This is a genomic window from Streptomyces sp. bgisy130 (assembly GCF_057708345.1).
This window is the reverse complement of sequence record NZ_JBYISA010000014.1, coordinates 115,344-171,907: the sequence shown is the minus strand read 5'-3', so window position 1 is coordinate 171,907 and position 56,564 is coordinate 115,344. Positions and strand designations below refer to the sequence as shown.

Sequence of the window (56,564 nt, the reverse complement as noted above, 5' to 3'; positions counted from 1 at the left end):
CTGCTGTCCGGACCGTCCCGTGCCACCTCGGGGCGGTGCCGGGCGCGCGGCCCTCGTCCGACTGTTCGACGTGGCATCCCACCTCATCGTTCTCCGGCCGCTCGCGCCAGAGCCGGGAGCGTCTTCGCGACGTCCGAGACCTCCAAGCGGACGCGGTGCGGACGCGGTGCGGGCGCGGTGCGGGCGCGCCAAGGGGCGGCCCGCTTCTGCGAGCCGCCCCTTGGACGGTGTCCTGCGTTCCTGGTGCGTCGGGCCGTGGGGTGTCAGTCGGCGGTGAGCGCCCGTGGGGCCTCGACCAGGACCTTCTTGCCGTCCGGGCCGGTGATCACGAGCCGTGGCAGCCAGGGGCCGTTGTGGTCGTAGGCGTGGGTGACGGCCGCCTGGTCCGTCTCCTGCTGGGTGCCGTCGCCGAAGTACCAGTGGTAGCGGTATCCGGCCGCGGGTGCCTTGCCGTCCACCGTCACCGACAGGGGCACTTCACGGCCGACGTGCGCGTGGGCGGGGACCTTCAGCTGGGCCCGGGGGCCCTGCCGGGGGAGGTGGAACCACTCGCGCAGGCTCGGGTTGAGGAGGAAGGAGTCGGCGTACTGCCGGGCGCCCTCGATGTCGGGGTGGCCGACGGCCGCGCTCAGACACTGCACCGGAGTGGCGCTGAGCTCGGGGCAGGCCCGTGTGCGCAGCGGGAACGCCGGGTCGGTCACCGGGGTGCTCCAGACCTTGGAGTCCGGGGTGAGGGCGGCATTGTCCACGGTGAAGAGTCCGTCGGCCGCCGTCGCGTACGGGCCGTCCGAGGACGCCTTGTTGGCGGCGGTCGCCGCCTGGCGGTAGGCGGCATCGGCCAGTTGGGTGTACTGCTCGTAGCGCTCGGCCACCCTGCCGAGGGCGCCCTTGCAGGAAAGCAGCCGCCCCGGGGTGATTCCCGGGACCGAGCAGCGCTTCAGCGGGATCGGGGAACTGCTGCGGCTCAGCGCGTAGTAGAAGTCGGCCACGAGCACCTTCGGGTGCCCCGGCAGGGAGTGGGCCATCTCGATCGCCGCCTGCATACCGCGTCCGCCGTATCCGACCTTCGCACCGCTGAAGTAGGGCACGTCCTTCGCCGGGTTCTCCGGGGCCGCGCCCACGCCGGAGCACTCGCGCTTGACCGCCTCGGGCAGGTTCTCCGAGCCGGGGGTGATGCCGACGCCGATGCCGAAGAAGGGGTCGAGGTCGTTGATGCACCCGTTGATCACGACCAGATCGAGGCCGTAGCCGCCCGCCCGTGCCTGTGCGCCCGCCTTCTCCAACTGGCAGAACACATCGGGCATTTGCTGGGTGACCTCGCCGAACTCCATCTCCCCGTCGCCGTCCGGGTCCTGCTTCTCCGTCGTGCGCAGACAGTCCGCGTCCTTGTTGCCCGCGGGCAGCCCGGGTGCGTCGAGCACCGCGCCGGAGATCGAGTAGTCCAGTTGCTGATGGCCCCGGCCGGTCTCCCGGCCGAGCATCTGGCCCGTCAGATAGGGGAACTTCTGGTCGTGGTCCAGGCCCTGCCCCCAGACCACGGAGTCGCCGACGGACGCCACCCGCACCGGGTCGCACCCCCGGCGTATGGTGTCCCGCCAGACCTTGCCGTAGCGGCCGGGCGCCTCGTCGCCGGAGGAGGCGGCGGTACGGGCGTCGATCTGCAAGGCGGTCTCGGTGGCCGGCACCCGGTCGAAGGGGATGTCGAACGTCGCCGTGCCCACACTGGCGTTCATGGCGAGACGCCCGCCGGCCAGCTGCTTCGCCCCCGCGCGCACCCGCCACTCCACGGTCGCTCCGTGCTTCGCCGCGGCGGGGTCGTAGACCTGTACCCGGCCGTGCACGGGGCCGCTGCACACCGGATCCGGCGTCAGGTCCACGTCGAGGACGAGGGGGAACGCCGATCCCGGCAGGGCGCTGGCCTGTGCGACGGCGGGCTGCCCGCCTAGGAGCTGGCCGAGGAGCACGGCGACCGCGCCGACCGCTGCGAAACGCCTCACCGCCCGTGCGCGAGGGGCCGGAGGGGCCACCCCCGGCCCGCACGGCGCGGGCCCCGCGCCGGTGCCCGTCCGCTGTCGCACAGCCCGCCACGACCACCCTAAATTCACGCCAACACCCCTGATTTCGCCGTCATTTCGGTGCGTGCGGAATCAGCTGGATTCCGCATCGGTAGGGATCATGACAGCCGGGAGGGCGGCATGGTCCGCGAGCGGGGTTCCATACCGAGTGAAACTGATCACTTACCTGTAGTTACGGAGTGTGGGTGGGCGCGGCGGGGCCGGGGATCGACACGTCCGCGCCGAGACGCTGGTGCGGGAGTCAGCCCGCCACGGTGTTTTCCGCGCGGGACAGGGCGACTTCGAGTACGACCAGCAGGGCGTCCCGGACCGAGCCCGTGTTGCGGGCGTCGAAGACGACGAGCGGGACGTGGTCGGAGACGTCCAGCGCCCAGCGCACCTCGTCGAGGTTGTGGTGGACCTCGCCGTCGAAGGCGTTGACGGCGACGGCGAAGGGGATGCCCTTGTGCTCGAAGTAGTCGACCGCGGCGTAACAGTCGTCCAGGCGGCGGGTGTCCACGATCACCAGACCGCCGAGCGCGCCCTCGACCACGTCGTCCCACATGAACCCGAAGCGGTCCTGGCCCGGCGTGCCGAAGAGATAGAGCTTCAGCGTCGGGTCGATGGTGATACAGCCGAAGTCCATGGCGACCGTGGTGGTGGTCTTGCCGGGGGTGTGGGTGAGATCGTCGACGCCTGCCGCGACCTCGGTGATGGCGGCCTCCGTGGTCAGCGGCCGGATCTCGGAGATCGAGCCGACGGCCGTGGTCTTGCCGACGCCGAAGCCGCCGGCGATGACCAGCTTGACCGGTAGCGGCGGCTGTTCAACCGCTGTCACGGAGTGTGCCCCGTGAGTCGGGGACGGCACGGAGACCATCGATAACCCTTCGCAGTACGGAAATGTCCTGGGTCGTGCCGGCGTCCGGGACGTGGACCGCCAGATGTCCGGCGGCGCGCAGGTCCTCCGCCAGCACCCGGACCACGTTGAGGTGCAGGCGCAGCCGCGCGGCCAGTTCCGCCACCGACTGCGGCCGTCGGCAGGCGGCCACGATGTCGTGTTGTTCGAAGGCGAGCGACCCCAGGGCGGTGAGCCCGGACGAGGTCGCCACGACCTGGGTCTCGACCGGGAGCGGGGGGCCGGTGCCGCCCCCCGCCACCCGTCCGGCGGTCAGCAGGAATGGCCGGATCGCGGGGGCACGGCCGGCCGGCTCCGACGGGCCCGGAGCGCCGCCCTCCGGCAAGCTCTCGGCCCCGCTCGGACGGGGGGAACCCCCACCCTCGTCCGGCCCTGGTCCGCCGTCCGCCATCATGATCCTCTTCTCAGCACCGGTATCCCGCCTCCGCGGAGTGGAACGGTCAGCGGGCCGGTGTGGCGCCGGCGTTCTTCTTGAGCTCCAGCACCAGCTGGGGGGTGAGCGCGCTGCCGGCCCGGTTGGCGAAGAGGGTCATCTCGTAGGCGATGTTGCCCAGCTTCGCCTCCTTCGAGGTCACCACGCCGAGGACGGCACCGCAGCCGATGGCCGACACCAGGACATGGCCGCCCTCCAAGTCGATGATGACCTTGTTGAGGCCGCCCAGACCGTAATTGCCGGAGGCGCCGGCGGCCAGACTCGTGACACCCGACACGATCGCCGCGAGCCGCTCGGAGTCGGCCTGCTCACGCAGTTGGGAGACCGCGATCAGCAGCCCGTCGGAGGACACCGCGATGGCGTCGACGACACCGGCGGTCTGGGTGGCGAACCGGTCGAGCAGCCAGGTGAAGTCGGCCGCGGCAGCGGTCAGATCCATGGGTTCCGCATGCTCGGAACCGCTCTTACCTGTCGGCGTGTTCACTGCCCGACTCCTTCCGGGGTTGCTGGTGCGTCGAGGGTTCTGAATCCCTCGGCGGCGGAGCACTCTCCTGCTCCGCCCGGCGTACGGCGGCTTCGAATTCGTCGAGTTCCGAACGGACCGCGTCGGCGTCGACCGGCGTACGCACGTCCTGGGCCGCCCGGTCGGGCGGCGGGGCGGTCATGGTGAGCGTCGCGCCCCGGACCCGCCGGCGCAGCGGGCGGGGGGCGTCGGCCGGCTGCGGCCCGTCCCCGGCGTCGGCCTGCTCCTCGTCCGTACGCTGCGGGCGGCGCCGGGGGAGCTCGCCTGGCTGCGACGGCACGGTGGCCTGCCGCTCGGGCGGGGTGGCGGGGGTCCGCACCGGCAGGGGAGTGGCCGGGACCGGCTCGGACTCGCCGGCGGTGGACTCGGGCTCGGGGGCGGTCGGGGGCGCCGACGATTCCCGGTCCCCGGTCACGTCCGCCGCCGGGGACGGGGTGCCGGCGGGCTGCACGGCCAGCAGCAGCGCGGCGGGCAGCCAGACGGTGCCGGTGACGCCGCCGCCCGGCGTACGGCTCAGGGTGACCCGGATGCCCGCGCGGCGGGCGAGGCTGCCGACCACGAACAGGCCGAGGACCTTGGTCGGTACGAGGTCGAGCCGCTCCCGGCGGATCAGCCGGGAATTCTCCTCGTCGAGCCGTTCCGCGCTCATCCCGAGGCCGTGGTCGATGATCTCGATCAGGGCGCCGCCGTCCGCGGTGATGTCGGTGCCGGGCCGGACGACCACCTCGACGGGGGCGTCGGACGGGGAGAACGAGACCGCGTTCTCCAGCAGTTCGGCGAGCAGCAGGGTGAGGTCGTCGACGATGTCGGGTCCGACGGTGACCTCGGTCTCGGACCGCAGGGACACCCGCTGGTAGCCCTCGATCTGGCCGAGCCCCGCCCGGATGACGTTGACCAGCGTGGTCGGCCGTGCCTCCACCTCGGGGTCCCGGATTCCGGCGAGCAGCATCAGACTGTCGGCGTTGCGCTGGAGGCGCACGGCGATGTGGTCGATGCGGTACATCCGCTGCAGGACGTCGGGGTCGGTCTCCTCGCGTTCCACGGCGTCGATCAGCATCAGCTGGCGTGAGGTGAGGTTGCTGACCCGGCGTCCGACGTTGCCGAACATCTCGGCGACGTTCCGGCGGCTGAGTACCTGCCGCTCCAGCAGCGCCGCGGCGGTGACCTGCACCTGGTTGAACGCCTCGGCCAGGTGGCCGATCTCGTCGCGGACCGGGACGGGGATCGGCCGCGGCCGCAGCGGGGCGCGCTCCGGCGCCTCGTCGTCCTCGACCCTGGCGAGTTCCTCGCCGGCCACGTCGACCACCTGCTCGGCGGCGCCGGTCAGGGCCGTCAGGGGACGGACCACCGAGCGCCGGACCAGCACGGAGAAGGTGAGCCAGGAGGTGAAGCCGAGCAGGGCGAGGCCGAGCATCGCCAGCGCGTTGCGCAGGGCGCTCGCGGAGAGGCTGTCGGCCTCGTCGGCGATCTCCTCGATCAGCGACCGGGTGATGTCGAGACGGGCCTCGGCCTGCCGGGTTCCGGCGGCCATCGCCTTGCGCAGCTGCTGCGGGCTCTGGCCCTGGAGGGAGCCGGGGTCGATCTGGAGCTCCGCGAACTGGGCCTCGATGCCGTTCTCCTCGGCATCGCGCGCGATCCCGCCCAGGCGCAGCACCTGGTCCGGGCCGGCGATCCGGCCGAAGCGTTCCGCCTGTTCGTCGTAGAGCTTGTGGGCGCCGACCGCGCGGGTGTACTCGGTGAGCGCGTTGGCGTCGCGGGTCTGGGCGGAGAACACCCCGCTCTCGAAGGCCGCGTGGGCGGCGTCGGCGCGCAGCACCGTGTCGAGAAGGTGGGTGACCGAGGACGACGAGGTGCCGATGAAGCGGTCCAGGCCGATGCCGTCGATCAGGTAGCCGACCGCGGCGGCGTACGCGGGGTCGATACCGGCGGCCGGGACCGAGCCCCGTTCGGCCTTGTCCCGCAGCACCGCGAGGCCCCGGATGTAGGTGAGGGCCCGCGCCTCGTCCTTCGGCAGGCCCGGTCCGAACGCGGACTGGACGGCGGCGACCTGTGCATCGGTCGCCCGCTGCGCCCGGCGGTAGTCGGCGGTGGACGGGAGCGCGGCACCGGGCCGGGCCGACTCCTGTTCCACGGACAGCAGCAGCGCCTGCCGGTGTTCGGCCTGGATGTCGTTGATGAGCCTGGTGACCTGCCCGCTGTCCCGCACCAGCTCCGCGGTCCGGTCGGCGTCCAGGGCCTTGCCCATCTGCGTGGTGACGCCGATGCCCAGCAGTACGCCGACGACCGCGACCGGCGCGATCACCAGCACATTGAGCTTCCGCCGGAACGGCCACCGGTCCAGGAGCGCGCTGGTCTGCGAACGGAACCGCGGCCTCATCGATGAACGCCGGGACCGGTCCGGTTCGTATGGCGGGTCCACTGTGTCCACAGAAACCCAGGCCTCCTTGCGATGTGCTCCTGAGCGGTGACCGAGGTGTTGTTGTTGCCGACCGCCGACTACTGGGGGGAAAGTGACGTTTGCCGATTTCGCTCCGAACGCGAACGAAAAGATTGCGCCACCTGCCCAACCGGGCGTGAACACTACCGCTTGTGCACGGGCATGCAACACAGGACGACCAATAGCCAGGCGGTATTCAATTCTTTGTCATGTTTGGCCCGTTGCCTTCCCTGTGGAGAGCCGTGCCGACCGATGGCATGATTGGCCGGATTCCGCGGGGGAGCGGGGCGCGCGGAGCGGCTCGTTCCGCACCGGGAACGTGTGCCGGAGGGATGCGTCATACGTTCCCGGAGGCGGCTGCTCCGCCGGGCACCGCCGCCCGTAACCTGTCTCCCCCACACCGACCCGTATCCTCATCCCGCCCTGCGAGGAGACCCGTGCACCCCACCCGCAAGGCGGTCGTGACCGCCGCCGCACTCCTGGTCATGGCCACCTCCGCCGGCTGTGAACCCGGCGCCGGCGCCACCGAGTCCCACCGGAACTCCTCCGCCGGGCCCGGATGCCCCACCGCCCTGGCGCGCGCCAAGCAGGCGGTCAAGAAGGCCGAAGCAATCAACGCCCCCTGGCGGGGCCCCACCACCGGACCCAAGGCCGTCCACGGCAAGTCCGTCGTCTACATAGCCCAGACGCTGACCAACCCCGGTGTCGCCGGAGTCGCCCAGGGCGTCCAGGAAGCCGCCAAGATCGTCGGATGGCACGCCCGCACCCTCAACGGCGAGGGCACGCCCGAGGGCCTGCGGGCCGCCTTCAAGCAGGCGCTGCGCCTCAAGCCGGATGGCATCGTCATCGGTGGTTTTGACCTCGGGACGACCCCGGCAGAGGTCAAGAAGGCGAATTCTGAGGGAATTCCGCTGATCGGCTGGCATGCCGCCCCGGCCCCCGGCCCCAGCAAGGATCCGAAGCTCTTCAGCAACGTCACCTCCCGGGTCGAGGATGTCGCGAAGATCAGTGCCGACTGGATCATCGCCCGGTCCAACGGGCGCGCGGGCGTCGTCCTGTTCACCGACGCCACGGTCCCGTTCGCGAAGCGCAAGTCCGATCTGATCAAGAAGGAACTCGCCACCTGCTCCGGCACCAAGCTGCTGAGCTACACCAACATGCCCATTCCCGAGGTCAACCGCCGGTCCCTCAAGGAAGTCCGCTCCCTGCTGTCCCGCTTCGGCCGCAAGTGGACCTACTCCGCCGCCATCAACGACCTGTACTTCCAGCACGCCGCGCCCGCGCTGCGCGCCGCGGGCAAGGACGGCGCCGACGCCCCGTTCAACATCGGTGCCGGTGACGGCGATCCATCGGCCTTCCAGCGGGTCAACGGCAAGGAGTTCCAGACCGCCACCGTGCCCGAGCCGCTCTCCGAACAGGGCTGGCAGATCGTCGACGAGTTCAACCGCGCCTTCACCGGCGCCCCGGACAGCGGGTACGTCGCCCCCGTCCACATCGCCACGGCCGGCAACAGCGGCGGCGCGCTGTCCTGGGACTCCGAGGGCTACCGCCAGGCGTACCGCAAGATCTGGGGCGACTGACGTTCCCCGGCGGGGCGCGCGGCTTCCCGGGCCGCGCCCATGTCCCGTCGGCGGATGGTCACTTGGGGATGGTCGAGGCGACATCGTCCAGTGTCGCCTCGGTGACCAGGCCGGTGTCCTCCAGTACGTCCATGTGGTCCTGGACGGTGTTGTTGGTCTGAGTGGCCAGCCGCCGGATGAGGGTGTTCTTGGTGGTGGCGCGGACCTCGCCGATGGTGATGAAGATCTTGCCGTGCGAAGCGCGGAGCAGGTCCACGAAGAGCTGGTCGAACGCCTGGCCCCGGGCGTCCTTCAACTGGTCCACCCAGCCCTGCTGTTCGGCGCTGGCCTCGTCGGGGATGGGCACGCTCAGCGCCTCGGAGTCCTCACGGGCCAGCTGGTCGAGTTTGCTGTGCCCCTCCAGCAGGTGCATACCGGCGCGCTTGATGGCCTCGCTCGATGCGTGCGTCTGCGCGAGCCGGCCCGCCGGCATCTCCCACAGCCCGGCCTGCCGGACCTTGGTGAGGAAGGTCTTGTCCAGGGCGCTGAGCGGGCCCGCATTACCTCCCTGAGGCCCGGCCGGGGCCGCGTTCGCGGCCGGCAGATGGGCCGAGTGCGACTCTTCCGCGGAGCTGTTTCTCTGGGCGAGCCACACGGATACGCTCGCGATGACCGCGAGAAGAGCGACCGCGCCGGCTATCAGACGGCCACGGTTCGAGTTGGACTGGGCTTTCCGCGCATGAGATTTCATCGTGCCTCCTGAGTGCGCGCGAGGGTCGCCGGAGCGCTGTCGCCCATGGGGCTGTTGGGGCACGGTCACGCTAACGTTTGCATTGAGCAAAGAAGGCGATTCAGTGACGATGCGCAAATCCCTGGGGCGTCTGGCGACGATGAGCTACCATGCCGCGCCTTCCGGCGTCTCGTGACGACGCGGGAAGAATCCGGGCGGTAGAAAGGGGAGATGGCGGAGCGCATGACCCCCACGGGGGGCACGGATGATGTGGATGCGGTGACCCAAGCGGTGCTCACGGCGTCGAGGCTGCTGGTCGCGGTGTCCGCGCGGTCACTCGGCGAGGTGGAGGAGCGGGTGACACTGCCGCAGTTGCGGATGCTGGTGGTGCTCTCCACACGAGGCGCCACCAAGCTCGTGACCCTCGCCGAGCTCCTCCAGGTCGCCCCGTCGACCGCGATGCGCATGGTGGACCGGCTCATCACGGCGGGTCTGGCGCTCCGTCAGGCCAACCCGGACAACCGGCGCGAGACCATGCTCCAGCTCACCGACGAGGGGCGGCGCACGGTCGAGGAGGTCACCGCCCGCCGCCGCGCGGAGATCAGCGCCATCGTCGAACGCCTCGCTCCCGCGCAGCGGGCCTCGCTCATCGAGGCGCTCACGGCGTTCAACGAAGCGGGCGGCGAACCACCCGTGGACGCGGCGGAGGCGCACCCCCTGGGGTGAGGGGCAGGGGGCCGGGTTCGTGAACGTCTTCGATGCGGCAAAGTGCCGTCCGGGCGCACCGCCGGGCTCTATGCTCGGACCACATTCGCCCGCGGACCGGAGGCCCCCTGTGCAGATCACGATCCGGTGTGAAGGTGCCGACACCGCAGGGGAGTTGGCCGCGAGCCTCCATCAATGGCTGCTCGACGAACCGGACGCCCGCCGGCATGCCGAGGTGCGGCTGGTCGGCGCCGCACCGGTCGAGGGCGAACTGGGATATGTCCTCGATCTGGTGCAGCTGATCGTCAGCTCCGGCTTCAGCGCGGGCTCCCTGGGCTACACCGTCGCCCAGTGGAAGAAGATGAACGCCCCGCAGCTGGCCATGAGTTTCGAGCGGAACGGCCGGACCGTGACGGTCAGCGGGACGGACGCCGAGGAGATCGCTCGCGTCATCCGGCAGCTTGACGAAGAGTGAAGCATTGGCCCGTTTGCCGCGGTTCGACGCCTCGTATGCCTTGCTGATCGGGGTGTCGGAGTACCAGGACCACGAGTTTCCCGAGGTGCCGGCCGCGATCCACAATCTGGCGGGACTGCGCAGTGTGCTCGCCCCGTCCGACGGTGGAGGCTTCCCCCGCGAAAAGTGCCGGATGGTCGCCAACCCGCGGACGGGCGAGGGGATGCGGGTCGCCATCAAACGGGCGGCCGAGTCCGCCACCGACGTACTGCTGCTCTACTACGTAGGCCACGGCTGGAAGGTCGACGGCGACCTCTATCTGGCCTCCCAGTCGTCGAGCCCTGATTCGATCGAAACCACGGGGCTGGCGTACAAGACGGTCCGCCGGCTGGTCCGGAGCTCCCCGGCCGCGATCCGGATCATCGTCCTGGACTGCTGCTTCAGCGGGGTCGCCACGGGACTGCTGAGTGGCGCGGGCGACCTGCGCCTCAGCCCACCCGAGGTCGAGATCCCGCTGGACGAGGAGCTGCCCGACGACCATGCCGACGGTGTCTGTGTGATCGCTTCCAGCGGCCCCAACCAGCCGTCCCAGGACTCGGACGGGGCGGATCACACGGCCTTCACCGGGCACTTCCTCGCCACGCTGAAAGCCGCCACCCGGGCAGCTGAAGTCCGTGATCTGGAAGCGGTGTTCGACGGGACGAAGGCGGCGATGGTGTCCGCGGAGCTCCGGCATGCGCCGCTGATCTCCTCGATGGGCGGGGCCCGCAGGCTTGCGCTGGTGAAGCGCTTGACGGCCGTCGATCCCGTTCCCGTCGCGGTGCCGGAGGCCGCGGTCGTACGCCATCCGACGGCGGCGGACAAGCCCGCGGCCGCGGTGGCGGTCGCGCCGCAGGGCGACGGGCCGGCCAAACTCATGAGCTGGCACACCCCGGTGGGCAGTGCGGACATCTTCGATTCCGCGCTGGCACTGACGCTGCTGCAACAAGCCATGGCAATGGGGGGTGACGATGAGCACGCCGGATAGGAAGCGGAGCGGGGAGCTCGACCGGCTGCGCGGACAGGCGGAGGAAGACTTCCGGACCTATGGCCCGCAGCTCGCGGACCGGCTCCTGACCGCCTGCCAGCGGCTTCGGGCCGCCGGTGAAGGAGAGGAAGCCCTCCTCATCGCGCAGGAAGCGGTGGGGATCCACCGGGAACTCCTCGACCGCTACCACTCCGCCGGCACCGGGCTGGCGCACGCGCTGCTTCAGCTGGGCCTCTGCCTGGCCGAGGTCGGGGCGGCCGAGGAAGCGGTCGACGTGTTGCAGGAGTGCCTCGTGCTCACCGATCTCCTGCCGGCGTCCTTCCGGCCGCCCGCGCTGCGGCTGCGCTGCAACGCCCTCGAATGCCTTGCGCTGATCCTCGGCTCGTCGGGCCGCACGGCGGAGGCAGTCGCCGCCTCACACCGGGCGATCACGGGCTACCGGGAGCTCTTCGCGGAAGACCGGAGCGTGGCGCCCGAGCTGGCCCGTGGCCTGCACAACCTCGCCACCCTGCTGGCCGCCGGGGCCGAGTGGGAGCAGGCCCTGGTCCCCCTGGAAGAGTCCCTGGCGATGTACGACCGGCTCTCCGCAGGGGGCAACACGGCGCTGGCGGCGGAGCGGAGCCGGGCCCAGCAGTTGCACGCCGTACTGTCGGGAGGAGAGGGGGAGACCGGGGACGTCGCGGGCGAGGCGCTGTCCGCTTACCACCAGGCGGCGGAGGCCGATGCGTACTCGGCCACCTCGGGGCTGGCCAGTATCCCGGCGCATGTAGAGATCAATCGTGTTGAATCCGTCGACCACGTCGCACAGCCACACAGAGAGCAGCGGAGCATGGACCGGAACCGGATTGACCTCACCGAAGCGGTGCAGGCCGTACGCGACGATCTGCGCGCGGCCACCGAATCGTTCGACGGCGGTGACCTCCAGTTCGACATGGGACCGATCGAGCTGGAATTCACCGTCGAGCTGGAGCGCGACCCCCGGGCACGGTCGGGTGTCCGCACCTGGGTGGTCACGGACGCCGGCGCCGGGAAGATGGTGACGGCAGCCCCCACCAGGCACCGGCTCAAACTCACGCTGACGCCACGGCAGCTCGCCTACCGGAGCGTCGATGTTGCGGACAGGATGTAAGACCATGATGCGCCTCACCAAGTACACCCATTCCTGTATCCGGTTGGAGCGTCCGGGGGGCGGGACACTGGTCATCGACCCCGGTATCTGGAGCGAGGCACGGGCGCTGCACGGTGCCGACGCGATCCTGGTGACGCACGAACACGCCGACCATGTCGATGTGCTGCGCCTCAAGGGACTCGGCGCGCCGGTCTACGCACCCAAGGGCGCGGACTTCGGCGGTCTGCTGGACGTCATCGAGGTGGAACCGGACGAGGAGTTCAGCGCGGCCGGCTTCGCCGTCACGGCGCACGGCGGCCGGCATGCGCGCATCTACGGCGACCTCCCGGACTGCGCCAACCTCGGCTATCTCATAGACGAACGCCTCTACCACCCCGGCGACTCGCTCCATGTGCCGGACAAGCCGGTGGAGACGCTGTTCGTGCCCGTGCAGGCGTCCTGGCTGTGTACGTCCGAGGCCATCGACTTCGTCCGGGCGGTCAGGCCGGAACGGGCCTACGGCATCCATGACGCGCAGCTCAACGAGCGGGGCCTGCACAGCGTCAACGGCTGGCTCGATGAGGAGGCGGGCGGGTGCTACCACTGGGTGCCGCCGGGCGCCCGGTTGCCTTGCCCGCAGCGGTGAGTGCCGGCTCGGCCGGAACGCCCCCTTCGCACCTTGGGCCGAATTCGATCTACAGGGTTGACCGGTTGGTTCTGGCATGTATTCTCTAATTGAGAGGCGGCATCCTTTAGGAAGACCTCGGCAGATTGGGGGATCCTTGTTAGACCGGTTCGGTTGGCAGTGGCAAGTTGGCTATCCAGTTAAGTTGTTGAATTGCTTGCTCCTCCCTCGATGTGTCGGAGGGGTCATCGCGTAAAGATATGCCAGGCAGTCTGAAGTGCGGGCATTTCGGCGTGACTTGTGGTGCCGGTATGCGCGACAATTTTCTTGTTTATTTTTGCTAAGTATTGTGTAGAGTCCGCTACTTCCCCCCGTCCTGGTTTCCTGACGAGAGAATCTGACCGCCGCCCGATGGGGTGACGCGGACGGTATCCGGCGGTCCCTGGCGCCGTGAAGCCAGGCGCTCGTGTTGTCTGCCTTCCTCGCCGCCGGCGACACACCTTTGAACGGCTGTGGAGATCACCGCCGACTCCGGCTCCGCTCTTGCACGCCTGCGAGTTCCCGCAGAGCGGCCCTTTGCCCAGCTCAAGAGCTGGCGCGTGCAGCACACGATGCGTATCGGCCCCGGACGGGCCACCGCCCTGCTGCACGCGCTCTTCGCCGTCATCCAGTAACAGCGCTCATTCGCAAGGACGCAGAGGAATTCTGCGCACTGAACGAAGGGGAAAGTCTTGACTGAAACGACTTCCGGTCGGCATATCGAGATTGCCTGGCCCGACCTGGGTATCACCGTGACCGCGGAACTCGACGGTCGCAACACGGAACTTGCCGACGCGCTGTGGAAGGCGTTGCCCTACCAGAGTTTGCAGGGACACGCGCTGGTGGCGGGTCAGCATTTATATCACGCGGCACCGATCCCGTCGCTGCTGCATCTGTCCGCGTCCACCCGGATCGCAGATCGACGCGAGGCGCCCGATGGGACCGTATTCTGCTCCGCGCTACAGCATGTGGGCATCAAATACGGCACATTGACCGAACCGATGCCGGCATCCCCGGTGGGGCAGATCCGGCAGGAGGATATACCCGCATTACAGGAGGCCGGGCAGGCGGTCTGGGATTCGGTCTATTCGACGAAGAAGCCGATCCTGGCGGAGGTCCGCAAGGCGGGAACCGCAGGCGGCCACCGTATTCCGCATCTGACCGCCGCAGATCCCGAGGCGAAACGTCTCATCCACGATGTGTACACCGCGACCGATCGGGCTTGGCTGTCCGCACCACAGGAACTCGCTGATCTCCACGAGGGGGTGATTCCTTCCGGGGCGGGGAGTTTTGAGACGGTGTTGCCCACTCTGCTGTTCGTCAACGGTGAGACCCGCCCGCTGGGGTATGCCACCTACGGCGGTCTGGTCCGGGCCGCGGTCCAGGGCATGCCGATGGATTCCTTGCGCCACATGACGCGCCTGCTGGTCGGTCTTCCGGCCGAGTTCCTGGGCTACTGCGGCCTGGAGCAGCTGTGGAGTTTCACCCAGCGCTTCCTGGCCTGCCTCGACCGGCTCGATCGCGACGATTTCCTGAGTGTGGTGAGCCAGTTGGCCCTCTACGTCAACTGCTTGGGCGGCTGGAATCTGCACCTCTACCCGTGGGACGCCGGAGACCACCTGCGCCAACTGCGCCTCGACGACTCGGTCCGCCAGTCGTGAGCCAACTCCCCGAACGCACGGACACCGTCGTCATCGGCGGGGGCGTCATCGGCAACTCCATAGCGTGCCGGCTCGCCGAGGCAGGCGTCGGTACCGTCCTGCTGGAGCGTGGCGCGCTCGGATCGGGATCGTCCGGGACCACCGCGGGCGTGGTGCGTACCTACTTTCCCGGCAACGCTCTCATCAGCAGCCTTGCCGTCCGGAGCCTGGCGGCTTACCACGCCTTCGCCGAACGGACCGGAACCGACCTCGGCCTGACGCGTATCGGCCTGCTCGTGCTGTTCACCGACGAACACCAGGTGCAGGACTTCCGGCACACCCAAGCCGCCCAGCAGGCAGCCGGCGTGGACGTCGAACTCGTCACCGCTGCTGAAGCAGCGCGGCTCAACCCGCTGGTCGACGAGCGAACCATCCTGGCGGCAGCCTGGTCGCCCGAGGCCTACGCCTGCGAGCCCGCCGCGATCGTGCGCGGCTATGCCACCGCCGCCCAGAAGGCCGGCGCCATCCTGCGCACGGAAACACCCGTCACCGGCATCGACCCGGACGGGCGGGTACACACGCCTGCGGGCAGCATCCGCGCCGACACCATCGTCTGCGCGGCAGGCCCCTGGGCGGGAAAGGTCGCGGCCATGGCCGACGTGCCCCTTCCTGTGACCACTTACCCCGTCGAAATGCTCCTGACCGACACCCCCGCTAGTGCCCCGCGCAACGCTCTGCCGATGACCATGCACCCGTCCAGCCTGCGGATTCGCAGCTGGGGAGACCGCATCCTCGTCGGGATGGGCCGCCCCGCTCCGGACGAGACCCGACAGACCTGGCTCCAACGGGTGTCACACCACCTAGGCACGACCTTCCCGGCCCTCGCCGGCAACGGTCTCGAGCACGGGTGGAGCGGGGACCTCGATGTCAGTCCGGACGGGATGGCTTTCATCGGCCGCGATGGCTCCCGCCCGTTCCTCTACGCGGCTGGATTCTCCGGTCAGGGACTGTGCCAAGCACCTGCCGCCGGAGAGATCATCCGAGATCTTGTGCTCGACAAGAGTTCCTGGATCGACACGGCCGGCCTCTCCACCGCCCGCTGCCTCAGTGGTTCGGCCGAGAGCCGGTAGGAAAGACGATCACTCTCAGGTCCCACCAGGGCCTGAGCAGTCACGTGAAGCGAAAAGTGCTGAAGCCCAGGGTGCAGAGGGATATCTGCACCGGCGGCGGCATGTTCCCTTCTTTCGAGAGGAAATCCATGGTCGAGCACACCGGCGGAGAGTTCGTTCGGGAGATGATGCGGTGGCACTTCAGTCCGGAGACCGGGTCACCGTTCTGGCTGAAGCGGGCCGAGGACCTCGACTTTGATCCGCTGACCGATGTCCGGGACTTTGACGATCTCGGCTTGTTTCCCAATGTGGTGGACGAACTGCGCGATGTCGGCGTCCGTGAGCTGATTCCCCGGGGCTACGGAGACGAGCACCGGGCGGCCGTCTACGAGAGCGGCGGCACCACCGGGCAGCCCAAGCGAGTGATGTACGCCGCGGAGTGGCACCGGCGCAGCGTCGAATGGTTCAGTGAGCGACTGGATGCGCACGGCGTACCTCGAAATGTCGACTGGCTCAGTGCGGTTCCCACCGGCCCGCACAATGTCGGAGCAATGGCGGTCGACACCGCGATGGGCCGGGGCGGGCTGAACTTCAGCATCGATCTGGACCCGCGATGGGTGAAGAAGCTGCTCGCGCAGGGCCGGACGGACGTGGCCGACGCCTACACCGACCACCTCATCGAACAGGTCGGCTACATTCTGGCCGGCCAGGATGTGGGCGTCCTCTTCGCCACCCCGCCGATGCTGGAGCGCCTCGCGCAGCACGACGATCTGGTCGAGCTGGTGAACCGAAAGGTTCGCGCAATTATCTGGGGCGGTACCCATCTGGACGCTGACACCCGGGATCTGCTGCGCGACGAGGTGTTCGCAAGCGCCACGTTCGTCGGCGGGTACGGCGGCACGATGATGCTGGGGACCTCGGTGGAGCGACCCGGCCTCGGTGACGACGAGCCGTGCGTGTTCGACTCCTTCGCTCCGTACACCACGTTCCGGGTGATCGACCCCGACACCGGCCGGGTTGTTCCGTACGGCGAGCGCGGGCAGATAGTCCTGCATCACATGAGCCGAACTGCCTTGCTGGTCAACAACATTGAGCGGGACTCCGCAACGCGGATCGCACCGGTGGACGGCGGCTTCGGTGATGCGGTCGCCGACGTCGCACCCGTCGCGTCCTTCGGTGATACGAAGGTGATCGAGGGCGTGTACTGATGCTGTCCCTGGACGTTCTCGGCCCCGGCGGCCCCTATCGGTCCCGGCGCCAGGAGACCATTCGCGATCTTGCCGGAACCCCGGTCGCGACACTGAGCCTTGCACCTTCGCTCTACGTCACCCGCGCGATAAAGGCCCTGCGCCGAGCGCCGGCGCTACCCGTCGACGCACGGATCGCGGCGTTCGCACAGGCGGGCCGGGCCTTCGCCACGCAGTCGATCGCGGGACTGACGCCGGAGGAATATCAGCGAACCGTCAGCGCGGTCACCGGGATACCGATCACGGTGGTGCGCCAGGCCACCGACGACCTTGCGCGGGCCGCCGAGCGGATCCACCACACCATGGAGAACGCGCGGCCGGCCGCTGCGGTCGGCTCGTGGCGCGATCCGCGGGCTCAGGGCGGTGCGGCGTTGTGGACCCGGCGCGGTGAGGTATTCGCCGTCCATGCGGCGGGCAATCACCCTGCGGTGCACCAGGGTTGGTTCGATGCCCTCGCGCTCGGCTATCGCGTTGCCGTGCGTCCCTCCCGTCGTGAGCCGTTCACCCCGCATCGGCTGGTCACCGCCCTGCGCGAGGCCGGTTTCGGCGACGAGGCAATCGCGTTGCTGCCCACCGACCACCACGTGGCCGACGACATCCTCCGGCACGCCGACTTCGGAATGGTGTACGGCGGTGCGGATGTCGTGGGCAAGTATGCGGGCGATCCGCGCATTCTGCCGCAGGGCCCCGGGCGCTCCAAGATCCTCATCACCGCCGAAACCGAGTGGGAGCCGATCGTCGACACCCTCGTGGAGTCGATCAGCAGTGGTGCGGGCGTCGGTTGCGTCAACGCCACCGGTGTACTCGTCGAGGGCGACCCTTCTCCCGTGGCCGCGGCGATCGCCGAACGCCTCGCCGCGCTGCCCAGCCTGCCCGCGATGGACGAACGCGCCGTCCTGCCCGTGATGCCCGTCGGTCCCGCCCGTCGGTGGGACGGGTATCTGCGGCAGCGGGCAGCGGGCACCAAGGCGTGGCTCGGCGGTGACGGAATCGTCGACGAGCTCGGCGATGGTTCCGCGGTGCTCCGGCCGGCGGTGCACCAGCTCGACAGCCCCTTCGCCGAACAGCTCGGGATGGAATTGGGCTTCCCCTGTGCGTGGGTAGCACCGTGGGACCGCGACGCCGGGATCCGGCCGCTGCGCGACACCCTCGTCCTCACCGCCGTCACCACCGACGCGAACCTGATCGACGCATTGATGGCCGAGCCGACCATCGCCAACGTCTATGTCGGTGACCATCCGACACCGTGGATGCAGCACGGACTGCCGCACGACGGCTATCTCGCTGAATTCCTCATGCGCACCAAGACCATTCGACGCTGACCGACGAGATGCCGTGCCGAGCACCGCTCCATTGGCTGCCTCAGGGATTAACGGGAAATCCCTGAGGTCAGCCGTGGCCCGCCAGGTGCGACGTATCGTTCAGCAATTGCACCGACGCATTCCCGTCCCCGTCATAGGCCACGGCCGACAGCGAGGCCGCCGACAGCTCCATCCGGAACAGTGACTCGGGCGGCGCGCCCAGCGCCAGCCGAATCAGCGTCCGCAACACCCCGACATGCGAAACGACCAACACCTTCCGCCCCTTGTACCGCGCCAGGAGTTGGTCCCGCGCGAGCGCGGCCCGGCGCGCAACCGCGGTGAATGTCTCGCCGGTTCCGCCGGGCACCGCCTCCGGAGAGGCGAGCCACGCTGCCATTTCGTCCGGGTAGCGCTCACGCACCTCGGCGAACGTAAGTCCCTCCCAGACGCCGAAATCCGCTTCGGTGAGCCCTTCGTCGACGCGGACTTCCAGGCCCAGCCGTCGTGCCGCCGTCTCGGCCGTCTGCTGGGCCCGGCGCAGCGGTGAGGACACCACCGCCTGCACCGCGCCGCGTGCCACGAGCATCCTCCCGGCGGCCTCGGCCTGCCGCCGCCCGGCCTCCGACAGCGCCGGATCGGAGCCGCCGCTGCCGGACAACCGCTTCTCCGGTGTCAATGCCGTCTCACCGTGGCGCAGCAGCACAAGGGTGGTGGCGGTGCTCTGGTCGGCGAGCGCGAGATTAACGCCGGCCGTTCCACGGCTGGTTCCGGAGCCGATGCGCATCGGGTCACCCCTTTCGGTCACAGCCCCCGTCGTCGGCGGCATGGTGGCGAAGTGTGTGGTTCAGCGCAGCGCGGCGATGACCGGTGCGAAGTTCTCCATGTTGTATTCCATGACCGTGAAATAGGTGAAGCCGTAGCGTTCGCGGCGTTCCTTGATTTGCTGCGCCATCTCCGTCGGGGTGCCGATCAACACGGAGGGCAGCTCCTCGGGGCTGTCCGCGGCGTCGGGCCGCAGCGGATCGAACCTGTCCGGTACCGAGGCGCGTTCGGCGGGCGGAATCACCTGCTGCACCATGATGTTCAGTTCCACAGCGTCTGCGCGGTCACCGAGCAGGCCGCGCACGTAGGCGACCCGTTCTTCCGTCTGCGCGACTCCGGCCAGATGGAGCACATCACCGGTGGTGTTGGCCCAGCCTCCGGTCAAGGCGATGATGTCGGCCTGCTCGGCGGCCAGCCGCAACAGCCGGTCGCCCCAGCCCCCAATCAGCAGTGGTGGCCCGGATGGCTGGGCCGGCCGCGGCTGATATTCCGAGTCCTTGAACAGAGAACGCAACGTGGTGACAGTCCGTTCAAGCTGTTCGACCCGTTTTCCGCCGCTGAGAAACGGTATCTCCGCGGTGTCGAACTCGGCCTTCACATAGCCTGCGCCGAGCCCGAGTTCCATACGCCCGTCGGTGAATTGGTCGGTGCTCGCCACGTCACGCGCGAGAAGGACGGGGTTGTAGAACGGTGTGTTCAACACGAACGTACTCAGTCGTACCCGTTCGGTCATTTCGGCCGCGAGCACCATTGCTGGAAACGGAGCGGAGAACTCCAGATGATCGGCCACTCCGACCACATCGAAACCGAGTTCCTCGGCTCTGCGGCACTTCGCGCTCCACTCGCGTCGCGAACCGGGAACGAACATGTTGACACCGAAGCGTAAAGGGGGCTGCGAAGGCATTATGCTTGTATATCACATGATTAATTCGCGCGTCATCCGCTGGGCGGGACGACCTCATCTCCAGGACCGCGATTCGCCCGGTGACGGATATCCGGCGACTGATATGCCGTGCCCCCGACCGGGCAGGGATGCGGATATGACCGTCCTCGTCGGAACCTCCGGTTGGCAGTACAAGGACTGGCGCGAGGTCCTCTACCCGCCGGACCGGCCGCAGCGACTGTGGCTGGAGGAGTATGCGCGGCACTTCGCCACCGTGGAGAGCAATGCCGCCTTTTACCGGCTGCCGGAGGAGAAGACCTTCGCGGACTGGCGGGACCGGACCCCCGACGGGTTCGTGATGGCCGTGAAGGCGAGCCGCTATCTGACGCACATCAAGCGGCTGCGCGAGCCGCAGGAGCCGGTCGGGCGGCTGATGTCGCGGGCCGCCGCCCTCGGCCCCCGGCTCGGGCCCGTCCTGCTCCAACTGCCGCCCACGCTGAAGGCGGACGCCGGCTTGCTGGACGACTGCCTCAGCTGCTTTCCGGCCGGCACCCGGGTCGCCGTCGAGCCCCGCCACCCGTCGTGGTGGACCGCGGAGGTCCGTACGGTGCTGGAGCGGCGGGGCGCCGCGCTGTGCTGGGCGGACCGCGGTTCCCGGCCCGTGGCGCCGCTGTGGCGGACCACCGACTGGGGGTATGTGCGTTTCCACGAGGGCCGTGCGGAACCCTGGCCGCGCTACGGCAGGCAGGCGCTCATCACCTGGGCGCGGCGGATCGCCGACACCTGGCCGGACCGGGCCGACGTGTACACCTACTTCAACAACGATCCGGACGGGGCGGCCGTCCGCGACGCCATCACCTTCGCCCGTGCCGCCGCGGCCACGGGCCGCACCGTGAGCCGTGTGCCGTCCGGGCGTGGCGCCGCCCGGTGACCGCGGGCCCGGGATATATCTGCGCTCGGACGGCCGGGCCGGGTGAACGAGGTGATGAGGTGAGACAGGGATGATTCGCCGACGGATGGTGGTCTCCGGAGACGTGCACGGCGTGTTCTTCCGCGACACCTGCCGGCGCACGGCCGACGGGCTGGGGGTGGCCGGCTGGGTGCGCAACCTCCCGGACGGGACGGTGGAGGCCGTGGGCGAGGGGGAGCCCGAGCGGGTGCAGAAGCTGGTGGACTGGGCGCACGAGGGCCCGCCCCTGGCCACCGTCGACGCGGTATCCGTACGGGAGGAGGAGCCGGAGGGTCTGACGGGCTTCGAGATCCGGCCGACACCCGCGGGTTTCTGACCGGCCGACACCCGCAGGTTCTGACCGGCCGGGGCATCCAGGGCGTGCCGTGGCATCGGCCGACGGCCGAGGGGCGCGGCTCGACGCCCGCCCGGCTAGACGAGCGGCCCGTCACCCCATCAGGAAGACCGCGTCCCAGCCATTCCCCTCCCCTGCGCCGACTCCCCGGCGGGCATCGGCGTAATCGGCCAGGACGAGTGCGATCCCGGTGGCGCCGTCCAGCAGTCCGGGGTGGTGCACCCGGTGCGGTACGGGCCCGGACGCGGGGGCGGGCGGCACAATCTGGCGGTAACCAAAGGGAGTTCGGGCATCGCACTCCGCCACGAGCTCCCGGGCGAGGTCGTCCGCCGTCGCCCACCACTCGGTGCGTCCCGTGGCGACGGCCATCCGGCTGACGGTGTGCAGGACGCCCGCGCGGCCATGGCAGAAGCCCGGGTCGGCGGACACCGCGGTATCGAGCGGGCGGCGCACCAGGCCACTGACCGCGTCCTCCGCCAGGGCCGTCAGCCCGCGGTCACCGAGCGCCCGCCCGGCCAGATACAGCGACCAGGCGATCCCGGCTGTCCCGTAACACCATCCGGGCCGGCTCCTCGCCCCCGCCTCCCGGGGCGGACGGAGCTCCTGGGGCGGGTGGGATGACTCCCCGGCTGCCTCCGCGGGGGCGACGCGGCCGGGCCACCGGGTGCCCAGGTCGTCGGTGTGGCCCGTGCTCACCACCCAGTCGGCCATACGGCGGAGGGCGTCCGCCATCCCCGGCACCCGGTGTCCGGACCGGTACGCCAGCGACATCAGGGCCAGGGGGCCGCAAATCCCGTGCGCGACACCGACGTTGAGGTCGCCCTGCGGGAAGTCCACGCGGTCCCGGGGGAGGAGATAGCGGTCGGGGGCGCACCACCACCCCGGCACCTGGATTCCGTCGGCCACCGGGGACGGCACGGGATGCGTGATTCCGACCAGATAGGTGAGGACCTCGCGGAGTACCTGCGCGCAGCGCTCGTCGCCGTGGTCGGCCGCCAGGAGGAGGCCACGGCCTTCGCCCGCCAGGCCCGAGATCACGTCGTAGTCGTCGGCCGCCAGCCCCGCGCCGTCCTCCTGCCGCCGGGCCGCCAGGCGGGCGACCCGGGCCTGGACATAGTCGGCGTGCACCTCGGCGCAACGCGTCAGCAGCCGGGTATAGCCGCCGTGCGCGTCGGCGTGCAGCCGGGCGGGCAGCAGCAGATCACCGACCGCGGCCGGGCCGGCGTCGGTGGTCGCCGCGACGGCCGCCGCGAGATGGGCGTGCCCGACCGCCGCGTACCGGGCGTCGTTCCGGGCGCACCTGGTGTGCAGCAGCGCGATGCCGGGGTGCCCCATCAGCAGGGACGCGGGCTGCCAGGCGGGCTGGTGCAGTTCCGGCGGCAGCGCGGCGAGCGACTCGTGCGCCGTAACGGCCACCTGCTCCGGTGAGCTCAGTAGATCGGCGACGCGGTACGCGATGTCCGACGTGGCGTCGCACAGGGCGAGGGGTACGGTCATCGGTTGTTCCGCCGCCTTCCGAGCCACAGCGCCAGCGCCTCACGGGCCGTCACCTGCGCCGTCTGTTCCTGCTCGCGCCGTGGGCCGAGCAGCCGATTGCAGTGCATATGGGCCAGGCTCAGGGCGATCCGTGCCGTCCGGTCGCGGTCCGTCGCACCGGCCGACAGCACCTCGCGCAGACCGGCCAGCGCCGGGCCGCGGGTGCTCCACCCCACGCCCCAGCCGTCCGCCGCGGCCGGCGGCCGGGGCCGGGCGTGCGTGTCCAGCAGCGCGGCGATCTCCTGCTTCCGGGACCGCGGGACCGTTCCCCGTAGCGCCGGCACGGACGGGCCGCTGAGCCAGTCGAGCGCCTCGTCCGGGGAGCCGAGGCGGGTGAGGATGTCGAGGATGCCCAGGGCGGCCGGCAGCGACGGATCGCCCAGCTGGTCGGGGGCCATGGCCAGCAGCGTGACGACGGACTCGCTGTCGGCGTGGAAGACGCGCTCGGCGTGCCCGAGGGCGGCCGGACCGCCGTACCGCTCGACCTCGGGTTCGTAGGTGCCCAGGACCACCGGCCCGAGGAGTCCCGCCGCCGTCCGCTCCCGCGCCCAGGAGTGGAGCTCGGGCAGCAGCACCGGCCACAGGGACTCCGGCTTGCCGTGGAAGCGCAGCCGGATGTGCGGTTCCGGGTCCTCGTAACGGAGGAAGAACCAGCGGTCGGCACCCGCTCTGCCCAGCAGCTCGGGATCCGTCAGCGCGCCGAGGTGACGGGCCAGCACCTCCGGCTGGCGGGCCGGGGGCACCGGGAGCTTCGTGTAGAGCCACTCGCCGCCGGGCAGATGGGCGCGCACGCAGTCGCGGTCGCGGTCGCCGTCCGGGCCGCCCGTCGCGAGCGGGGCCGGAAGCGGGAGCGGCATCGGTGCCGCGGCGGGGCGGGTCTGCCGGGTGCCGGGCGGGGCGCTCCGGCCCGCGGACCGGGCGAAGACCGGAAAGACGAACTCGGCGGCATGGGAGCCCTCAGAGCTCCGGAACCACTGCCGTTCCGCCCGGCCTCCGCACCGCTCCACCACCGTCAGACCGGCCGCCCGCCGCACCTCGTCACGGAAGACCGGGAGATGCAGCGGATCGTCGAGGTCGACCGCGACGCGGTGATCGGCCTTGGTGAGCAGCACCTGCCGGGGCACCTCCCAGCGCCGCCGCCACTGCCCGACCTGCTCACCCCACTCCTCGTCGCCCTGGTCGGCCGCGGCGCGCAGGGCCCGGTCTGGTAGCCAGCGCGCCGGGGAGAGCACGGTCCGGCCGTGGCGCACCCGCGGCAGCGCGGGAGCCGAGGCCCAGCGTCCCCAGCTCCACGGGGCGCAGAAGGACCGGCCTTCCTGCCCGAGTTCCAGCAGGAACCGGGCCACGTACGGAAGATGACCGTTGGCCGGGTTGAGCATCGAGTACGAGAGCGGGCGCACCCGGCGGCCGGTCGCTCCGTCGACGAGCCGGAGGCCCTCGGTGTCCGCGTGGACCGCGAGGTTCTCCAGGCGCAGATCGTGCGCGGTCTCCGCCGCGGCGGGGCCGACGCCCAGGGGGAGGCGATGGGACAGCCACTGGGGGACGGCGGAGACATTGGCGGAACGCGCCACCCGGGGCCGGTAGGCGACACAGGCCGGGATCTCGTCGTCCGGTGAGCTGTGCTCCGCATGCAGCGCCAGCTCCTGAATCCGCGCGTCCGAGGGGCCGAATACCGGCGCGAATCGGCTGAACATCGCCCCCGCCAGCGGCGACACGGCCTGCGGCGCGAGCACCAGCTGAAAGTCCCCGGCGCACAGCGCCTCCCAGTCCGGCGCCACCAATTCGGCGCCCACCTCCATGCTCAGCGGGGCCGGCCCGCGCTCCGCCGGTTCCAGGGCGCGCACGGTCTCCTCGTCCAGCACCACTTCCCGTACGCCGCGCCGCGCCGCGTCCATCAGCAGCTCGCCGAGGACCCGGTCGCGCTCCCCGGAGTCGGGGGCGGGCACGGCTGCGGGCTGCCGGTAGGCGCGGGGCAGCCCCAGCCCACGGGCGTCGTCCAGCAGTTCCAGGACCGGCACCGCGCGGTCGGTGCCGTACTTTTCGAGGAAGGTCAGGTGGTAGTCGCGAAGGTGCGGATTGCCCCGGAGGACGGGGGAGGTCCGCCACAGCACCGTCGCGGCCTGTGCCGCCTCCCGGGCCACTTCGGACGGCAGGGTCAGCCGTAGGTCCAGGGCCAGGTCGGTCTGGAGCACGTCGGACGCCGGCTCCAGCGCCCGCATCCGTGCGGAGACCGCGGTCAGCCGGGCCCGCCGGTCGTCCGGCGGTGCGGTGTCCAGGGATGCCAACTCACCGTGGATCGCGCACAGTTCACGGGCGGTGGGGTGGTCGACCCCGTGCAGCCGGTCGCGTACGTGGTCGAGGGGGGCGGTGCAGTCGGGCGGCGGCGTCAGGTCGGTCAGCAGGAAGTGGCCGCGCACGAGCTGGGTGATGCTGCCCTCGACCGCGCCTTCGGGCGCGTGCGGGAACGCGCGCCGGGCCTCTTCCACCAGCCGGGGAAACGGGGTGGGCCGTGCCGCGGCCGCCAGCAGGGCCCGGACCACCCGGGTGTGGCGCACCGAACCCGCCAACTGCCGTTCACCGGTGGGGTCGTGGTGGTCGACGAGCACCAGCCGGCCGTCCCGTACGGTGTGCAGGTTGTTGGCCGTGAGCCGCGAGCGCTCCAGTACGGCGGGGAGGTCGCGCAGCATCTCCAGTACGCCGTCCAGCCAGGCCGCGTCCGGCCGGGTCACGGTGCGCCCTTCTCCGAGCGGTTCCCGGGCGGGCGCCGGTCCGAATCCGGCGAGACCGACCCCGGCGAACAGGCCGAACGGGGTGGGGCGGTGGGACATCCGTGAGCGGTACTTCGTCAGCGACCGCGCGATGCGGCGCAGCGACTTGAGCCGGAGCGGCTCCCCGGCGACGGCGCGGTCCACCTCGTCCGCCAGGCTCCCGCTGGCCAGGCTCACCGCCGTCATGAGCCGTGGTACGGCAGCGAGTTGCGTGATCTGGTCGCGCAGCCGGGCCGCTTCGTGTGGGGCCTCGCCGGACGGCCGGGGCCCGGGTGCCGGGGGATCGTCCGAGGGCAGCGGGAGGGCCGCGGCCCGTACCAGAGCCACCTTCCCGCACTCGAATCGCACATCACCCGTACCACTCACGCCTGTCCCCGCCCCGTTCACCTGCCACCGCCTCGCCCGACGACAGTGCGGGGTGCCGCGGGAACGCTCTCCCGCGGCACCCCACACCGGTGTGTCAGCTGCAGTGCCAGGAGGTGGGCGGGCAGACCTGCGTCATCAGCTTCGAGTCCTGCGCCTTGGCCGCTGTCGTGGCCGACTCCATGATCTCCATGTCCAGGTCGAGGTCGAATTCGTCCAGGTTGATGGTGACGTTCTCCATGGTCCCCTCCAAAGAAAGATAATTTAATTCCGGAGTAATCCGGCTTGTTGCGGAAATATTTCGCAACCGCCGAGGTATTTCATCCGAGGTCGCGATCTTCGTCAAGAGCGTTTAGAACCCCCTCAGAGGGGCAACGCCCCTGCTCCGAGGCCGTGTTCACCTCTGCCGCGCGCGGGGTGAAAGCCTCCGCGAGGCCGGTCGGGCCCCGCTCAGAGGAAGTCGAGTTCGGAGGTGAGCCGGACCCCCGTGCGGCGCAGCACTTCCTGTCGTACGAGCTCGATCGCCCGGGTGAAACCGGCGGCGGTCGCGCCCTCGTCGGCGACCAGGGTGTAGTGCAGCGAGGAAACGCGAACGCCCGTGACGATCGGGGTGCTCAGCTCGAAACCGGCCTGCCGGATGAGCCAGCTCGCACTCACCCGCGTCGAGCCGTCGGGGAAGCGGTTCACCGGTGCGTTGCGCGCCCGCAGGCCGTCGGCCTGTGCGGGGGAGATCTCGGGGCTGAGGAACACACTGCCCACCGATCTGTCGTCGGTGCCACTACAGCCCAGCACCATGCCCTTGCTCCGCCGGACCGCCAGCACCGCCTGGGCCACCTCGTTCAGCGGCACCCGGCTCCCGACCGGGACATCGAGCGCGGCGGCCACCGTCCGATACGTCACCGGCGCGCTCAGCTCGGACCGGCGCAGCGCGAAGACCAGATGCAGCAGGGTCCACCGGCGGGAGTGCTTGAAGACGCTGGTGCGGTGGCCCAGTCCGCAGGCCGCCGCGTCCAGGGTGACCATCCGTCCCAACTCCCAGTCCCACGCGGTCACTTCCACCAGGCAGTCGGCGGTCTCCTGGCCGTAGGCGCCGACATTCTGGACCGGGGTGGCGCCGGTGGTCCCGGGGATGCCCACCAGCATCTCCATGCCCGTGAGGCCCTCGGCGACGGTGGTGTCGACCAGGTCGCCGAGGAGGTGACCGGCCTGTACCTCGACCAGCACCCGCCCATCGGTGGTGCGGCCGGTCATCCGGACGCCCTTGGTGCTCATCCGCAGCACCGCGCCCGCGCAGCCGGCGTCGCTGACCACCACATTGCTTCCTTCGCCGAGGCAGACCGGCCGGCCGGGGGAGGCTTCGGCCAGCGCGACGAACTCGGGGAAGTCCGCGGGGTCGGACAGCTCGAAGAGGACCGCCGCCGGTCCTCCGAGACCCAGCGTCGTCAGCGGGGCAAGCGGTGCCTCATGAGTGACTCGCATATGTTCCTGTTTCTCCTGGATGCCGTTCCGTGTCGAGGGGTCGTGCCATGGGAAGGGGCACGGGGGCGAGGGCCGGCCCTCAGTGTGTGACGGGCAGCCCGCCGCCCGGCGCCATCGCACGACGAGCGGGGGCCGGGGCACTGCTGACGGTCCCGGAACGGCGCGGCGGCCGAGGGGACTTCGTGATCATGTCTCAGCACGCCGCCCGCGCCTGGCCCGCCGCCAGCAGATCGTCGGCCCGTTGCACGATGTCGCGCGCCACCGCACTGTCGTACCGCACGAACCGCCGCCGCAGCGCCATCAGCCGCGCGTGGGCGCGTTGCGAGCTGATGTGCTCGGCCAGCGCCAGCGCGTCCGTGGCGGCCGCCGCCGCGCCGTCGAGCTCGCAGCGTGCCAGCCGCGCCTCGGCCAGCGAGGCGCTGTGCAGCAGCAGGTTGCGCGGCTGGCTGCCCTGGAGCAGGTCGATCCCGCGCGTGAGATGTGACTCCGCCCGCTGGGGGCAGCCCAACTCCAGCCAGGCCCGGCCGGCATCGGCCACCATGACGGCGGGGGTGAGCCAGTACGCCCAGGGCTGCTCGGCGCCCGGGGGCCGGCCCGCCCGGCTGAGCTCGGCCGCGTCGCCCAGGGCCCGTTGACAGGCCGCCTCGTCGCCGAGACCGGCATGGGCCCGGGCCTCGCGGGTGGCCAGCAGCGCCTGGCCGATGCCCATGTCCTCCTGCGCCGACCCCTTGCGGGCGATACGGATCAGCCGCAGCGCCTCCTCCGCGCGGCCGGCCCATCCGGCCCGGTAGCTCATACAGGAGATGATGTACGCGGCGAGCGGCCGGTCACCGGCGGCCCGGGCGGCGCCCAGGGCGGCCACGAAGCGCGAGTTGCTCAGCTCGTCCTGGCCCTGATCCGCCGTCAGCCAGGCGGTGAGCTGGCCGAGTTCGGCGATGATGCGGTGCAGTTGCCGTCCGGTCGACGCGTCGTAGGAGTATTTGGCGGCCAGCTTCTCCGCCCACTGGAGGTCCTGGAGCGCCCAGTCCAGGACGAGCTCGCTGCTGCCGCTGTCGTCCAGCTGGCGCAGCTGCTGGATTCTGGCGGTCAGCATCTCGATCGCGATCCCGGGAATCTCCTCGCCGCGCAGCCGCGAGGGCGGCGGCAGCGCGTCGTCGGCCACCAGCCAGTCCACCGACGCGGTGAGCGGATCGAGGGCGGCGGGCTGCTGCACGGGCGCCGCGGGGCGCGGCTGAGCGGGCGTCCGCCGTTGCGGCGGGACCGCGGACGCGAAGTGCCCGGGCCACAGCGCCTCGACCGTGATCGGCTCACCGAGGTGGTCGGACAGGATCGACGCGACGATGTACGGCAGCCGGCGCCGGGGGCGGGCGCCCTTCAGCCAGTTGTATGGAGCCTTGCTGCTGATGGTGCCGCTGCCGCACCGCCGGTTGATCTCACGGGCCAGCCGCTCCGGCGGCCAGGACAAGCGCGCCAGGCAGGTCGCTAACACAGACGTATCGTTCATCGGCGGCGAACCTCGGCCGCGGCGCCGCTCGATGCCGGGGGAGGGGTGGCCGGGACGGTCGGCTCCGGCGACCGCCGGGGGTGCTCCGGAGTCATGTCAGACCGGAGCGGAATCGGGCCGACGGTGTGCATAGCCGCTTTCCACGCCCCCCTGCCGACAACTGCCCAGCCATAGTAGGGATTCCCTGGTGCGGGAGGCCGAATCTGTGATGACTGACACAGCTGCTGCACACCATATGCAAGTACAGGATTAACGCATCAGGTGCCACCCGGGCCTCAGACCTTGTGCAGCTGCCGGGCCGGGACCGCGTCCCGTACCGAGGCCGGGCGCAGCGCCCTCCAGTAGAGCGCGACCCCGACCGCCAGCACGCCGACCGCGAACAGGAAGGGCGTCGCGAACGACCCGCTCACCTGCGCCAGCCAGCCGGTCAGCAGCACACCGCCCGCGGTGGCCGCCGTATTGAGAAAGTTCATCAGCCCGCTGACCGCACCCACCGCGCCCGGCGGTGCGAGCAGTCCGGGCAGCGCCCAGGCGACCGGCGCGGCGATGGCCAGCCCCGCCAGGGAGACGGACATCCAGCAGACCGCGAGGGCGGGTGATCCGGCGCCGCCCGCGGCGCCGATCGTGCCACCGAGCGCCAGGCCGCAGGTCAGCACGGTTCTGCGGACCACCCACGGGTCGCGGCCGCGGCGGATCAGCCGGTCCACCAGCCAGCCGCCCACGGCGAGTTCGGCAACGGTCGCCACCGCCCACGGGATCATCGAGTAGAAGCCGGACTGCAACAGCCGCACATGGAACTCCCGCTGAAGGAACTCCGGCATCCAGGTCAGCACGATATTGATGGTGTAGCCGTAACAGGCGAAACCGCAGGCCACGACCCAGACCCGGCCGGAACGCAGGGCCACGCGGAACTGCCGCAGCCCGCCCCGGTCGGCGTCCCGCGCCCCGCCTCGGAGAATGAACTCCCGCTCGGCCGGCCGCAGCGAGCGGTACTCGGACGGGTCCCGGTAGCCCCACCACCACACGGCGGTGAACAGCACACTGATCGCGGCGCTGAACAGGAACCCGGCGCGCCAGCCCCACTCGCTCATCACGAACGCCAGCACCGGGAACGCCACCATGTTGGCCAGCTTGGTGGCACCGTCGAACAGGGCGGTCGCCATCCCGCGCTCACTGACCGGGAACCACGCCGCGGTCGCCTTGGAGGCGCCGACCATCGAGGGCCCCTCGGCCACCCCGAGCAGCAGCCGCGCCAGGATGACCGGCCCGACCCCGCCGGCCACCGCGGTCAGCAGGCTCGCGACGGCCCACAGCGCGGAGGCGATCCGGGTGAGCCGGGAGACCCCCAGGAGGTCGACGAGCATGCCGGCGGGTAACTGCACCAGGCAGTACGACCAGGTGAACGCCGAGAGCACCACCCCGAGTTGCTGAAGATCCAGCCCGAAGTCCTCGGCGATCGAGGAGCTCGCCACCGATATCGCCGTACGGTCAAGGAAGTTGACGACGATACCGCCGGCGAGCAGTCCGCCGATCGCCCAACGGGTACGTCCACGGGGTTCCACGAGCGTGCGCCAGCCTTTCCTGGTGGGGCCTCGGAGCCGATGCCGGGCGGACGCTACTCCAGTCGCCGAGGGGGCAGCCGTCGGGGGTGTCGAGAAATGGCGGTGGCGCGCCAGGAACGCGCCACCGCACCGCCCGCTCGGGTGTGCGAGCCCGCTGAGCGGCACCCCGAACAATGGCTGAAATTCAGAAAGGAGCACCCACCCGGCGCCCCGCCGTCACGACACGACGTCCCGCAGTGGCCTGCCCTCCAGATGGCCGACGACGTTCTGCACCGCGGCCAGGGCGATACGGACCAGGGTCTCCCGGGTGACGCCCGCGACGTGCGGGGAGAGCACCACATTCGGGGCCTTGAGCAGGCGCAGCGCCGCCGTCGGCGGTTCGGGGTCGAAGACATCGAGCCCGGCCCCGGCGAGGGTGCCCGCCTCCAGGGCGTCGGCGAGGGCGTCCTGGTCGATGAGGGCGCCGCGTGCGGTGTTGATGACGAAGGCGGTGGGCTTGAGGAGGGCGAGGCGTTCGGCGTCGAGGAGGTGGCGGGTCCGGTCGGTGAGCGGGGCGTGCAGGGTGACGTAGTCGGAGGTGCGGAGCAGTGCGTCGAGGTCCAGGTGCCGGGCGCCGCCGAGACGGGCCTCGGTCTCCGGTCCGGCGGGCCTCGGCCCCGTATAGACGATGGTCATGTCGAACGCGACGGCGCGGCGGGCGACTTCCTCGCCGATGTGGCCGAGACCGATGATGCCGAGGGTCTTGCCGGACAGTTCGGTCAGCGACTGCTGGAGCCGCGGCAGCGCCCAGTCCGCCTCGACCAGGGCCGTATGGGCCGGGACCAGCTGCTTGGCGAGGGCGAGCATCAGGGCGAAGGTCTGCTCCGCCACATTCTGCTTCTCCGCGCCGCTGGAGCCGATGTTGCAGACCGGGATGCCCCGCTCGCGGGCCGCGGCCAGGTCGACGTAGTCGAAGCCGTGGCTGGCGCACTGGACGAGCTCCAGCCGCGGGGCGGCGGCGAGATGGGCGGCGGTGACCGGGCTCAGCCCGGTGATCAGGAGGTGCGCTTCGCGCAGCGCCGCCGGGTCCTCGTCGGCCGACTCGACGACGGTGACCCGGGCCCGGCCGGGGAACAGACCGGCCAGCGCGGCTCCGGCGCTCCGGCCGCCGACATGCGGCGAGACCACGGCGAGAACGTTCTTCACGGGCTGCGGCTCCGGGGCCGGGTCCGCGTGCGGCGCGCTGGTCATACGGACTCCTCGATCAGGTCGTCGGCGGTCAGGGTGGCGGGGCGGGAGTGCCCGGACAGGGCGAGCGTGAGGTCGAACTCGGCGAGCAGACAGCGCAGCACATGCTCCACGCCCGCCTGTCCGTCGAGGCCGAGCCCGTAGGCGTAAGGCCGCCCCACCAGCACCGACTTCGCGCCCAGGGCGAGCGCCTTGAAGATGTCGTCGCCGGTGCGGATACCGCTGTCGAAGAGCACGGTGAGCCGGTCGGCGGCCGCTTCGACGACCCGGGGCAGCGCATCGGCGGCGGCGACGGAGCCCGCCACCTGGCGGCCGCCGTGGTTGGAGACGACCACCCCGTCCACACCGGCCTCGGCGGCCCGCAGCGCGTCATCCGGGTGCAGAATGCCCTTCAGCACGATCGGGCCGTCCCAGTTCTCCCGCAGGAACGCCAGGTCCGGCCAGGTTTTGGCGGGGTCGGCGAACATCCCCACGAAGTGCCTGACCGCCGCGTTCGGGTCCTCCTGGACCGGCTTGGCGAGCCCGGCCCGGAACGCGGGGTCACTGAAGTAGTTGGCGGTGCCCACCCCGTGCAGGAACGGCAGATAGGCCTGGTCGAGATCGCGCGGCCGCCACGCGAGGAGCGGGGTGTCGAGCGTGACGAACAGGGCGGTGTAGCCGGCCGCCTTCGCCCGGTGCAGAAAGCTCCTGGTGACCTCGCGGTCCTTCGCCCAGTACAGCTGGAACCACCGCTCCCCGTCGCCCATCGCCTCGGCGACCTCCTCCATGGGTGTGCTGGAGGCGGAGGAGAGGACGTACGGCACCCCCTGGGCCGCGGCGGCCCGGGCGGCGGCGGACTCGGCATCCGGGTGCATGATCGACAGCACCCCGACCGGCGCGAGCGCCAGCGGCGCGGGCAGCGCGCGGCCGCACACCTCCACGGACAGATCGCGTTCCTGTACATCGCGGAGCATCCGAGGGACGATCCGCCGGCGGTCCAGCGCGGCCCGGTTGGCGACAGCGGTGCTGCCGGTGCCCGCGCTGCCCGCCACATAACCGACCGGGCCGGGCCCGAGCCGCTGCTCGGCGAGCCGCTCCAGCCGGGTCAGATCCGTCGGCAGCCGCGGTACGGCGCCCGTCATGCCATGAAGGTAGATCTCGTACTGGAAGTCCGCCCAGTGCTTCGCCATCCGTACGTCCCGCCTCTCGTCGCCGAACCTGCGTGCTCCCCGCAGATCCTGGCGACAGTGACAAGTCCCGTCCACCGCGCTGCGCACAACACGCGCAGTTCGCCAACGGCGCGCAGACTCCCGCCGAGGCCGCCGGGGCCGTGCTGGAGGCGCTCACCGCGGACCGGCCCGCGTTCCGCCTCCAGACGTCGGACTGGGCGCGCGAGTTCAACGGCACCAAGTTCAGCGACCTGGACGGCTCGGCGGTGCTCGGCCTCACGGGTGGCTGGTCGGCTGACCCGGCAGGCGGGCGTCCGGTGGTACGCGGCGGCTACGCCCGGTCGCGGGAGAGCGCCGGGACGCGCAGGCGGCTCGCGCTCTCGTCGTCGAAGTCCGCGCAGAAGGCACCCAGGACGTCTTCGAGATGTTCCAGGGAGCGGACGGTGTAGAGGACGGGCTGGTAGCCGGAGATGCGGTACGGGGTGGCGGCCGCGGTGCGGAGGTCCAGGGGGCGGATCATCCGCCCGTCGTGGGCACCGATCTCGCCGTAGGACGACAGAAGGGCGGCGCCGAAGGCTTTGGGGGTGCCTGCCTCGGTGATCAGCCCGTATTCGAGGGTGAACCAGTAGACCCGGCTGAGGATGTCGAGGGCCTCAGCGGTTTCGGTCCGGTTGGCGGCCTGTCCGATGAGCCGGTACAGCCGGGCGAGGCGCGCGCACGACAAATGGACGCCATGCCCGAAGACGTCGTGCAGAACGTCCGGTTCGGGCGCGTACAGCGGGACGGCGGGGTGGCGGACGAACTGCACGGCATGGAAGTAGCCGTGCTCCATCGCCCCCAGGAACCGCTCATTGGGCACCACCCCGCCGGCCAGTGTGAAGGCGAATCCGGTGCGGGCGGTGAGGGCGGCGCTCACCTCCGCGTGCTGGGGGATCCGGTCGCCGCGGATACCCGCGTCCTCGCCGGCGTCCAGGACCGCACGGCAGGCGTGGGCGTGGTGTGCCGGGCCGAGTGCCCGGTGTACGGCCCGCCAGGTGCGGTGCTCGTCCTCGGTGTAGTCGACGGCCGGGTAGGGAGCCCCCACCCGATGGCCTTCGGCCCGCGCGGCCAGGGCGTCCCGACGGCGCCGGTAGGCCGGGTCGCTGCGGCCGGGGTGCTGGTTCGCGAGCCCCAGCCGGCCGTCGGCGGAGATGGGGGTGTGCTGCCACGCCGTGCTCATGTCCGTCACCTTGCTCTGTGCCCAGGTGCATCGGGCGCCGTCCGCCGCCCATCGGCGTCTGCGGGGGATCGGCGGGTCGCCCGCTCCTCCTCAGGATCTCATCGAACGGGACGGCCGGCCGGATGGCGGCCGGTGGGCGGGCCGGGTGGCGGCCGCTCGATGCCCGTTGCCCGTTGGCGCCCGGCGTTCGCCCGTGACGGGGTTATCCGTGGCTGAAAATCAAGCTGATGAGATTCCCGGGAATTCCCTTTGCCGTTGCTGGATTTGATTGCGGCGCGGGACCGATAACCATTCGGCGAGGTTTCCTGCCATCGGGGTGGCGGCGGTCGGTGCAGCGGCCGTCCTGGGCTGGGGGGCCGGCGCCGCAGCGGCTCGGCGACCCCGCCGGAAAGTTGTGCCCCGCATCTATTTTTCCGCGCTCCATGCGGTCCGCCATGTGGGACGAAAGGTGGCGATCGTGTCACCCGTGCGCTCGCGGTCCGGCGTGCTCGTGCAACTCCGTGCTGATATGCCCTGGTTGATGGGCCAATCGGTGGGGAAGGGCGTGGTGTTACCGCCCGTTACCCTTCCGGATTCGGGTCGGGTGACCGGCCGGTAAGTGGAACGTTCCGGAGTGATACGGAACGAATTGAACTTTTCGGTACTGTCCGGAACGCCCGCCGGATGACGGCGGTTCAGGGAGTCAACTCACAACTCGCTTTCATATCGTTGTGACTTTGATTCTTGACGGTAGGGCCGCAGGTGGCGTTCACTTCAGCCGTTCTGGGCCGGTCAGGCGGCCCCTTTGGAGGTACCGGAAATGAATGCAATAATGCGGCGTGCCGTCACCGGCGCAGTGGCGATTTCGCTGGCAGCACCCTTGGCTGCCTGCGGAAGCGAACCACAGGATGCCGGTGTCGGCAAGGACTCCATAGGACTGCTGCTCCCGGAGAACAAAGCGGCTCGCTATGAGAAGTTCGACCGCCGTATCATTTCTTCGCGCGTTGCCTCTCTTTGCCTTGAATGCAAGGTCGATTACCACAATGCCGAGCAGCAGGTCGATACCCAGAAGAGCCAGTTCGACGCGCTGGTGAAGAAGGGCGTCAAGGTCATCATTCTGGACCCGGTCGACGCCGCGGCGGCCAAGAGCTGGGTGGACTCGGCCGCCAAGAAGGGCGTCAAGGTCATCGCCTACGACCGGCTCGCCGAGGGTGATGTCGCGGCCTATGTCTCCTACGACAACGAGAAGATCGGCCGGCTCCAGGGGCAGGGGATTCTCACCGCCCTCGGTTCCCAGGCGGCCACTTCCGATGTCGTCATGATGAACGGCTCGCCGACCGACCCGAATGCGCCGGCCTACAAGAAGGGCGCCCACGCGGTCCTCGACGGCAAGGTGCAAAAGATCGTCTTCGAGAAGGACATCCCCGACTGGTCCGCCGCGGCGGCCAAGAAGGAGATGGCCGATGTCATCAACGCCCACGGCGCGGAGGGCTTCGACGCGGTCTACTCGGCCAATGACGGTATGGCGGGCGGCATCGCCGCGGCGCTCAAGTCGGCCGGTATCAAGAATGTGCCGGTCGGCGGCCAGGACGCCGAACTCCCCGCGCTACAGCGGGTGGTAGCCGGAACCCAGTACTTCACCATTTACAAGGAAGTCCGGCCGGAGGCCGAAACCGCCGCCGAAATCGCCTTCCGTCTGCTGCGCGGCAAGAGCATCAAGTCCCTGACGGCGACCACCGCCGACAGCAAGAGCAAGTCCGGTATCCCCGCCCAGCTGTTCAAGGCGCAGATCGTCACCAAGAAGAATATGAAGAACACCGTGGTGCGCGACGGCGCCGTCCGGACCGACCTGCTCTGCGAGGGCATCGCCTCCGCCTGCAAGTCCGTCGGCCTGGAGTGACGCCCCCTCGTTGAGCGCCCTCATGGGCACGAAGTGCCTGACGGTGGCCGGGTGTTGAGGCACCGGCCACCGCCGGGCGCGGGGATCGTCCCGCGGTGCTCATGCCCACCAGGATGCCAAGCGGCGGCCCGGCGCGGCCCGGCGCGGCCCGGCTCAGCGCGGCCCGGTGCCGCCCACCGCCTCGACCAACGGCAGCATCCGGTGCGGCACCCGCTCCCGCAGCGCCACCTCCGTACGGGTGCGGACCACGCCCGGCAGGCTGATCAGCCGCTGGATCACATCCTCCAGATGCGCCGCGTCCCGTGCCACCACCCGGGTCAGCAGATCCCCGCCGCCGGTCGTCGAGAACGCCTCGATGATCTGCGGCACCTCCGCCAGCGCGTCCGCCACCTCCTCCAGATGCCCCTGGGTGACCTCGATGTGGACGAAGGCGAGGACGGGGTGGCCGAGCGCGGCGGGGGACAACCGGGGGCTGTAGGCGGTGATCACCCCGTCCCGTTCGAGGCGGTCGAGACGCGCCTGCACGGTGCCCCGGGCGACGCCGAGGAGGCGTGCGTACTCCCGGACGCTGGTGCGCGGCTGCTCCAGCAGCAGCCGCAGGATCTTGGCGTCCAGGACGTCCACGGCCATGTCAACGCTCTCCTCACGAGTGGCTGAAAAGGAGCCGTCACCCTCGGTCACGCCCCTGCCCATTGGCCTCCTTCTGGCGGCCAGGGAGGCCAGGAGACTGTACCAATGGCACAGCGTTCGCGTCCTCTGTTGAGCAAGCTGCCGACATGATGCTGTGATGGCCCTGTCGATGGCGCTGCGGACTCCCGCGGCGCCTTTTTCATGCGGGCTTGTCGAAGGGGCGGAAGCTGTGCTGAAGAGGGTGTTCGTGGCTCCGGATCCGGGACTGCTGCGGCTGCGCAGCGCCACCCGGGCCGTCCTCGGCATCGGCCTGGCGGTCACGGTGTGCGCGCTAACCGGCCACTCACTCGTCGCGGCCATCACCGGCGGTCTCGCCGCGCTGCTCGCCCTCTTCACGGTCACCGACGCCACGGTCCGCGGCCAGCTGGTCACCACCGCACTGCTGCCCGCGGTCGGCTTCCCGGTACTCGCCGCCGCGGCGCTGCTGCACGACCACCCGGTGGCGCGGGACGCGGTCTTCGTCGCCGTCGTGGGCGCGGGGGTCTACGCCCGCCGCTGGGGGCCGCGCGGTCATGCCCTGGGCGTGTTCGCGTTCATGACCTTCTTCGCGACACAGTTCCTGCACACGGTGCCGGACCAGCTGCCCGAGCTGTACACCGCGGTCACCCTCGCGCTGCTCGCCGCCGCCACCGTCCGCTTCGCCGTGTGGTGCTACGAGCTCCGGCTGCCCCCGGTGGCCGTGCCCGTCCCGCCGGGCGCCCGGGGGCTGGCCCGGGCGACCACCCGCCAGGCGATCCAGGCGACCGCCGGCAGCGCCTTCGCCCTCCTCGTCGGCCAGCTGCTCTCCGAGCAGCGGTGGTACTGGGCCGTCGGCGCCACCTGGTGGATCTTCGTGAACACCACCTCACGCGGTGAGACCCTGGTCCGCGGCTTCCGCCGGGCCCTCGGCACGGTGCTCGGCATCGCCCTCGGTCTCGTCGTCGCCGTCCCGCTGCACGGCGCGCCCGTCCCCACGCTCGCCCTGGTCGCGGTCAGCGTCTTCGGGATCTTCTACACGGCCGCGGTCTCCTACACCTGGATGATGCTCGCGGTGACGCTGATGGCCGGGCTGCTGTACGGGCTGCTGGGCGTGCTGGACCCCGCGCTGCTCACCCTGCGCCTCGCCGAGACCGGCGTCGGGGCGCTCGGCGCGGCACTGGCCGTGCTCTTCGTGCTGCCCGTCACCACTCACGCCACCACCGACGCCTGGATCGAGCGCGCGCTGCGCTGTGTCCACCGCTGCACCGCCGAGGCCGCCGCCCGCCTCGCCGGCTCCCCGACCGCCGATCCCGCCCCGCACGTCGCCGAACTCGCCCCGCTGCTGAGCCGGGTACGGCTCTCGCTCGCCCCGCTGGTGCACCCCCTCAGCCCGCTGCGCGCCCGTAAGGAACGGGCCCGGCAGGTGCTGGCGCTGCTCGACGACTGCGCCCGTGAGGTCCGCGGGCTGGCCTCCATCGCCGCCGACCCGGAGGCCTCCCACGACGCCCGGCTCACCGCCGCCTGCCAGCGCGTGGAAGCCGCCGTCGAGGCCCTCACCGCACCGCGCAGCCCCCGCCACCCGGCGGCCGCCGCCGTGGCGGTGTCGCAGCCGCCCGCGGCGGAACCCGCGCTCGTCCATCTGCATGGTCTGGAGCGGGCGCTGGCCGAACTCTCCGCGCCCCTGCGCAGCTCCCCGCGCTCCGAGCTGGTCGACGCCTGACCGGCGGCCCGGCGGCCCGGCGGCCTGCGGCGTCCTGAGCGCCCTCCGGGGTACCTACGGTCCGGGGCCGATGGCGGGAACCGGCCATCGCCCCGGACGCCCAGCCCCTGCCTGTTAGCGTCGCCGCAGCACCTCAACGGGCAGGCGGACGAAGGGCGGACCAGTGGGGACGAGCGTCAACGGCCGGCGGGCCTACATCGGATCGTTCACCACGGCCGGCGGCCTCGGCATCACCACCGCGGCCGTCGACCCGGAGTCCGGCGCCCTCACCCCGCTGCACTCCACCGACGCCGTCCCCAACCCCTCCTACCTGGCGCCGAGCCCCGACGGCCGGTACCTCTACGCGGTCAGCGAGACCCCGGACGGCGCCGCGGCCGCTTTCGCCCTCACCCCACGGGGCCCCGAGCTGCTCGGCCCCGCCGTCCCCGTGGACGGCGCCGACCCCACCCACCTCACCCTGGCCGACGGCCGGCTCATCACCGCCAACTACAGCTCCGGCAGCGTCAGTACGCTCCCCGTACGGGCCGACGGCACACTCTCCGGCCCCGCCACCGTGCTCACCCACGAGGGCAGCGGTCCGCGGACCGACCGCCAGGAGGGCCCGCACGCCCATGCCGTGCTGCCCGACCCCGGCGGCCGCTGGCTGCTCAGCGTCGACCTGGGCACCGACTCGGTACGCAGCTGCGCCCTCGGCTCCGGCGACGGGGCGCTGACCGTCCACACCGAGGCGGCCCTGCGGCCCGGCAGCGGCCCGCGCCACCTCGCCTTCCACCCGCGTGGCGACCGTGTCTATGTCGTCAATGAACTCGATCCGACGGTGACGGTCTGCCGCTGGGACGCCGGCCGGGGGAAGCTGACGCCGCTGGGGGAGACCCGCCTCCTCCCGGACGGGGCCACTACGGAGGGCACCTTCCCCTCCGAACTGGTCATCTCCCGGGACGGCCGGTTCGCCTGGGCCGCCAACCGGGGCCACGACAGCCTCTCGGTGCTCTCCCTAGGTTCGTCCGGCGACACCGCGACGCTCGTCACCACCGCCCCCTGCGGCGGCCACTGGCCCCGTGACCTGGCGCTGCACCCCGACGGCCGGCACCTCTACGCCGCCAACGAGCGCTCCGGCGACGTCACCTGGTTCACCGTCGACCCGGCGACCGGCATCCCGGCCCGGGGCGGATCCGTGGCGGCACCGGCCGCCTCCTGCGTGGTCTTCGTCTGACCGGCCCGGCCGCCTCACCCCTGCGGGAAGCTCCCCCCGAAGTACACCTGGGTCTCGGTGACCCGGCCGTCCCGCACCGTCATCACCTCGACATTGCGATGCCGCTCGCCCGTCGTCAGCTCGTACGCGTACCGGACGAAGACCTGCTCGGCATCGATCGCGACGGCATCGAGGATCTCCTGCCACCGGAGCCGGTCCGCCGTGGGAAAGCAGATTTCGAGGAACGCGGCCTTGCCGATGTGATCGTCCTGCGGGCTGGTGAAGACGAAATCCTCGGCGAGCAACCGGTCCATGGCCGCGCGGTCCTGGGCGAGATAGGCCGCGAAGGCGGCGCGGACGACATCCGTGTGCGACATGAACTTCCCTCCTGGGCAGCCCGCTCGCCCCCGAGGGACGAGCGGTCGGCGCATGGTCTGTACGGGACGTTAGACCTGGTCGGATGCCCGGACTCATCGGTCGGCGCGTCAGGGGGACGGCAGCCGTCCTGAGGGCGTCTCTCGCGGACGTACGGCCGTGCGCCCGACCGCACCGCACCCTTCGCCCTGCCGGGCCCTCTGGCGGGCGTCTGCGCCGCCCGGAGCGGAACCGGACGTATCCCCTCCGCCCGGACACGGCGAAGGGCCGCCCCCGCGCACTGCGCGAGGACGGCCCTTCGGAGAACGGTGTCCGGTCCTGACTAGCGGACCGGAACCCCCTGCGTCTGCGTCGGAAGGTTGATCCCCACCGCCGCCGCGTAGTTCGAGAGCACCAGCCGGCCCACCGTGCCGTAGGCGCCCAGCGCCTCGGCCGACGCGCAGCCGGCTTCCGCGGCAGCCGCCCCCAGCAGGCCGTCGCTGATCTCCGGGCCGATCAGGTACGGAGCCAGCGCCAGCTGCTGCGAACCGGATTCCCGCAGCTGCTCGGCCGTACGGGAGATGGCGCCCTCCTGGTCCAGGGCGGCGGCCAGTACCGGCACCGCGAGCCGCGCGGAGAGCAGCATGCCGGTGATCCCGGCGGCCTGTACGGCCTCCTCGCCGCCCACGGTGGCGAGGATGATGCCGTCCGCGGCCGTGGCGACCGTGAACAGCCGGGCGCGGTCCGCCCGCGCCAGACCGGCCTCGGACAGCCGGACGTGCAGCGCCTCGGCGAGCAGCGGGTGCGGGCCGAGGACATCGGTCAGCTCGGCGCCGGAACCGCTGTTCATCATCGCCTGGCGTATCCGGCGCAGCAGTGCGCTGTCCGGACCGGCCAGCAGCGGCACCACCACAGCGGCGGGGCCGGGGTCGGGCTGTCCGTCGGCGCCCACCCGGTCCTTGTGCTGGGCGGCGGCGTGCGCCAGTACGGCCTCCAGGGACGGGAACTCGTCGTCGCCACCATCGACATAGCCGATCCGGGCGTCGAGGCCCGGGAGTTCGGAGCGGGCGATGCTGGAAACCTCCTCCGCCAGGCTGCGCGAGGCGGCGGAGGGGGAGCCGGGGACGGCCAGCACCAGGGCGGGTGCGCCCTCGGGTGCGGCGAGCGGCTCCGGCTTGCGGTGGCGGCCGGACTGCCGACGCGGCATACGTACCGGCAGACCGGGTGCGGCTCCCGGGCTCGGGGAGGCGGCGTCAAAATCGGGCGAGCCAGGTGCGGGCCCAGTGGGGGAACTCATGGCGTCGCATGCTAACGCCTCGGACCACCCCCGCGCGGAGGGAGGGTTCGGTGGAGCGGTATCCGTCCCGATTTATCCCGCGCGTCACCCCGGCGCAGGCCGTGTGATCTGCAACAACTTCCGATCCGTGGGCAGCGTCAGACGGTCGCCGGCCAGGGCCGCGGCGAGGGTCAGCGCCCCGTCCAGCGGGCTCCCGGCGGCGGCTGCCGTACGGGCCTGCGGCAGCCGCTCGGCGAGCGCCGCACGCAGCGGAGCCAGCAGGGGTTCGCCCATGCCGAACAGCCCGCCGGTCCAGGCCACCGTGCTGCCGTCGCCCGGCGGGCAGACCGCGGCCGCGGCCTCGGCGATATGGCCCGCCGCGGCCCGCAGGATGCCGAGGGCCACCGCGTCGTCCCCGGTGGCGCAGCGGGCGACCTCCGGGGCGAACGAGGCCAATACGGCGGGCCGGTCGGGGCGCGGGTAGAGCGCCCCGGGCAGCCCCGCGACCGGCCCGAACACCGCTTCCGCGCGCGCCAGCAGGGCCGCCGAGCCACCCGGCCGCCCGTCGTACGCGCGCAGTGCGGCCTCCAGCCCGGCGCGGCCGATCCAGGCGCCGCCGCCGCAGTCGCCCAGCAGATGGCCCCAGCCGTCCGCGCGGCGCCAACCGCCTTCCGGGGTCAGGTCGGTGCCCAGGGCGATCATGCCGGTGCCCGCGGCGACCACCGCACCGGGCCGCTGGCCCAGCGCCCCGGCGTACGCGGTGACCGCGTCCGCGGCGAGAGCGACCCGCCGCGCCCCGAACGCGGACGCCAGCGCGCCCGGCAGCCGGGCGCGGAGCTCGTCGCCGAGCGTGGCCATACCGGCCGCCCCCACGCACACCGCGGTGAACCCGTCCGCACCCGCTTCCCGCGCCAACTCCGCTGCGGCGGGCAGCAGTTGGGACAGCAGATGCTCCGCGTCGATCCCCGCGGGGCCGGTGCGCACCGGCTCGTCCGAGGCGCGGGTGGCCAGCGGGCGGGCCTCGGCGTCGTCAGCGCGTGCGACGGCGCACCGCAGCCCCGAGCCGCCCGAGTCGACGCCGAGGACATGGCCGGCCCGGAGGGAGTCCGGGCGGTGGCCGGCCGGCTCACCCAAAGCCGCGGGCGTCCTGCTTGAGCGCGGTGTCGACGGTCAGGGCCGTGGCGACCACCAGGCTCAGCAGCGGGTCGGGCAGCTGCTGGTGGATCTGGAGGACGTAGTTGTCCGCGGACGTGAACATCGTCTTGGCGAGGCCCTCCCAGGTCTTGGTGATCCGGGCGATCTCGGTGTCGGCGTGGTCCACGATGGCGAAGTTCCAGGCGCGCCAGTTCTCCGCCTTGATGGCGCCGATCTGCTGGCCGTTGACCATCATCGCGAAGTTGATCTTCCCGATGGCGTTCTGCTGCACGATCTCGCCGACCGGCGAACCGTCCGGACGCTGCACGAGCACCTTGGACTTGATGATCTTCGCGGGCCGGGTCAGCAGCAGCTGCGGCTGGCCGTACGCGTCCCGGATCTCCAGCTTGTGGGTCATGTACTGATCGAGGCTGGAGACCACCCGGAGCACCTTCTTGGCCGTGCTCTGGCCGACCTGGACGACCGCGCCCAGGGTGTTGCCGTGCTGGTCGAAGACGCTGTACTCGTTCGTGACCTCGATCAGCTTGGCCTTCTGGTTGACCACCAGCACCGGTTCGGTGAACAGGGTGCCACCGCCCGGCCCGCCGGGCGCCACGCCCGCCTTCTGCTGCACCTGCTGCTGCACGGCGGCCGGGTTCCCGCCCGGCTGCCCCGCCATCGGCTGCTGCCCGTACGGCTGCTGCATCGGCTGACCGGGCATCGGTTGTCCGGGCGCCTGCTGCGGGTGGCCATAGCCCTGGCCCTGCGGCGCGCCGCCCTGCTGCGGACCCGGATACGGTGCCTGGCCCGGCGCCTTCGCGGCCTGCTGCGGCGCGAACTGCTGCGGCATCTGCTGCTGCGCGGGCTGCTGGGTGGCCTGCTGCGCGGGCGCCTGCTGAGCCTGTTGGGGGCCGGGCTGTGGAGCCTGGCCCTGGGCGGGCGCCGCGGCCGGTTGTCCCGGGTGGGTGTGTTCCGTCCACTGGGACCCGTCCCACCAGCGAAGTTGGTGGGGGGTGCCCTGCGGGTCGGCGTACCAACCCGCAGGGATGTTCGCATTCGTCATGCGGGGCACACTATCGCCCGAAGTCAGGGCAGCCTCCAGTCGACGGGCTGGGCGCCCTGTCGCACCAGGAGCTCGTTCACCCGACTGAAGGGCCGCGAGCCGAAGAAGCCCCGGTCGGCGGACATCGGGGAGGGGTGGGCGGACTCGACCGCCGGCAGCTCGCCGAGCAGCGGCCGCAGATTTCGGGCGTCGCGCCCCCACAGCACCGACACCAGCGGGCGCCCGCGCGCCACCAGCGCCCGGATGGCCTGCTCGGTGACCTCCTCCCAGCCCTTGCCGCGGTGCGCGGCGGGCTTGCGGGGAGCCGTCGTCAGCGCCCTGTTCAGCAGGAGTACGCCCTGGCGGGTCCACGGCGTCAGATCGCCGTTCGAGGGGCGGGGGAGTCCGAGGTCGGAGTGCAGCTCGCGGAAGATGTTCTCCAGGCTGCCGGGCAACGGGCGGACGTCCGGCGCCACGGAGAAGCTGAGCCCGACCGCATGCCCCGGGGTGGGGTAGGGGTCCTGTCCGACGATGAGGACCCGCACCTCGTCGAAGGGCTGTTGGAAGGCGCGCAGCACGTTGTTGCCGGCCGGCAGATAGGTGCGTCCCGCGGCGATCTCCGCCCGCAGGAAATCACCCATCGCGGCGATCCGTCCGGCGACGGGCTCAAGTGCCTTGGCCCAGCCCGGTTCGACAATGTCTTGGAGAGGTTGTGCAGCCACGGGATCACCCTACTGGCCACGGCCCCTTCCTCTTCAACCGATGGCCCGAGCCCGGCCGCCCGGAGCGGCGGGAGCCCCCAACTGTCTTCTCCCACCGCTCCGTTACCCGGTGCTCCGGCGCTCTCCCCCGCCCTCCATGCTCCCCCCTCAGGCAACGGCAGCCGCCCGTACGCACAGCACATCCGGCAGATGGGAGGCGAGCTGCTGCCAGCTGTCGCCGTCGTCCGCGCTGGCGTACACCTCGCCGTTGCGGTTGCCGAAATACACCCCCGCGGGGTCGCTGTCGTCGACGGACAGTGCGTCCCTGAGCACCGTGCCGTAATGGTCCTCCTCCGGCAGGCCCGCGCTGAGCGGCTCCCAGCTCCGGCCGGCGTCGGCGGTGCGGTAGACCCGGCAGCGGTGTCCGGCCGGCACCCGGTCGATATCGGCGGTGATCGGGAAGAGATAGGCGACATCGCCCGTGCGCGGATGCGCGGCCACCGCGAAGCCGAAGTCCGAGGGGAGCCCGCTGCCGGTGTCCGTCCATGTCGCGCCCGCGTCATCGCTGCGGTAGACGCCCCAGTGGTTCTGTAGATACAGCCGGTCGCGGTTGACCGGGTCCTGCGCGATCTTGTGGACGCACTGGCCGAACTCCGGATGCTGATCCGGCAGGAAGACCGCCTTGACGCCCTTGTTGGACGGTGCCCAGCCGGCGCCCCCGTCACGGGTACGGAAGACCCCGGCCGCCGAGACGGCGACGGTGACCGCGTCGGCGTCCCGCGGGTCGGTGATCACGGTGTGGACGGCCAGCCCGCCGCCGCCCGGCACCCACTGCTCCCGGCTCGGGTGGTCCCACAGCGCCCGTACGAGCTCGAAGGTCTCGCCGCCGTCCTCGGAGCGGAACAGGCCGCCGGGCTCGGTGCCCGCGTAGACCACATCGGGGGCGGCGGGCCCGGCCGGATGCAGCTGCCACACCCGCTCCAGCGAAGTCCCGGTGTCCGGTGGATACTTGATCGCGGGGCGGGCGGGCTCGTGCCAGGTCTCGCCCAGGTCGTCGGAGTGGAAGACCGACGGGCCCCAGTGGGCGCTGTCGGCGCCGGCCAGCAGCCGGGGGATCGCGCGGCGGGTGTCGATCCCGAGGGAGTACACCGCCTGGGCGGGGAAATGGGGACCGCTCAATTCCCAGTCACCGTGCCGCCGACGGCCGATGAAGAGCCCTTTACGCGTGCCCACCGCGAGTAGTACGTCAGTCATGCCGGAACACCTCCGGGACGCCGTTGTCTCAGATAGTGGCAAGTCTGCACCCGACCACTGACAATGGCGTCCCGGCGGATATCCGTGCAGGTCGGACGGTGCGGCACCCGCTTTCGCCGCGGATGCCGCAGGTCCGTCCGGCGGCCTCAGGCGGCCCGGTGGTACTGCTTCGGCATGGCGATCTCCGCACCCAGTTCCCGCGCCGCGTGCTGCGCGAAGCTGGGGGAGCGCAGCAGCTCCCGGCCGAGCAGTATGGCGTCGGCCTGGCCGTCCGCGATGATCTTCTCGGCCTGCCGGGCCTCGGTGATCAGACCGACCGCGCCCACCGCCAGACCGCTCTCCTTCCTGACCCGCTCCGCGAACGGCACCTGGTAGCCGGGCCCCGGGGTGATCTTGGCGTCGGGGGCGTTGCCGCCGGTGGAGGTGTCCAGCAGGTCGACTCCGTGCTCCCGCAGCTCGCGGGCGAAGCGCACGGTGTCGTCGGCCGTCCAGCCCTCGCGCTCGTCGCTCTCGTCCTCGGTGAGCCAGTCGGTCGCCGAGATCCGGAAGAAGACCGGCAGTTCGTCGGGCCAAACCGCCCGGACGGCGTCCACGACCTCCAGCGCGAAGCGCGTCCGGTTCTCGTACGAGCCGCCGTATTCGTCGGTGCGCCGGTTGGTGAAGGGAGAGAGGAACTCATTGATCAGATAGCCGTGCGCACCATGGACCTCGGCCACCTGGAAGCCCGCCGCGAGCGCCCGCCGGGCCGCCGCGCCGAACTGCGCGACCCGCTCACGGATCTGTGCCACGGACAGCTCCGCCGGGGTCGCGAACCCGTCGCCGAACGGCACCGGGCTCGGTGCGACCGGCTGCCATCCATGCCGCTGACCAGGGAGGATCGGGGCGCCGCGGTCGACCCAGGGGCGCTCGGTGGATGCCTTACGCCCGGCGTGGGCGAGCTGGATTCCCGGCACGGTCCCCTGCGCCTTCAGGAAGTCGGTGATGCGGCGGAACGCCTCGGTCTGGGTGTCGTTCCACAGCCCGAGGTCGTACGGGGTGATGCGCCCCTCGGGGCTCACCGCGGTCGCCTCCGCGAGGATCAGGCCGGTTCCGCCCGTCGCCCGCGCGGCCAGGTGCTGGAAGTGCCAGTCGCCGGGCACCCCCGCAGCCGGGCCGTCGGGGGCCGCGGAGTACTGGCACATCGGGGCCATCCAGAGGCGGTTCGGGACGGTCAGCGAGCGGAGGGTGATGGGCTCGAACAGTGCGCTCACAGCAGGCTCCTGTACCTGAAGATGAACGGGTACCGGCCGGAACCCGCGGTCATACGATAGCCGTCGTACTACGGTGGATGTCAAACTACGACGCTTCTCGTACAATGAACGGGTGGGTCGGTGCGCCAGGCCCTACCGCGCCCCGCAGAAGAATCAGGAGCCCTCATGCCGACCGATACCACCTCCCCGCGCACCCCGTCGGGCTCCCGTTCGCTGGAGCACCCGGCCCGCGAGGACATCCGGCTCGCCGAGGTGCTGCATGCGCTCGCCGACCCGATGCGCCTGCGGATCGTCCGCGCCCTCGCGGCCGCCGAGGGCGAGCTGAACTGCGCGGACATCGAACTCCCGGTCAGCAAGTCGACCTGCACCCATCACTTCAGGGTGCTGCGCGAACACGGCGTCATCCAGCAGCTCTACCGGGGCACGGCCAAGATGAACGGACTGCGGCGGGACGACCTGGACGCACTCTTCCCCGGCCTGATCGACGACGTCCTCCGGGGAGCCGAGCTTCAGGCGCGCCGCCTCGGGGAGGAGTGAACGGGCGGCGGCCAGTACGGCGCGTCAGTGGCGGACGCCTCCGGCCCGTGGATCAGCGGATCCGTTCCGCCGCGCGCGCCGCCTCCAACAGCCCTGCCCAGTCCGGCAGCTTGACGGTGCCCCGCCCCAGTCCGCGACCCCACGCCGCCTCGGCGGCTTCGATGGCCAGCCAGCCCGGCCAGGTGACCGGCCGCTGCCCCGCCCGGATCAGCGCCGCCACCGGATCGCCGGCCGAGGCGTGCTCCGCCAGCGCGGGGGCGTCCGCCAGCAGCGACTGCGCGGTCTCCTTCGCGCACGGCCGGTTCGTGCCGATCACCCCCGTGGGGCCCCGCTTGATCCAGCCCGCCACATACACCCCCGGGAGTGGTGAGCCGTCCCGCAGCACCCGCCCCGCCTGGTGCGGCACCGTCCCCGTCGTCTCGTCGAACGGCAGACCGGGCTGCGGTGTCCCCCGGTAGCCGACCGAACGCAGCACCAACTGCCCCTCGATCTCCTCGAATTCACCGGTACCCGAGACCCCGCCGTGCCCGTCCGGCGCCGTCCGCTCGAACCGCACCGCCCGGACGCCGGTGGCATCTCCCAGGATCTCGACAGGCCGCAGGAAGAACCGCAGATGAATACGGCGGCGACGGCGCGCGGGCGACGGCTCCGGCGCGGCGTCCGGGCTCTCCGGGCCGGCCGCCGGGCGCTCCGCCCAGCCCCGCAGCACCTCGACATTCCGCCGCGCCACCGCGGGCAGCGCGCCCGGGTCCCGGTAGGCCGGGTCCAGGGCCAGCTCCTCGGGCCGTACCCGTACCTCCGTATCCGGAAGAGAGCCCAGCTCCCGCAGCTCCTTGGTGGTGAACTTGGCTTGGGAGGGGCCGCGTCTGCCGACCATCCAGACGTCCTCGACGCGGCTGTCCGCGAGCGCGCTGAGCGGTCCCTGCGGCATGTCGGTCGCGGCGAGTTCGGCGGCGCCACGGGACAGCATCCGCGCCACGTCCACCGCCACATTCCCCACCCCGATCACCAGGGCGGACCTGGCCGCGAGGGTGAAGCGGAGTGCGGCGGCGTCCGGATGCGCGCTGTACCAGGCGACGAACTCGGTCGCCGGACGGCTGCCGGGCAGGTCCTCGCCGGGGATGCCCAGATGCCGGTCGGTGGCGGCGCCCACACAGAACACCACCGCATCGAAGATCTCCCGCAACTCCGGGACGCCCAGCCCCGGTGCCCCCACCTCGACATTCCCCACGAAGTGCGCCCGGGGATGCTCCAGCACCGTGCGCAGATTGTTCTGCAAGGACTTGATCTTCTCGTGGTCCGGCGCCACGCCGTAGCGCACCAGGCCGTACGGGCAGGGCAGGCGGTCCAGGACGTACACCTCAAGGTCCGGTACGGCCTGCTGCTCGATCAGGGACTGGGCGGTGTAGACGCCGCTGGGCCCGGAACCGATCACTGCGACACGAAGCACGAGTGGCCCCTTCCGCGGAATACCCCCAGGATCGCACCGGCGGGCGCGCGGCGGGAGATGCGCTATCGGGGTTGCTCCCCGTGGGATGAGCGTGCCGCGCTACTGGGCCGGGTGAGCGGGGGGCTAGGTTTTCAATGTGTCGGAAAGTGACTTTTATACCGTTAATCACCGATATGAAGCCCAGGGCGCGCCCTTGGAGTGGCCCACATGGGAGCTCCAGGCGCACGGCTCCGCCGCGCCCGCTCCCGACCCCGCCGCCCCCGACGATCCGGCCGGCTCCGCCGGTCCCGGCTGCCCGCTGCCCCGGCTCGATCCGCTGGGCCCCTGGTGCAGCGCCCGGCTGACCTTCGCCGACGGCGCCCGGGTCGATGTCCTTGTGACGGTCTCCGACGACCACATCACCGTCGAGGACGTACGGGCCGACCCGCCGCTGCCCCTCGACGGCCTCGCCGACCTCGCCCGCTGGATCGAGGGCCCCCTCGACGACGCCTTCCGGGCGGCCACCGGGCAGCCGCGGAAGGCCCGGCCCACACCACGGCAGGCCGGCCCGGCGGACGCCGCACCGGAACGGGACGGGGGACCGCAGGCCGGGCCGCCGCCGGAGCCGGGGCGCGGTGCGGCGGCCGACCCGCTGCGGGGGCCGCGGCCGGCGGTGCCGCACGGGCCGACCCGGAACGCCCGGCCCACGAGCGGACCGGCGCAGGCGGGCGAGCCGCAAACAGCGCCGACGGCGGCCGGGGCGGAGGCAGCGGCAGGGGCGGCGGAGCGGGTGACGCATCAGACGGGCGGGGCGACGGGCGAGGCGGCGGGGGTGGGCACGACGGGGGCGGGGGCGATGGAAGCGGGGTCGACGGGCGCGCCGGGGCGCGGCCAGGACGAGGGCGTACCGCACCGGGCGGCGCCGGAGACCGGTATCGGCCACCCCGCCGACCCGACTGCCGCCCCGTCGGCCGACTCTCCCGCAGAGCCGGGCTGCGGGCAGCCGGGTGAGCAGGGCTCCGGGCGGTCCGCCCCCGCCGAGGCGTCCGTCCCCGCCGCGTCCTCGACGCCCCCCGACGCCGTGGAGTCGTCTCCCTCGTCCCCCTCCGCCCCACCGGCCGAGCGGGCCCGCTCGGCCGTCCTCGCCCGGACCCGGGCCGGTGAGCGCCGCAAGATCGCCGCGGTCGCGTACCGCCAGGCGCAGCGCGAAGGACGCGATCCGGTGCTGGCCGTCATGCACGCCACCGGCCGCAACCGCCGGCGGTCGCTGCGGCTGATCGCCGGCGCCCGCGACGAGGGCCTGCTGACGCCACGTCACAACAAGCGTTAGGGCCTGTCTCCCCGACCTCCGTGGGCCGGGGAGACAGGCCCTGGCGGCGTGGTCTCAGGGCGTCAACTCGGCCTGAATCCGCCGCATCCGCCCGATCTCGGCGCCCTGCTGCGCGATGACCTCGCTCGCCATCTCCTCCACCAGCGCGTTGTTGCCCTTCGAGAGCACCTCCGTCGCCATGGAGACAGCCCCCTGGTGGTGGGCGATCATCAACGTCAGAAAGAGCGCGTCGAACGGTGCGCCGCGCGCCGCCCGCAGCCGGTCGAGCTGGGCGGCGGTCGCCATCCCGGGCATCTTCCCGTCGTGGTGCGAATGGCCGCCGCCCGCTGCGTGGTCCCCGCCATGACTGCTCAACCAGCCCTGCATGGCGCCGATTTCGGGCTCCTGGGCCGCGGCGATCCGCCCCGCCAGCCGTCCGGTCCGCCCGCTGTCGGCATACCGCTTCGCCAGGTCCGTCATCACCAGCGCCTGCTGGTGGTGCGGGATCATCATCTGGACGTAGGCGAGGTCGGCGGAGTTGGGGGAGTCGTCGTGGCGCGCCTTCTTCGCCTCGTCGGCGGTGAGGGTCCTGGCCGTTTCTCCCGGCCTGCCCGGCGCCAGCACCTTCGGTCCGCCCGCAGCGCTCGCCTGGGCGTCGTCCTCGGCCGAACAGCCGCTCAGCGCAAGGGAGAGGGCCAGCACCGGCCCCCAGCCGGCCGCGAAGAGGACGCTCGCTCTCCTGGGACGCTTCACCGCACACCCTCCTGTCCGCCGGACCCTCCATGGGAGCCGCCCGGCCGTCGTCCGCCCGCTTCCGCGGGTGCCGGGTGTGACATCTTCATCCGCTCCTATTGATATGTACATGAGGAGCGCGATACTCGGGGCCGAGAACCGTTCACCTCGGAACGGACTTCAGGGAGGTCCTCGTGACGTCGTTGCACAGACCCCGCGTGCGGCGCAGATCCCTCGGAGCGATGACCGCGGCCCTCGGGCTCGCGGCCGCCCTCCTCGTGGCCGGACCGGCGGCCGCGACCCCCGACCCCGGCGATCACCCCTCCGCCGCCCGGGAAATGAGTAGCAATCAGAAGGCGGATACCCGGGCCGCGATCAGGAACGGCGAGATCCCCGGCGTGGACGAGGTCGTGCACAGCGACAACGTCCGCCCGTTGGCGAACCTCCCCAAGCAGGCGCTCCAGGGCACCAACTCGGACCTCGCCTTCCAGGGGAAGTACGCGTTCGCCGGCAACTACGACGGTTTCGTGATCTACGACATCTCCCGGCCCGCGGCCCCCAGGACCGTCAGCCAGGTGCTCTGTCCCGGATCGCAGAACGACATCTCGGTCTCCGGGAATCTGCTCTTCCTGTCCACGGACTCCTCACGCAGCGACAACTCCTGCGCGAGCACCACCCAGCCCGCGACGGAGAAGTCCTCCTGGGAAGGCATCAAGGTCTTCGACATCAGCGACAAGAAACACCCCCGCTACGTCGCCGCCGTCGAGACCGCATGCGGCTCGCACACCCACACGCTGCTCCCCGAGGGCCGCAACGTCTACGTCTATGTCTCGTCGTACGCCCCCAGCGCGGCCTTCCCCGACTGCCGGCCGCCGCACGACGGCATCTCCGTCGTCAAGGTCCCGCGGGCCGCACCCGAGAAGGCCGCCGTCATCGACTTCCCCGTCCTCTTCCCGGACGGCGGCAACCCCGGCGGTCCCACCAACCCGGGGGTTTCGCAGACCACCGGCTGTCATGACATCACCACCTTCCCGAAGCTGAAGCTGGCCGCGGGCGCCTGCATGGGCGACGGCATCCTCATGGATCTGTCGGACCCGGCCGCGCCCAAGGTCATCGACCGGGTCCAGGACAACGTCAACTTCGCCTTCTGGCACTCGGCCACCTTCAACGAACGAGGGAACAAGGTGGTGTTCACCGACGAGCTGGGCGGTGGTGTGGCGGCCACCTGCAACGAGAAGACCGGGCCGGACCGCGGTGCCGACGGGATCTACGACATCACCGGCAAGGGCAGCCACCGCAAGCTCGTCTTCAAGAGCTATTACAAGATCCCGCGCCACCAGGCCGACACCGAGAACTGCGTCGCCCACAACGGTTCGCTGATCCCGGCCAGGAACCGCGACCTCATGGTTCAGGCGTGGTATCAGGGCGGCGTCTCCGTCTGGGACTTCACCGACTCCGCGCACCCGAAGGAGATCGGCTACTTCGAACGCGGTCCGCTCTCCACGGACTCACTGGTCACCGGCGGTGCCTGGTCCGCGTACTACTACAACGGTCACGTCTACTCCAACGACATCGCCAAGGGCTTCGACATCCTCGCCCTCGACGACCGGCGCACGGACAGCGCCAATTCCGTACGGCTCCGGGAACTCAACGCCCAGACCCAGCCCGACTACCGCTGACCGCCCCGCACCGGTCCCGGTGTCCGCGTCCCGCCGGGCGCCCCCTAGTCCGGCGGGACCCCCCGCTCCCACGCCAGCCCGTACCGCTGGAACAGCTCGGTACGCAGCCGCGCCCGCGGCATGGCCGCTCCCGGCAGCAGCATCGCCACCACCGACCCCATCAACAGCGCCCGCAACAACGGATAGTCGGCGTCGGGATCGGACGAGCCGTACGCCACCACCGTCTCCCGCAGCAACTGCGCCAGCCGTTGCTGCTCGGGGCACTGGATGAACCCCTCGGCCGTCAGGATCCCCGCCATATGCGTCCGCATCAGCAGTGGGTGATCATGCGCCAGCCCCAGGATCGCGTCGATCGCCCGCGCCATCAGCTCCTGCCCCGCGTCCGGTCCGCTCGGCCGCGGGGCACGCTCCAGCGCGGCCTGTAGCGTGCGATGCATCAGCCGGTGCACGGCGGACTGGAGCAACTGCCGCTTGCCGGGGAAGTAGTAGGAGACCAGCCCCCGCGCGACCCCCGCCCGCCGGGCGATGTCCGCGAGCCGCGTCGCCTCATAGCCGTGCTCGTCCACCAGCTCGACCGTCGCCTGGAGCAGCCGCTCACGGGAGCGCCGCCGCAATTCTTCATTGACCGATGCGCTGCGGGGGGACATCCTGTAACTCCTGCGTTGACTGGCTGGGGGCCAACACACTCAGTATGACTCCGGATTCCCGCCCCTGGAACGGATCCGGTCAAGCTGCCCGATTCGGGCGACGCGGGGGATCGCCCGAATCGGGTGAACGTGAGGCCGGGGACGGCCTCTTGACCTGCGATTACCCAGGTCGGGGGGCCGTCCCCGACTCATGGCGCGTCGCGCGGTGCCGTCGTCCTCGTCGCCGGGCTCGGAGTCGCAGCCACGGACCAGCAGTTCGGCGGTGCAGCCGCTCAAGCGGCACGCCGTCGGCGCAGCCGCTGTGCCGCGACCGCCACGCCGACGCGCTGCGCGCGCTGGGAGCCGACGAGGTCTTCGACTACGGCACCACCACGCCGGACCGGCTCGGCCCCTTCGACGCCATCCTGGACGCCGTCGGCTCGGACCTGAACGCCTACCGGCGACGGCTGACCCGCGAGGGCCGGATGGCCACCATCGCCCTCTCGGCTGCGCCCCGCCATCGACAGCGTGTATCCGCTGACGGATATCGCCTCGGCGCACCAGGCATTCGAGCGCGGCGGCGTGGTGGGCAAGCAGGTGGTGGCGGCGTCCGATCAGCCGGTGGGCCCGCTCCAGTAAGCGTCCTTCCACTCCATGGCGTCGGGGCTGAACTCGACCTCGATCTTGTCGGCGGCGTCGGGCGGCAGGGAGAAGGCGTACTTGCCGATGGCCTCCTTGCCGGGGAGGACGTAGCCGGTGATGACCTTCTGGCGTCCGCTGCCGTCGATCAGCAGCTCCGCCGACGCTCCGTCGGCGTCGCTGACTTCGGGGAGGCCGGTGTCCACCTTGACCCGCTCGGTGCCGGTGTTGCGCACCTTCACGATGACCTGGACGGCCTTGTTGCCCTTGGCGTGACCGAGGACGTAGTCGTCGGGGGTGTACGGCTTCGGCTCGGCGACCGTGACCCTGAGTCCGTTCTCGAAGGTGTAGGACTCGCCGAAGGACAGGTGGCGGGCCTTTTCCGACGCGGAGGCGGAGGCCCTCACCTCCTTGACCTTGGCGCGTGCGTCGTCGGTGACCTTCTTCACCGCGGTGACGGTGAGAACGGCGCCGCCGGCTGCGGCCAGCAGACCGACCACACCCAGGATCACCCCGGCCAGCGCCATGCCCCGGTTCGTCGCCCGGCCGCGGCGTGCGTGGCTCAGCCCGACGGAGCCGAAGACCACGGCCAGCAGGGCCGGCAGCCAGGACATCCAGAACAGGATGATGAGCAGGCCGAGGACGAGACCGACGATGCCGAGCACCAGGGCCGTGATGCCCATGCCGTTACGGGACTGCGGCGCCGGCAGGGGCGCCATCGGGTACGGCTCCCAGCGGGGCGGGGGCGTAGCGCCGGGCGGCGGCGGTCTCCACGGGTTGTGGTCATCCGGTATCCGGTCACCGGGCTGCGGGCCGTCGGACGGAGTGGGCACGGTCATGCACAGTCCTCGAAAGTAGATGAACTGAGGACATTAGCAGCGGCTTTGCTCATTCATTACGGGATTTCGGACAGGTCCGGACAACCCGCCGGGGGCGTGACCGTGGCGGTCCGGGGCGGTCGGCGGGCGAGCCGCCGTCCGACGCGCGACCATGGGACCGGAGACCGATCCAGGGAGCCCTCCATGACCACACCGCGGGACCTGATGATCGTTGCCATGGACGCGGAGTCCGGTGGCGCTCTGGAGCGGGGCGACCTGTCCCTCGCGCTCGCGGGGGCCGAACTGATCGATCTGCTGAGCGCCGAGGCCGTCCGACTGGACGGTGAGCGGATCGTGCCCGGTTACCGGCCGGCCATCCCGGACCGCCTGTTGGACCAGGCGGCGTCATCGCTCGTCCAGCAGTCGCCGTACGAGTCGGTCGACGACTGGCTGTGGCGCCGGGGGCACGGCCTGGCGGCCGCCTATCTGAGCGCCCTGGAGGACGACGGGGAGCTCACCCGGGAACACCGTCGCTGGCGGCCCTTCGGGGCCGGGCAGACGGTGCTCGCCGATTCGCCCGCTCACCGCCGGGCGGCGGACCGCTGGACCTCACGGGAGGCCGTCCTCACCGCACTCGTGACGGCCGCCGGGATCGACGGCACGGACACCGGGGGCGAGCCGGCCGAGGTCGATGACGAGGTGTCCACCGTGCTCGCCGCCGTCCACGACGCGGTCACGGAACTGGCGGCGGAGCGGCAGCGCCGCGCCATCGAGAAGGCGGCCTTCGACAACATCTGGCGGGGCGACGGCGGCTGATCGCCCCGCGTCGAGGTGCCGTGCTCGGCTGAGGGCTGTCCCGTAGACCCCTCAGCGCTGTGCGGCTCAGCTGTCGGCGGCGGCCCGTTGATCGCGGCGCTGCTTGAGGTGTCCGGCGCCGGCCAGCGCCGCCACCACGACGGCCGTGCCGATGAGCTGCTGACGGCCGTCCGGGCTGGCGGCCATGACGGCGAAGACACCGATGATGGCGGCGAAGGTGAGCCAGGTCAGATAGGGGAAGGCCCACATCCGCACCGAGAGCAGCTCGGGCGCCTCGCGCTCCAGACGGCGGCGCATCTTCAGCTGGGTGAGGCAGACGATGGACCAGACGACCAGCACCGAGCAGCCGGCGATGTTCAGCAGCCAGGCGAACACGGTGGTCGGCCAGATGATCCCGGCGATCACGGCCGCGAAGCCGAACACACAGGACGCCAGCACCGCCGCCGCCGGCACGCCCCTGGTGACCTTGCTCAGGAAGCGCGGGCCCTGTCCCCGGCTGACGAGCGAGTAGGCCATCCGCGACGAGCCGTAGATGTTGGCGTTCATCGCGGAGAGCAGCGCCACCAGCACCACGATCTGCATGATCGTGCCGGCCGCCGGGATTCCCAGCGTGTCGAGCACGGTGACGTACGGGCCGTCCTTGGCGACCTTCGGGTCGTTCCACGGCACCAGGGTGACGACCACGGCCATGGAGCCGATGTAGAAGACGGCGATGCGCCAGACGGCGGTGCGGACGGCGCGGGCCACGTTCCGGCTCGGGTTGTCGGACTCGGCCGCCGCGATGGTGACGGTCTCCAGACCGGCGAACCCGGAAATGGTGGTCAGCAGTCCGGCGGCGAGTCCGGCGACACCGGTCGGGAAGAAGCCGCCGTGGCCGGTGAGATGGTGCGTGCCGGGGGCGTCGCCGAACACCCCGAGAATGCCGAGCACGCCCAGCACCAGAAACGCGACGATGGTGGCGACCTTGATCGCCGAGAACCAGAACTCGAACTCGCCGAAGTTCTTGACCGCGGTCAGATTGCTGGCGCAGAAGAACACCATGAAGATCGCGACCCAGCCGTAGGCGGGGATGAACGACACCCAGGTGTGCATGATCGTGCCCGCCGCGGTGGCCTCGGCGGCCACCCCGGCGCAGAGCATCAGCCAGTACATCCAGCCCGAGGTGGTCCCCGCCCAGGAGCCGATCTCTTCTTCGGCATGCACCGAGAACGAGCCGGTGGAGGGCCGGGCCGCGGACATCTCGCCGAGCATCCGCATGATCAGCATGACCAGCGCGCCGGTACCCATGAAGAGGAGGACGATGGCCGGTCCGGCCGCGGCGATGCCGACCCCGGAGCCTACGAAGAGCCCCGCTCCGATGACCCCGCCGAGGGCGATCATCGACAGATGGCGCTGCTTGAGGCCGTGCGACAACACGGACTCGGAGTTCTGCCCGGCCTCCGGGGAGTGCTGGGGCGACCGGGTGTTTGTCCGACTCATTTGTCGTGCCTGTTCATTGGTGGTGACGTTCGGTGAGCCTGACGAGTGTGGGGGGAGGTGTTTGCGTACGACGTGAACGCCCGCTATGCGGACAGTTCACTTACTTGTGGTGAAGAGTTCGGCACGCATTGAAGTGGTCCTGTTCGGGGGACGGGCCCAGGTGGCGGGGAGGGGGGAAGGGGAGCGACCTCAGCCGACCGGAACCGTCGTGGCGTGCCTCCGCTCCATGGAGCCCGACCAGGTGCGGCGCGGCGGGCGGCCGACGAACTTGCCGAAGAGCAGCGCCGCCGCGGTGGCCGCGAGGACCCCCGGCACCATCTCGTAGATG

51 protein-coding genes and 2 pseudogenes (1 of these 53 only partly in view) are annotated in these 56,564 nt (G+C 71.2%); 22 read left to right on the top strand and 31 right to left on the bottom strand.

Translation table 11 applies throughout. The features are described 5' to 3' along the window. Nucleotides 1-263 precede the first annotated feature (263 nt). The 5 genes from AC3EUV_RS20445 to AC3EUV_RS20425 form a co-directional block, all read right to left on the bottom strand. Nucleotides 264-1,997, bottom strand: a complete 1,734-nt coding sequence (locus AC3EUV_RS20445) for a PKD domain-containing protein (RefSeq protein ID WP_432142854.1) — start codon at nucleotides 1,995-1,997, stop codon at nucleotides 264-266. 319 nt (nucleotides 1,998-2,316) lie between these two features. Beyond that, nucleotides 2,317-2,931 (bottom strand): GTP-binding protein, encoded by a 615-nt coding sequence (locus AC3EUV_RS20440; RefSeq protein WP_432142855.1) that lies wholly within the window; start codon nucleotides 2,929-2,931, stop codon nucleotides 2,317-2,319. Next, the gene (locus tag AC3EUV_RS20435; RefSeq protein WP_432142856.1) at nucleotides 2,879-3,364 is read right to left on the bottom strand and encodes a DUF742 domain-containing protein; all 486 of its coding nucleotides are present in this window, start codon (nucleotides 3,362-3,364) and stop codon (nucleotides 2,879-2,881) included. Before AC3EUV_RS20435 ends, AC3EUV_RS20440 begins: the two co-directional genes overlap by 53 nt. A gap of 46 nt (nucleotides 3,365-3,410) precedes the next feature. Then, on the bottom strand, nucleotides 3,411-3,842 hold the full coding sequence (locus AC3EUV_RS20430) for a roadblock/LC7 domain-containing protein (protein WP_006601854.1): 432 nt from the start codon (nucleotides 3,840-3,842) through the stop codon (nucleotides 3,411-3,413). A gap of 25 nt (nucleotides 3,843-3,867) precedes the next feature. Beyond that, on the bottom strand, nucleotides 3,868-6,303 hold the full coding sequence (locus tag AC3EUV_RS20425) for a sensor histidine kinase (RefSeq protein WP_432142857.1): 2,436 nt from the start codon (nucleotides 6,301-6,303) through the stop codon (nucleotides 3,868-3,870). A 497-nt stretch (nucleotides 6,304-6,800) separates the two neighbouring features. Here AC3EUV_RS20425 and AC3EUV_RS20420 point away from each other — a divergent pair, with 497 nt between their 5' ends. Next, nucleotides 6,801-7,943, top strand: a complete 1,143-nt coding sequence (locus AC3EUV_RS20420) for a substrate-binding domain-containing protein (RefSeq protein ID WP_432142858.1) — start codon at nucleotides 6,801-6,803, stop codon at nucleotides 7,941-7,943. A gap of 58 nt (nucleotides 7,944-8,001) precedes the next feature. Here AC3EUV_RS20420 and AC3EUV_RS20415 read toward each other — a convergent pair whose 3' ends face one another. Continuing rightward, nucleotides 8,002-8,673 (bottom strand): DUF4142 domain-containing protein, encoded by a 672-nt coding sequence (locus AC3EUV_RS20415; RefSeq protein WP_432142859.1) that lies wholly within the window; start codon nucleotides 8,671-8,673, stop codon nucleotides 8,002-8,004. A 210-nt stretch (nucleotides 8,674-8,883) separates the two neighbouring features. Between AC3EUV_RS20415 and AC3EUV_RS20410 the strand changes: the two genes are divergently transcribed. The 10 genes from AC3EUV_RS20410 (at nucleotide 8,884) to AC3EUV_RS20365 (ending at nucleotide 17,928) form a co-directional block, all read left to right on the top strand. Further along, a complete protein-coding gene (locus AC3EUV_RS20410; RefSeq protein WP_432142860.1) occupies nucleotides 8,884-9,378 on the top strand; it encodes a MarR family winged helix-turn-helix transcriptional regulator in 495 nt (164 codons plus the stop codon). 109 nt (nucleotides 9,379-9,487) lie between these two features. Next, nucleotides 9,488-9,832, top strand: coding sequence for an effector-associated constant component EACC1 (locus tag AC3EUV_RS20405; protein WP_432142861.1), 345 nt, complete (start codon nucleotides 9,488-9,490; stop codon nucleotides 9,830-9,832). Nucleotides 9,833-9,836: 4 nt separating this feature from the next. Further along, the gene (locus tag AC3EUV_RS20400; RefSeq protein ID WP_432142862.1) at nucleotides 9,837-10,838 is read left to right on the top strand and encodes a caspase family protein; all 1,002 of its coding nucleotides are present in this window, start codon (nucleotides 9,837-9,839) and stop codon (nucleotides 10,836-10,838) included. Then, the gene (locus AC3EUV_RS20395) at nucleotides 10,822-11,967 is read left to right on the top strand and encodes a trypco2 family protein (protein WP_432142863.1); all 1,146 of its coding nucleotides are present in this window, start codon (nucleotides 10,822-10,824) and stop codon (nucleotides 11,965-11,967) included. The genes AC3EUV_RS20400 and AC3EUV_RS20395 overlap by 17 nt, the downstream gene beginning before the upstream one ends. Nucleotides 11,968-11,974: 7 nt before the next feature. Further along, on the top strand, nucleotides 11,975-12,592 hold the full coding sequence (locus AC3EUV_RS20390) for an MBL fold metallo-hydrolase (RefSeq protein ID WP_432142981.1): 618 nt from the start codon (nucleotides 11,975-11,977) through the stop codon (nucleotides 12,590-12,592). A 491-nt stretch (nucleotides 12,593-13,083) separates the two neighbouring features. Next, on the top strand, nucleotides 13,084-13,245 hold the full coding sequence (locus AC3EUV_RS20385) for a hypothetical protein (protein ID WP_432142864.1): 162 nt from the start codon (nucleotides 13,084-13,086) through the stop codon (nucleotides 13,243-13,245). A gap of 57 nt (nucleotides 13,246-13,302) precedes the next feature. Further along, nucleotides 13,303-14,271 (top strand): cucumopine synthase-related protein, encoded by a 969-nt coding sequence (locus AC3EUV_RS20380; RefSeq protein ID WP_432142865.1) that lies wholly within the window; start codon nucleotides 13,303-13,305, stop codon nucleotides 14,269-14,271. Continuing rightward, nucleotides 14,268-15,380, top strand: coding sequence for an NAD(P)/FAD-dependent oxidoreductase (locus tag AC3EUV_RS20375; RefSeq protein ID WP_432142866.1), 1,113 nt, complete (start codon nucleotides 14,268-14,270; stop codon nucleotides 15,378-15,380). Before AC3EUV_RS20380 ends, AC3EUV_RS20375 begins: the two co-directional genes overlap by 4 nt. Before the next feature lie 128 nt (nucleotides 15,381-15,508). Next, the gene (locus AC3EUV_RS20370; RefSeq protein WP_435603518.1) at nucleotides 15,509-16,567 is read left to right on the top strand and encodes an AMP-binding protein; all 1,059 of its coding nucleotides are present in this window, start codon (nucleotides 15,509-15,511) and stop codon (nucleotides 16,565-16,567) included. Beyond that, complete coding sequence (locus tag AC3EUV_RS20365; RefSeq protein WP_435603517.1) at nucleotides 16,567-17,928, top strand: aldehyde dehydrogenase family protein; 1,362 nt, start codon at nucleotides 16,567-16,569, stop codon at nucleotides 17,926-17,928. The genes AC3EUV_RS20370 and AC3EUV_RS20365 overlap by 1 nt, the downstream gene beginning before the upstream one ends. Nucleotides 17,929-17,995: 67 nt before the next feature. On the opposite strand, the pseudogene AC3EUV_RS20360 reads toward AC3EUV_RS20365, so the two are convergent. Continuing rightward, a pseudogene (locus AC3EUV_RS20360) lies at nucleotides 17,996-18,634 on the bottom strand (histidine phosphatase family protein); the annotation flags it as partial. Nucleotides 18,635-18,751: 117 nt separating this feature from the next. Continuing rightward, nucleotides 18,752-19,633, bottom strand: coding sequence for an LLM class F420-dependent oxidoreductase (locus tag AC3EUV_RS20355; protein ID WP_432142869.1), 882 nt, complete (start codon nucleotides 19,631-19,633; stop codon nucleotides 18,752-18,754). A 136-nt stretch (nucleotides 19,634-19,769) separates the two neighbouring features. On the opposite strand from AC3EUV_RS20355, the gene AC3EUV_RS20350 reads away from it, so the two are divergent. Together AC3EUV_RS20350 and AC3EUV_RS20345 are read left to right on the top strand one after the other, a co-directional pair. After that, nucleotides 19,770-20,543, top strand: a complete 774-nt coding sequence (locus AC3EUV_RS20350) for a DUF72 domain-containing protein (RefSeq protein ID WP_435603516.1) — start codon at nucleotides 19,770-19,772, stop codon at nucleotides 20,541-20,543. A 70-nt stretch (nucleotides 20,544-20,613) separates the two neighbouring features. After that, on the top strand, nucleotides 20,614-20,898 hold the full coding sequence (locus tag AC3EUV_RS20345) for an acylphosphatase (protein ID WP_432142871.1): 285 nt from the start codon (nucleotides 20,614-20,616) through the stop codon (nucleotides 20,896-20,898). Between the two features lie 111 nt (nucleotides 20,899-21,009). Here the strand turns inward: AC3EUV_RS20345 and AC3EUV_RS20340 are convergent, their stop codons facing one another. The 8 genes from AC3EUV_RS20340 to AC3EUV_RS20305 all read right to left on the bottom strand — a co-directional run bounded on the left by AC3EUV_RS20340 (nucleotide 21,010) and on the right by AC3EUV_RS20305 (nucleotide 32,524). Continuing rightward, a complete protein-coding gene (locus AC3EUV_RS20340) occupies nucleotides 21,010-22,413 on the bottom strand; it encodes a lanthionine synthetase C family protein (RefSeq protein WP_435603515.1) in 1,404 nt (467 codons plus the stop codon). Continuing rightward, a complete protein-coding gene (locus AC3EUV_RS20335; RefSeq protein WP_435603514.1) occupies nucleotides 22,410-25,547 on the bottom strand; it encodes a lantibiotic dehydratase in 3,138 nt (1,045 codons plus the stop codon). The genes AC3EUV_RS20340 and AC3EUV_RS20335 overlap by 4 nt, the downstream gene beginning before the upstream one ends. 133 nt (nucleotides 25,548-25,680) lie before the next feature. Then, on the bottom strand, nucleotides 25,681-25,824 hold the full coding sequence (locus AC3EUV_RS20330; RefSeq protein ID WP_432142874.1) for a hypothetical protein: 144 nt from the start codon (nucleotides 25,822-25,824) through the stop codon (nucleotides 25,681-25,683). Nucleotides 25,825-26,033: 209 nt separating this feature from the next. Then, nucleotides 26,034-27,182: a UDP-N-acetylmuramate dehydrogenase gene (locus AC3EUV_RS20325; protein WP_435603527.1), complete on the bottom strand. Its 1,149-nt coding sequence runs from the start codon at nucleotides 27,180-27,182 to the stop codon at nucleotides 26,034-26,036. Nucleotides 27,183-27,255: 73 nt separating this feature from the next. Beyond that, nucleotides 27,256-28,551, bottom strand: coding sequence for an NsdA family TPR-like regulatory protein (locus tag AC3EUV_RS20320; RefSeq protein WP_435603513.1), 1,296 nt, complete (start codon nucleotides 28,549-28,551; stop codon nucleotides 27,256-27,258). Nucleotides 28,552-28,841: 290 nt separating this feature from the next. Further along, the gene (locus tag AC3EUV_RS20315) at nucleotides 28,842-30,128 is read right to left on the bottom strand and encodes an MFS transporter (RefSeq protein WP_435603512.1); all 1,287 of its coding nucleotides are present in this window, start codon (nucleotides 30,126-30,128) and stop codon (nucleotides 28,842-28,844) included. A gap of 216 nt (nucleotides 30,129-30,344) precedes the next feature. Beyond that, nucleotides 30,345-31,358 (bottom strand): 2-hydroxyacid dehydrogenase, encoded by a 1,014-nt coding sequence (locus AC3EUV_RS20310; RefSeq protein WP_435603511.1) that lies wholly within the window; start codon nucleotides 31,356-31,358, stop codon nucleotides 30,345-30,347. Beyond that, on the bottom strand, nucleotides 31,355-32,524 hold the full coding sequence (locus AC3EUV_RS20305; protein ID WP_435603510.1) for a lactate 2-monooxygenase: 1,170 nt from the start codon (nucleotides 32,522-32,524) through the stop codon (nucleotides 31,355-31,357). The genes AC3EUV_RS20310 and AC3EUV_RS20305 overlap by 4 nt, the downstream gene beginning before the upstream one ends. A 92-nt stretch (nucleotides 32,525-32,616) precedes the next feature. Here AC3EUV_RS20305 and AC3EUV_RS20300 point away from each other — a divergent pair. Beyond that, nucleotides 32,617-32,793: pseudogene (locus AC3EUV_RS20300) on the top strand (short-chain dehydrogenase); the annotation flags it as partial. 41 nt (nucleotides 32,794-32,834) lie between these two features. Here the strand turns inward: AC3EUV_RS20300 and AC3EUV_RS20295 are convergent. Then, complete coding sequence (locus AC3EUV_RS20295; RefSeq protein WP_432142880.1) at nucleotides 32,835-33,722, bottom strand: phenylalanine 4-monooxygenase; 888 nt, start codon at nucleotides 33,720-33,722, stop codon at nucleotides 32,835-32,837. Between the two features lie 799 nt (nucleotides 33,723-34,521). Between AC3EUV_RS20295 and AC3EUV_RS20290 the strand changes: the two genes are divergently transcribed. Further along, nucleotides 34,522-35,601: a sugar ABC transporter substrate-binding protein gene (locus tag AC3EUV_RS20290; protein WP_432142881.1), complete on the top strand. Its 1,080-nt coding sequence runs from the start codon at nucleotides 34,522-34,524 to the stop codon at nucleotides 35,599-35,601. A gap of 153 nt (nucleotides 35,602-35,754) precedes the next feature. Here the strand turns inward: AC3EUV_RS20290 and AC3EUV_RS20285 are convergent, their stop codons facing one another. Continuing rightward, entirely contained in the window at nucleotides 35,755-36,231 is a 477-nt protein-coding gene (locus AC3EUV_RS20285) for an Lrp/AsnC family transcriptional regulator (protein WP_432142882.1), read from the bottom strand. A gap of 229 nt (nucleotides 36,232-36,460) precedes the next feature. Here AC3EUV_RS20285 and AC3EUV_RS20280 point away from each other — a divergent pair, with 229 nt between their 5' ends. Both AC3EUV_RS20280 and AC3EUV_RS20275 read left to right on the top strand, forming a co-directional pair. Further along, nucleotides 36,461-37,969: an FUSC family protein gene (locus AC3EUV_RS20280; protein WP_435603509.1), complete on the top strand. Its 1,509-nt coding sequence runs from the start codon at nucleotides 36,461-36,463 to the stop codon at nucleotides 37,967-37,969. 163 nt (nucleotides 37,970-38,132) lie between these two features. Further along, complete coding sequence (locus AC3EUV_RS20275; protein ID WP_435603508.1) at nucleotides 38,133-39,182, top strand: lactonase family protein; 1,050 nt, start codon at nucleotides 38,133-38,135, stop codon at nucleotides 39,180-39,182. A gap of 14 nt (nucleotides 39,183-39,196) precedes the next feature. Here AC3EUV_RS20275 and AC3EUV_RS20270 read toward each other — a convergent pair whose 3' ends face one another. From AC3EUV_RS20270 to AC3EUV_RS20240, 7 genes are all read right to left on the bottom strand, one after another. Continuing rightward, on the bottom strand, nucleotides 39,197-39,538 hold the full coding sequence (locus tag AC3EUV_RS20270) for a nuclear transport factor 2 family protein (RefSeq protein WP_432142885.1): 342 nt from the start codon (nucleotides 39,536-39,538) through the stop codon (nucleotides 39,197-39,199). A gap of 320 nt (nucleotides 39,539-39,858) precedes the next feature. After that, entirely contained in the window at nucleotides 39,859-40,812 is a 954-nt protein-coding gene (locus AC3EUV_RS20265; protein WP_432142886.1) for a sirohydrochlorin chelatase, read from the bottom strand. 84 nt (nucleotides 40,813-40,896) lie between these two features. Then, nucleotides 40,897-41,925 (bottom strand): N-acetylglucosamine kinase, encoded by a 1,029-nt coding sequence (locus AC3EUV_RS20260; protein ID WP_435603507.1) that lies wholly within the window; start codon nucleotides 41,923-41,925, stop codon nucleotides 40,897-40,899. Beyond that, nucleotides 41,918-42,988, bottom strand: coding sequence for an LURP-one-related family protein (locus AC3EUV_RS20255; protein WP_432142888.1), 1,071 nt, complete (start codon nucleotides 42,986-42,988; stop codon nucleotides 41,918-41,920). Before AC3EUV_RS20255 ends, AC3EUV_RS20260 begins: the two co-directional genes overlap by 8 nt. Before the next feature lie 23 nt (nucleotides 42,989-43,011). Continuing rightward, nucleotides 43,012-43,689 carry a uracil-DNA glycosylase gene (locus AC3EUV_RS20250; RefSeq protein ID WP_042157913.1) on the bottom strand — a complete coding sequence of 226 codons (678 nt, stop codon included), beginning with the start codon at nucleotides 43,687-43,689 and terminating at the stop codon, nucleotides 43,012-43,014. Between the two features lie 147 nt (nucleotides 43,690-43,836). Continuing rightward, a complete protein-coding gene (locus AC3EUV_RS20245) occupies nucleotides 43,837-44,922 on the bottom strand; it encodes a WD40/YVTN/BNR-like repeat-containing protein (protein WP_432142889.1) in 1,086 nt (361 codons plus the stop codon). 146 nt (nucleotides 44,923-45,068) lie between these two features. Further along, complete coding sequence (locus tag AC3EUV_RS20240; RefSeq protein ID WP_432142890.1) at nucleotides 45,069-46,172, bottom strand: NADH:flavin oxidoreductase/NADH oxidase; 1,104 nt, start codon at nucleotides 46,170-46,172, stop codon at nucleotides 45,069-45,071. Between the two features lie 165 nt (nucleotides 46,173-46,337). On the opposite strand from AC3EUV_RS20240, the gene AC3EUV_RS20235 reads away from it, so the two are divergent. Next, nucleotides 46,338-46,709, top strand: a complete 372-nt coding sequence (locus AC3EUV_RS20235) for an ArsR/SmtB family transcription factor (protein WP_432142891.1) — start codon at nucleotides 46,338-46,340, stop codon at nucleotides 46,707-46,709. A 52-nt stretch (nucleotides 46,710-46,761) separates the two neighbouring features. Here AC3EUV_RS20235 and AC3EUV_RS20230 read toward each other — a convergent pair whose 3' ends face one another. Beyond that, complete coding sequence (locus AC3EUV_RS20230; protein ID WP_435603506.1) at nucleotides 46,762-48,159, bottom strand: FAD-dependent oxidoreductase; 1,398 nt, start codon at nucleotides 48,157-48,159, stop codon at nucleotides 46,762-46,764. 193 nt (nucleotides 48,160-48,352) lie between these two features. Here AC3EUV_RS20230 and AC3EUV_RS20225 point away from each other — a divergent pair, with 193 nt between their 5' ends. Next, nucleotides 48,353-49,468 carry a DUF6214 family protein gene (locus AC3EUV_RS20225; RefSeq protein ID WP_435603505.1) on the top strand — a complete coding sequence of 372 codons (1,116 nt, stop codon included), beginning with the start codon at nucleotides 48,353-48,355 and terminating at the stop codon, nucleotides 49,466-49,468. Between the two features lie 54 nt (nucleotides 49,469-49,522). Here the strand turns inward: AC3EUV_RS20225 and AC3EUV_RS20220 are convergent, their stop codons facing one another. Next, entirely contained in the window at nucleotides 49,523-50,200 is a 678-nt protein-coding gene (locus AC3EUV_RS20220; RefSeq protein WP_432142894.1) for a DUF305 domain-containing protein, read from the bottom strand. Nucleotides 50,201-50,373: 173 nt separating this feature from the next. Here AC3EUV_RS20220 and AC3EUV_RS20215 point away from each other — a divergent pair, with 173 nt between their 5' ends. Next, the gene (locus AC3EUV_RS20215) at nucleotides 50,374-51,858 is read left to right on the top strand and encodes an LVIVD repeat-containing protein (RefSeq protein WP_435603504.1); all 1,485 of its coding nucleotides are present in this window, start codon (nucleotides 50,374-50,376) and stop codon (nucleotides 51,856-51,858) included. Nucleotides 51,859-51,902: 44 nt separating this feature from the next. On the opposite strand, the gene AC3EUV_RS20210 is transcribed toward AC3EUV_RS20215, so the two are convergent. Continuing rightward, nucleotides 51,903-52,505 carry a TetR/AcrR family transcriptional regulator gene (locus AC3EUV_RS20210; RefSeq protein ID WP_432142896.1) on the bottom strand — a complete coding sequence of 201 codons (603 nt, stop codon included), beginning with the start codon at nucleotides 52,503-52,505 and terminating at the stop codon, nucleotides 51,903-51,905. 507 nt (nucleotides 52,506-53,012) lie between these two features. On the opposite strand from AC3EUV_RS20210, the gene AC3EUV_RS20205 reads away from it, so the two are divergent. Further along, a complete protein-coding gene (locus AC3EUV_RS20205; protein WP_435603503.1) occupies nucleotides 53,013-53,123 on the top strand; it encodes a hypothetical protein in 111 nt (36 codons plus the stop codon). Here AC3EUV_RS20205 and AC3EUV_RS20200 read toward each other — a convergent pair. Continuing rightward, on the bottom strand, nucleotides 53,099-53,962 hold the full coding sequence (locus AC3EUV_RS20200; protein ID WP_435603502.1) for a DUF4190 domain-containing protein: 864 nt from the start codon (nucleotides 53,960-53,962) through the stop codon (nucleotides 53,099-53,101). The genes AC3EUV_RS20205 and AC3EUV_RS20200 overlap by 25 nt on opposite strands. 183 nt (nucleotides 53,963-54,145) lie before the next feature. Between AC3EUV_RS20200 and AC3EUV_RS20195 the strand changes: the two genes are divergently transcribed. Then, on the top strand, nucleotides 54,146-54,757 hold the full coding sequence (locus tag AC3EUV_RS20195) for a GOLPH3/VPS74 family protein (protein ID WP_435603501.1): 612 nt from the start codon (nucleotides 54,146-54,148) through the stop codon (nucleotides 54,755-54,757). A 66-nt stretch (nucleotides 54,758-54,823) separates the two neighbouring features. On the opposite strand, the gene AC3EUV_RS20190 is transcribed toward AC3EUV_RS20195, so the two are convergent. Next, nucleotides 54,824-56,236 carry an amino acid permease gene (locus AC3EUV_RS20190; protein WP_432142899.1) on the bottom strand — a complete coding sequence of 471 codons (1,413 nt, stop codon included), beginning with the start codon at nucleotides 56,234-56,236 and terminating at the stop codon, nucleotides 54,824-54,826. Between the two features lie 189 nt (nucleotides 56,237-56,425). After that, nucleotides 56,426-56,564: the final stretch of a sodium/proline symporter PutP gene (putP, locus tag AC3EUV_RS20185; protein ID WP_432142900.1), read on the bottom strand. The gene runs 1,364 nt beyond the window's last position; 139 of the gene's 1,503 nt are visible here — the last part of the coding sequence; its start codon lies beyond the right edge, outside the window — the gene reads right to left on this strand; it ends in the stop codon at nucleotides 56,426-56,428.

Bases quoted from the DNA above. Each gene is read 5' to 3' on its own strand.
- AC3EUV_RS20440 (WP_432142855.1), bottom strand. From the start codon at position 2,931: ATGGTCTCCGTGCCGTCCCCGACTCACGGGGCACACTCCGTGACAGCG.
- AC3EUV_RS20435 (WP_432142856.1), bottom strand. From the start codon at position 3,364: ATGATGGCGGACGGCGGACCAGGGCCGGACGAGGGTGGGGGTTCCCCC.
- AC3EUV_RS20430 (WP_006601854.1), bottom strand. From the start codon at position 3,842: ATGGATCTGACCGCTGCCGCGGCCGACTTCACCTGGCTGCTCGACCGG.
- AC3EUV_RS20425 (WP_432142857.1), bottom strand. From the start codon at position 6,303: ATGAGGCCGCGGTTCCGTTCGCAGACCAGCGCGCTCCTGGACCGGTGG.
- AC3EUV_RS20415 (WP_432142859.1), bottom strand. From the start codon at position 8,673: ATGAAATCTCATGCGCGGAAAGCCCAGTCCAACTCGAACCGTGGCCGT.
- AC3EUV_RS20410 (WP_432142860.1), top strand. From the start codon at position 8,884: ATGGCGGAGCGCATGACCCCCACGGGGGGCACGGATGATGTGGATGCG.
- AC3EUV_RS20395 (WP_432142863.1), top strand. From the start codon at position 10,822: ATGAGCACGCCGGATAGGAAGCGGAGCGGGGAGCTCGACCGGCTGCGC.
- AC3EUV_RS20390 (WP_432142981.1), top strand. From the start codon at position 11,975: ATGCGCCTCACCAAGTACACCCATTCCTGTATCCGGTTGGAGCGTCCG.
- AC3EUV_RS20370 (WP_435603518.1), top strand. From the start codon at position 15,509: ATGGTCGAGCACACCGGCGGAGAGTTCGTTCGGGAGATGATGCGGTGG.
- AC3EUV_RS20365 (WP_435603517.1), top strand. From the start codon at position 16,567: ATGCTGTCCCTGGACGTTCTCGGCCCCGGCGGCCCCTATCGGTCCCGG.
- AC3EUV_RS20355 (WP_432142869.1), bottom strand. From the start codon at position 19,633: ATGCCTTCGCAGCCCCCTTTACGCTTCGGTGTCAACATGTTCGTTCCC.
- AC3EUV_RS20350 (WP_435603516.1), top strand. From the start codon at position 19,770: ATGACCGTCCTCGTCGGAACCTCCGGTTGGCAGTACAAGGACTGGCGC.
- AC3EUV_RS20345 (WP_432142871.1), top strand. From the start codon at position 20,614: ATGATTCGCCGACGGATGGTGGTCTCCGGAGACGTGCACGGCGTGTTC.
- AC3EUV_RS20340 (WP_435603515.1), bottom strand. From the start codon at position 22,413: ATGACCGTACCCCTCGCCCTGTGCGACGCCACGTCGGACATCGCGTAC.
- AC3EUV_RS20330 (WP_432142874.1), bottom strand. From the start codon at position 25,824: ATGGAGAACGTCACCATCAACCTGGACGAATTCGACCTCGACCTGGAC.
- AC3EUV_RS20310 (WP_435603511.1), bottom strand. From the start codon at position 31,358: ATGACCAGCGCGCCGCACGCGGACCCGGCCCCGGAGCCGCAGCCCGTG.
- AC3EUV_RS20305 (WP_435603510.1), bottom strand. From the start codon at position 32,524: ATGGCGAAGCACTGGGCGGACTTCCAGTACGAGATCTACCTTCATGGC.
- AC3EUV_RS20295 (WP_432142880.1), bottom strand. From the start codon at position 33,722: ATGAGCACGGCGTGGCAGCACACCCCCATCTCCGCCGACGGCCGGCTG.
- AC3EUV_RS20290 (WP_432142881.1), top strand. From the start codon at position 34,522: ATGAATGCAATAATGCGGCGTGCCGTCACCGGCGCAGTGGCGATTTCG.
- AC3EUV_RS20285 (WP_432142882.1), bottom strand. From the start codon at position 36,231: ATGGCCGTGGACGTCCTGGACGCCAAGATCCTGCGGCTGCTGCTGGAG.
- AC3EUV_RS20270 (WP_432142885.1), bottom strand. From the start codon at position 39,538: ATGTCGCACACGGATGTCGTCCGCGCCGCCTTCGCGGCCTATCTCGCC.
- AC3EUV_RS20265 (WP_432142886.1), bottom strand. From the start codon at position 40,812: ATGAGTTCCCCCACTGGGCCCGCACCTGGCTCGCCCGATTTTGACGCC.
- AC3EUV_RS20255 (WP_432142888.1), bottom strand. From the start codon at position 42,988: ATGACGAATGCGAACATCCCTGCGGGTTGGTACGCCGACCCGCAGGGC.
- AC3EUV_RS20245 (WP_432142889.1), bottom strand. From the start codon at position 44,922: ATGACTGACGTACTACTCGCGGTGGGCACGCGTAAAGGGCTCTTCATC.
- AC3EUV_RS20235 (WP_432142891.1), top strand. From the start codon at position 46,338: ATGCCGACCGATACCACCTCCCCGCGCACCCCGTCGGGCTCCCGTTCG.
- AC3EUV_RS20210 (WP_432142896.1), bottom strand. From the start codon at position 52,505: ATGTCCCCCCGCAGCGCATCGGTCAATGAAGAATTGCGGCGGCGCTCC.
- AC3EUV_RS20200 (WP_435603502.1), bottom strand. From the start codon at position 53,962: ATGACCGTGCCCACTCCGTCCGACGGCCCGCAGCCCGGTGACCGGATA.
- AC3EUV_RS20195 (WP_435603501.1), top strand. From the start codon at position 54,146: ATGACCACACCGCGGGACCTGATGATCGTTGCCATGGACGCGGAGTCC.
- AC3EUV_RS20190 (WP_432142899.1), bottom strand. From the start codon at position 56,236: ATGAGTCGGACAAACACCCGGTCGCCCCAGCACTCCCCGGAGGCCGGG.